The 57,671-nt window shown below is 72.9% G+C and carries 42 protein-coding genes, 1 other RNA gene and 1 pseudogene (1 of these 44 running past the window's edge); 31 read left to right on the top strand and 13 right to left on the bottom strand.

Annotation, left to right across the window (positions count from 1 at the left end; all coding sequences use genetic code 11):
• The 4 genes in view from ACZ4W5_RS26920 to ACZ4W5_RS26905 are tightly spaced (at most 26 nt apart) and all read right to left on the bottom strand, a layout consistent with a single transcriptional unit that may run on beyond the window.
• Positions 1–698 carry the 5' portion of an AAA family ATPase gene (locus ACZ4W5_RS26920; RefSeq protein ID WP_360244565.1) on the bottom strand. It extends 283 nt beyond the left edge of the window, so the window shows 698 of its 981 coding nt (coding positions 1–698); the start codon lies at positions 696–698; its stop codon lies beyond the left edge, outside the window.
• Between the two features lie 26 nt (positions 699–724).
• Positions 725–1,960 (bottom strand): DUF4350 domain-containing protein, encoded by a 1,236-nt coding sequence (locus tag ACZ4W5_RS26915; protein ID WP_465657415.1) that lies wholly within the window; start codon positions 1,958–1,960, stop codon positions 725–727.
• Entirely contained in the window at positions 1,957–2,664 is a 708-nt protein-coding gene (locus tag ACZ4W5_RS26910; protein WP_465657414.1) for a DUF4129 domain-containing protein, read from the bottom strand. Before ACZ4W5_RS26910 ends, ACZ4W5_RS26915 begins: the two co-directional genes overlap by 4 nt.
• A 5-nt stretch (positions 2,665–2,669) precedes the next feature.
• A complete protein-coding gene (locus ACZ4W5_RS26905) occupies positions 2,670–3,824 on the bottom strand; it encodes a DUF7847 domain-containing protein (protein WP_360244492.1) in 1,155 nt (384 codons plus the stop codon).
• A gap of 287 nt (positions 3,825–4,111) precedes the next feature.
• Between ACZ4W5_RS26905 and mtrA the strand changes: the two genes are divergently transcribed.
• The 3 genes from mtrA to ACZ4W5_RS26890 all read left to right on the top strand — a co-directional run bounded on the left by mtrA (position 4,112) and on the right by ACZ4W5_RS26890 (position 8,868).
• Positions 4,112–4,789, top strand: a complete 678-nt coding sequence (mtrA, locus tag ACZ4W5_RS26900) for an MtrAB system response regulator MtrA (protein WP_030283937.1) — start codon at positions 4,112–4,114, stop codon at positions 4,787–4,789.
• Between the two features lie 124 nt (positions 4,790–4,913).
• Positions 4,914–6,896 (top strand): MtrAB system histidine kinase MtrB, encoded by a 1,983-nt coding sequence (gene mtrB / locus ACZ4W5_RS26895; protein ID WP_402486218.1) that lies wholly within the window; start codon positions 4,914–4,916, stop codon positions 6,894–6,896.
• 94 nt (positions 6,897–6,990) lie between these two features.
• Positions 6,991–8,868, top strand: coding sequence for an LpqB family beta-propeller domain-containing protein (locus ACZ4W5_RS26890; protein WP_465657411.1), 1,878 nt, complete (start codon positions 6,991–6,993; stop codon positions 8,866–8,868).
• An 18-nt stretch (positions 8,869–8,886) separates the two neighbouring features.
• Here the strand turns inward: ACZ4W5_RS26890 and ACZ4W5_RS26885 are convergent, their stop codons facing one another.
• Positions 8,887–9,528, bottom strand: coding sequence for a ComF family protein (locus ACZ4W5_RS26885; RefSeq protein WP_402486258.1), 642 nt, complete (start codon positions 9,526–9,528; stop codon positions 8,887–8,889).
• 459 nt (positions 9,529–9,987) lie between these two features.
• Here ACZ4W5_RS26885 and hpf point away from each other — a divergent pair, with 459 nt between their 5' ends.
• Entirely contained in the window at positions 9,988–10,683 is a 696-nt protein-coding gene (hpf, locus tag ACZ4W5_RS26880; RefSeq protein WP_360244504.1) for a ribosome hibernation-promoting factor, HPF/YfiA family, read from the top strand.
• 240 nt (positions 10,684–10,923) lie between these two features.
• Complete coding sequence (locus ACZ4W5_RS26875) at positions 10,924–11,682, top strand: response regulator (RefSeq protein WP_375882957.1); 759 nt, start codon at positions 10,924–10,926, stop codon at positions 11,680–11,682.
• Between the two features lie 18 nt (positions 11,683–11,700).
• Here ACZ4W5_RS26875 and ACZ4W5_RS26870 read toward each other — a convergent pair whose 3' ends face one another.
• On the bottom strand, positions 11,701–12,906 hold the full coding sequence (locus tag ACZ4W5_RS26870; protein ID WP_465657408.1) for a winged helix-turn-helix domain-containing protein: 1,206 nt from the start codon (positions 12,904–12,906) through the stop codon (positions 11,701–11,703).
• A 141-nt stretch (positions 12,907–13,047) separates the two neighbouring features.
• Complete coding sequence (locus ACZ4W5_RS26865; RefSeq protein WP_465657407.1) at positions 13,048–13,605, bottom strand: GNAT family N-acetyltransferase; 558 nt, start codon at positions 13,603–13,605, stop codon at positions 13,048–13,050.
• Between the two features lie 242 nt (positions 13,606–13,847).
• Between ACZ4W5_RS26865 and secA the strand changes: the two genes are divergently transcribed.
• The gene (gene secA / locus ACZ4W5_RS26860; RefSeq protein WP_360244517.1) at positions 13,848–16,610 is read left to right on the top strand and encodes a preprotein translocase subunit SecA; all 2,763 of its coding nucleotides are present in this window, start codon (positions 13,848–13,850) and stop codon (positions 16,608–16,610) included.
• An 89-nt stretch (positions 16,611–16,699) separates the two neighbouring features.
• Here secA and ACZ4W5_RS26855 read toward each other — a convergent pair whose 3' ends face one another.
• The gene (locus ACZ4W5_RS26855; RefSeq protein WP_360244520.1) at positions 16,700–17,239 is read right to left on the bottom strand and encodes an Rv3235 family protein; all 540 of its coding nucleotides are present in this window, start codon (positions 17,237–17,239) and stop codon (positions 16,700–16,702) included.
• Positions 17,240–17,588: 349 nt separating this feature from the next.
• Between ACZ4W5_RS26855 and ACZ4W5_RS26850 the strand changes: the two genes are divergently transcribed.
• The 7 genes from ACZ4W5_RS26850 (at position 17,589) to ACZ4W5_RS26820 (ending at position 29,675) form a co-directional block, all read left to right on the top strand.
• Complete coding sequence (locus ACZ4W5_RS26850) at positions 17,589–18,755, top strand: patatin-like phospholipase family protein (protein WP_465657404.1); 1,167 nt, start codon at positions 17,589–17,591, stop codon at positions 18,753–18,755.
• Between the two features lie 98 nt (positions 18,756–18,853).
• Positions 18,854–19,363 carry a DUF6912 family protein gene (locus ACZ4W5_RS26845; RefSeq protein ID WP_360244526.1) on the top strand — a complete coding sequence of 170 codons (510 nt, stop codon included), beginning with the start codon at positions 18,854–18,856 and terminating at the stop codon, positions 19,361–19,363.
• Between the two features lie 303 nt (positions 19,364–19,666).
• Complete coding sequence (locus ACZ4W5_RS26840) at positions 19,667–20,770, top strand: acyltransferase family protein (protein ID WP_465657402.1); 1,104 nt, start codon at positions 19,667–19,669, stop codon at positions 20,768–20,770.
• Between the two features lie 229 nt (positions 20,771–20,999).
• The gene (locus ACZ4W5_RS26835; protein WP_465657401.1) at positions 21,000–21,656 is read left to right on the top strand and encodes an HAD family hydrolase; all 657 of its coding nucleotides are present in this window, start codon (positions 21,000–21,002) and stop codon (positions 21,654–21,656) included.
• A gap of 193 nt (positions 21,657–21,849) precedes the next feature.
• On the top strand, positions 21,850–23,475 hold the full coding sequence (gene pruA, locus ACZ4W5_RS26830; protein WP_465657424.1) for an L-glutamate gamma-semialdehyde dehydrogenase: 1,626 nt from the start codon (positions 21,850–21,852) through the stop codon (positions 23,473–23,475).
• 286 nt (positions 23,476–23,761) lie between these two features.
• Positions 23,762–28,708 (top strand): NAD-glutamate dehydrogenase, encoded by a 4,947-nt coding sequence (locus tag ACZ4W5_RS26825; RefSeq protein ID WP_465657399.1) that lies wholly within the window; start codon positions 23,762–23,764, stop codon positions 28,706–28,708.
• A gap of 127 nt (positions 28,709–28,835) precedes the next feature.
• Positions 28,836–29,675, top strand: a complete 840-nt coding sequence (locus ACZ4W5_RS26820; protein ID WP_465657398.1) for a hypothetical protein — start codon at positions 28,836–28,838, stop codon at positions 29,673–29,675.
• Here the strand turns inward: ACZ4W5_RS26820 and ACZ4W5_RS26815 are convergent.
• Positions 29,662–30,525: a hypothetical protein gene (locus tag ACZ4W5_RS26815; protein ID WP_465657396.1), complete on the bottom strand. Its 864-nt coding sequence runs from the start codon at positions 30,523–30,525 to the stop codon at positions 29,662–29,664. The two genes, ACZ4W5_RS26820 and ACZ4W5_RS26815, sit on opposite strands and share 14 nt — an antisense overlap.
• Before the next feature lie 148 nt (positions 30,526–30,673).
• A complete protein-coding gene (locus tag ACZ4W5_RS26810; protein WP_465657422.1) occupies positions 30,674–31,972 on the bottom strand; it encodes a tetratricopeptide repeat protein in 1,299 nt (432 codons plus the stop codon).
• Between the two features lie 195 nt (positions 31,973–32,167).
• On the opposite strand from ACZ4W5_RS26810, the gene ACZ4W5_RS26805 reads away from it, so the two are divergent.
• Positions 32,168–32,590: an ATP-binding protein gene (locus tag ACZ4W5_RS26805; RefSeq protein ID WP_465657394.1), complete on the top strand. Its 423-nt coding sequence runs from the start codon at positions 32,168–32,170 to the stop codon at positions 32,588–32,590.
• Between the two features lie 14 nt (positions 32,591–32,604).
• Positions 32,605–33,174, top strand: a complete 570-nt coding sequence (locus ACZ4W5_RS26800) for a hypothetical protein (protein ID WP_465657392.1) — start codon at positions 32,605–32,607, stop codon at positions 33,172–33,174.
• A gap of 685 nt (positions 33,175–33,859) precedes the next feature.
• Here ACZ4W5_RS26800 and ACZ4W5_RS26795 read toward each other — a convergent pair.
• Entirely contained in the window at positions 33,860–36,685 is a 2,826-nt protein-coding gene (locus ACZ4W5_RS26795) for an FHA domain-containing protein (protein WP_465657420.1), read from the bottom strand.
• A gap of 415 nt (positions 36,686–37,100) precedes the next feature.
• Between ACZ4W5_RS26795 and ACZ4W5_RS26790 the strand changes: the two genes are divergently transcribed.
• The 3 genes from ACZ4W5_RS26790 to prfB all read left to right on the top strand — a co-directional run bounded on the left by ACZ4W5_RS26790 (position 37,101) and on the right by prfB (position 41,683).
• Entirely contained in the window at positions 37,101–38,966 is a 1,866-nt protein-coding gene (locus ACZ4W5_RS26790; protein WP_465657390.1) for a serine/threonine-protein kinase, read from the top strand.
• Between the two features lie 279 nt (positions 38,967–39,245).
• A complete protein-coding gene (locus ACZ4W5_RS26785) occupies positions 39,246–40,499 on the top strand; it encodes a serine/threonine-protein kinase (RefSeq protein ID WP_360239107.1) in 1,254 nt (417 codons plus the stop codon).
• Between the two features lie 68 nt (positions 40,500–40,567).
• On the top strand, positions 40,568–41,683 hold the full coding sequence (gene prfB, locus ACZ4W5_RS26780; RefSeq protein WP_360239104.1) for a peptide chain release factor 2: 1,116 nt from the start codon (positions 40,568–40,570) through the stop codon (positions 41,681–41,683).
• Positions 41,684–41,829: 146 nt separating this feature from the next.
• Here the strand turns inward: prfB and ACZ4W5_RS26775 are convergent, their stop codons facing one another.
• Positions 41,830–42,024 carry a hypothetical protein gene (locus tag ACZ4W5_RS26775; protein WP_360239101.1) on the bottom strand — a complete coding sequence of 65 codons (195 nt, stop codon included), beginning with the start codon at positions 42,022–42,024 and terminating at the stop codon, positions 41,830–41,832.
• A gap of 368 nt (positions 42,025–42,392) precedes the next feature.
• Between ACZ4W5_RS26775 and ftsE the strand changes: the two genes are divergently transcribed.
• The 8 genes from ftsE (at position 42,393) to ACZ4W5_RS26735 (ending at position 51,417) form a co-directional block, all read left to right on the top strand.
• The gene (ftsE, locus tag ACZ4W5_RS26770; RefSeq protein WP_360239098.1) at positions 42,393–43,082 is read left to right on the top strand and encodes a cell division ATP-binding protein FtsE; all 690 of its coding nucleotides are present in this window, start codon (positions 42,393–42,395) and stop codon (positions 43,080–43,082) included.
• A 78-nt stretch (positions 43,083–43,160) separates the two neighbouring features.
• The gene (gene ftsX, locus ACZ4W5_RS26765) at positions 43,161–44,072 is read left to right on the top strand and encodes a permease-like cell division protein FtsX (RefSeq protein ID WP_350504738.1); all 912 of its coding nucleotides are present in this window, start codon (positions 43,161–43,163) and stop codon (positions 44,070–44,072) included.
• Between the two features lie 113 nt (positions 44,073–44,185).
• Positions 44,186–45,322 (top strand): S41 family peptidase, encoded by a 1,137-nt coding sequence (locus tag ACZ4W5_RS26760; protein ID WP_465657387.1) that lies wholly within the window; start codon positions 44,186–44,188, stop codon positions 45,320–45,322.
• Positions 45,323–45,385: 63 nt separating this feature from the next.
• The gene (gene smpB / locus ACZ4W5_RS26755) at positions 45,386–45,862 is read left to right on the top strand and encodes an SsrA-binding protein SmpB (RefSeq protein WP_097237694.1); all 477 of its coding nucleotides are present in this window, start codon (positions 45,386–45,388) and stop codon (positions 45,860–45,862) included.
• 86 nt (positions 45,863–45,948) lie between these two features.
• Positions 45,949–46,330: a transfer-messenger RNA gene (gene ssrA, locus ACZ4W5_RS26750) on the top strand.
• Between the two features lie 152 nt (positions 46,331–46,482).
• Entirely contained in the window at positions 46,483–48,786 is a 2,304-nt protein-coding gene (locus tag ACZ4W5_RS26745; RefSeq protein WP_360239091.1) for a HelD family protein, read from the top strand.
• 348 nt (positions 48,787–49,134) lie between these two features.
• Positions 49,135–50,604, top strand: a complete 1,470-nt coding sequence (locus tag ACZ4W5_RS26740) for an NAD-dependent malic enzyme (protein WP_360239088.1) — start codon at positions 49,135–49,137, stop codon at positions 50,602–50,604.
• A gap of 531 nt (positions 50,605–51,135) precedes the next feature.
• On the top strand, positions 51,136–51,417 hold the full coding sequence (locus ACZ4W5_RS26735; RefSeq protein WP_188304146.1) for an HU family DNA-binding protein: 282 nt from the start codon (positions 51,136–51,138) through the stop codon (positions 51,415–51,417).
• 84 nt (positions 51,418–51,501) lie between these two features.
• On the opposite strand, the gene murA is transcribed toward ACZ4W5_RS26735, so the two are convergent.
• Positions 51,502–52,842 carry a UDP-N-acetylglucosamine 1-carboxyvinyltransferase gene (murA, locus tag ACZ4W5_RS26730; RefSeq protein WP_360239085.1) on the bottom strand — a complete coding sequence of 447 codons (1,341 nt, stop codon included), beginning with the start codon at positions 52,840–52,842 and terminating at the stop codon, positions 51,502–51,504.
• A gap of 299 nt (positions 52,843–53,141) precedes the next feature.
• Between murA and ACZ4W5_RS26725 the strand changes: the two genes are divergently transcribed.
• From ACZ4W5_RS26725 to ACZ4W5_RS26705, 5 genes and pseudogenes are all read left to right on the top strand, one after another.
• Entirely contained in the window at positions 53,142–53,735 is a 594-nt protein-coding gene (locus ACZ4W5_RS26725) for a YqgE/AlgH family protein (RefSeq protein WP_402486126.1), read from the top strand.
• A gap of 96 nt (positions 53,736–53,831) precedes the next feature.
• The gene (locus tag ACZ4W5_RS26720; protein ID WP_360239079.1) at positions 53,832–54,116 is read left to right on the top strand and encodes a DUF3039 domain-containing protein; all 285 of its coding nucleotides are present in this window, start codon (positions 53,832–53,834) and stop codon (positions 54,114–54,116) included.
• Between the two features lie 91 nt (positions 54,117–54,207).
• Positions 54,208–55,818: a beta-N-acetylhexosaminidase gene (locus tag ACZ4W5_RS26715; protein ID WP_465657384.1), complete on the top strand. Its 1,611-nt coding sequence runs from the start codon at positions 54,208–54,210 to the stop codon at positions 55,816–55,818.
• A gap of 324 nt (positions 55,819–56,142) precedes the next feature.
• Entirely contained in the window at positions 56,143–57,009 is an 867-nt protein-coding gene (locus ACZ4W5_RS26710; protein ID WP_360239122.1) for an FAD binding domain-containing protein, read from the top strand.
• Between the two features lie 71 nt (positions 57,010–57,080).
• A pseudogene (locus tag ACZ4W5_RS26705) lies at positions 57,081–57,671 on the top strand ((2Fe-2S)-binding protein); the annotation flags it as partial.

Here is a 57,671-nt window from a genome sequence, read left to right as displayed (position 1 = left end):
GAGACGGTGAGCTTGGCGATCTGCTCGCGGGCGGCGGCCAGGTGCTCGGGCCCGGCGACCGGGCGGACGCCGGCGGCGGCGAGGTCCTTGGGGTCGAAGCCGGAGGCGTGCCGGGACAGGACCTGGAACTCCTGGTCGCGGTCGGGCAGCGGGAGGATCAGCTTGAGCAGGAAGCGGTCCAGCTGGGCCTCGGGCAGCGGGTAGGTGCCCTCGTACTCGACCGGGTTCTGGGTCGCGGCGACCAGGAACGGGACGGGCAGTGCGCGCGGCTCGCCGTCGACGGTGACCTGCCGCTCCTCCATGGCCTCCAGCAGGGCGGCCTGGGTCTTGGGCGGGGTGCGGTTGATCTCGTCGGCGAGCAGCAGGTTGGTGAAGACCGGGCCGGGCTGGAAGGAGAACTCGGCGGTGCGGGCGTCGTAGACGAGCGAGCCGGTGACGTCGCCGGGCATCAGGTCGGGGGTGAACTGGATGCGCTTGGTCCCCAGGCTGAGCGCCGTGGACAGGGTGCGGACCAGCAGCGTCTTGGCGACGCCGGGGACGCCCTCCAGCAGCACGTGGCCGCCGCAGAGGAGGGCCACCACCAGGCCGGTGACGGCGGCGTCCTGGCCGACCACGGCCTTGCCGATCTCGGCGCGCAGGGCGGTCAGGGCCGTGCGCGGGTCGGTGGCGGGGGTAGCGGGCGCCGTGCCGGGGGTGATGCGGAGCTGGGCGGTTGCCTGTTCGGTCACGGGTTCCGTACCTGCCTTTCGAGGGCGTCTAGGTCGTCGGCGAGCCGCAGCAGCGCGGCGTCGTCGGTCGGGGGCGGGCCGTACAGCAGGGCCCGGACGTCCCCGGCGGGTCGTTCGGGGAGGCGGTCGGCGACGGCCGCGCAGAGTGCCTCCGGCTCCGGTGCGCCGGCCTGGAGCGGGAGGCCGAGGGCGGGGGCGAGGCGGTGGGCGGTGGCGCGGCGCAGCGCCTCGGCGGCGCGGCCGTGGGCCTTGGCCCGCCGGTAGAGGCGGGCGCGGCCCTCGGTGGTCTCGGCGGCGCGGACCACCACGGGCAGGTTCTCGCTGACCACCGGGCCGAGTCGGCGGGCGCGCCAGAGGGCGGCGAGCACGGCGGCGACGGCGAGTTGGTAGAAGGCCCAGTGCCAGCCCTTCGGGATGTAGTCGCCGAAGGTCTTGCGCTGGGTGCCCGCGGCGACCGGCGCGGAGTAGTCGGGCAGGTGCCAGGTGAGGCGGGGCTGCGAGCCGAGCAGGCCGAGGGCGAGCGAGGCGTTGCCGTCGTCGGCGAGGCGGCCGTTCTGCAGGAACTCGCCGCTGCCGAGCACGATGACGTCGCCGCCGTGGGCGGCGGGGGTGCTGACCAGCGGGTAGCCGTGGTGGTACGGGTAGCAGCCGTCGCCGCGGCTGCCGCTGGTGTAGAGCGTGCCGCCCATCGCGGCGCTGCCGGCCCGTACGGCCTCGGGGAGGGCGCAGCTCGGGTGGGTGCTGCGGACGGACGCGAACGGGACGCCGCCGACCTCGTCGGAGGTGCGGATGCCGGGGGCGAGCGCGCTGAGGGCCTCCGGGCCGGGGTTGATCAGGACCAGCCGCCGGTGCCGGGCGGCGGCGACGGCGTGCAGCTCGGTGGGGCTCAGCAGGTCGGGTTCGGGCAGCACCAGGGTGTCGGCGCCGTCGGCGGGGGCCGTGGGGTCGGTGCGCAGTTCGGTCCTGACGCCCTGGCCGTCGAGCAGGGCGACCACGGCGTGGGTGCCGTCGGCGTCGTAGGAGCGGGGGTCGAGCGGCGGGTAGCGGTGGCCGGTGTTGAGGACGGCGAGGCCGACGGCGGCGACCAGCAGGACGGCGAGGGCGACCAGGTACCAGCGGGCGCGGCGGGCCAGGCCGCGCCCGGTGGGGGCGAGGCTGGTCGGTGCGGCGTCGGCGGGGTGCTGGGCGGCGGGTCGTTCGGGGGCGGGGGGAGCGGGGACGGTGCTGGTCATGCCGCTCCTCCCGGGGTCGGGGTCGGGGTCGGCGCCGGGGCGGCGGCCGCGGCGTGGGCGAGCACCGGGCGGCTGCGCTCCAGGGCCCGGTCGAGGTCCAGCAGCAGCTGGTACGCGGCCTGGTCGGCGGTGCGCTCGCCGTAGGCGATGTCGTCGAAGGTGCGGGCGGCCGCGGTCAGTGCGGCGGCCTGCTCGGGCAGGGCCCGGCCGGCTTCGGCGGCGGCCTCGTCGGCGGTGCGGCCGGGGCGGGTGTCGAGCAGGGTGCGCTCCTCCAGGGCCCGGACCAGGGCGCGCATCTGCTCGCGGACGGCCTCGGTCCAGCGGCCGGCGGCGGCGTGCCCGGCGGCGTCCGCGCGGTACTGCGCGGCGGTGCGCGGGCCGTCGGCGCCGTACACGCCGTAGTCGGTGCGGGCGGCGCGCTTGGGTGCGCCGAGGCGCCACCAGAGGGCGGCGGCGATCACCGCGGCGACGATCAGGAAGAGCACCAGTCCGGTGGTGCCGTCGGTGCCCCCGCCGGACATGTCGCCCAGGGCGCGGTCGATGTGGTCCCAGATCCAGTCGATGACGCGTTCCAGGACGCTCGGGTCGTTCTTGTGGTAGTCGGCCTTGAGCAGCTCGTCGCGGGCGGCGTCGCGGGCCGGGTCCCGTGGAACGGTGACCGGGGCGCCGCCGGCGGCGAGGAGCCTGTCCCCCCAGATGGGCATCCGGTTCAGCGCCTCGCGGGGGTCTGGTCGGCCCGGCCGCTCCAGCCGGTGCCGCCCTGTTCGGGCAGTCCGGCGGCGCGGGCGAGCTCGATGTCCAGGGCCTCGCGGCGGATCCGCTGGTCGATGTAGACCAGCACGCCGACGGCGGCCAGGAACGGGGTGGTCAGGGCGGAGGCGATGATCCCGGCGACGGCGGTCAGCGCCATCATGCCGACCGACTCGTGGGCGGTGTCGCCGAGCCGCTCCATGGAGCCGAAGCCGAGGACCAGGCCGAGGAAGCTGAACGGGATGGCGAGCGTCACTCCGACGATCCCGGCCAGCACCCGGCTCAGCAGGACGATGCCGAGGATCCGCCACCAGGAGCCGCGGGCCAGCCGGCGGGAGCGCGAGAGCGCGGTCAGCACGCCCTGCTTCTCCAGCATCAGCGCGGGGGCGGCCAGGCTGTAGCGGATCAGCAGCCAGAGGCCGACCGGGACGGTCAGCAGGCCGACGAGGAACAGCAGGGCCGTGGTGCCGGGCGTGCCCGAGCCGCCCGCGGTGTAGCCGATCAGCGGGGTGAAGCCGAGCAGCACCACGCCGACGCTCATCAGGGTGGTGAGCACGGTGAGACCGAGCAGTTGCAGCAGCCGGGGGCGGGCGTCGCGCCAGGCGTCGCCGGCGGTCACCGGTCGGCCGAGGACGGCGCGGCTGACCACGATGGTGAGCAGGGCGACGGCCAGCGCGTCGAGCAGCAGCGTCAGCGGCATGGCGGCGAGCAGGGTGAGCAGCTGGGTGGAGGTGCCGGTACGGCCCTTGACCAGCAGCTTGGCGACGAAGGTGCCGGCCTGGTCGACGACGGCGATGCCGAGCGAGAGGGTCAGCGCGGTGCGCCAGTTGCGGCGGACGGTGGTGACGGCGCCGTCGAGGAGTTCGCCGATGCTGAGCGGGCGCAGCGGGATGACGCCGGGCCGGGGGCTGCGCGTGGTCTCCCAGCCGTACGGGCCCTGGCCGGAGGGCCGGCTGCCGGGGTTGGGCTGTCCGTACTGGGCGCCCCAGGCGGGTGCGGCCTGAGGGGGTGCCGACGGCCCGGGCACGGCGGCGGGCGCGTCGACCGGGGGCCGGGCGCCGTCGCGGGGCGGCTCGGACGAGCTGGGCGAGGCCCAGCCCGGAGTGTCGGTCATCACTGCTCCTCGGAGGGGCGTCCTGGGCGCGGCTCCGGGCGGATCTTCCGCCCGCGCGCAGCGCCCATCGTGCCATGGGGCCCGGAGACGCCCCAGGGGTATCCGGTTGCTGATCGACAACGGGGGCCGCCGGGGGGTCGGACGGCGGGTTCCGGACAGTTCGGCGGCGCTCCGAGGAGGGCTATTCGCCCGGTATGGCCGGAAATCGACGGCGGAGGAGTTGGCCGTTGTGGAGCAAAGGCACTGCTGTGCGGCAGGTCACAATCCGGTAATGAGAAGATGGACCCATGAAGGGACGCGTCCTCGTCGTTGATGACGACTCCGCACTGGCCGAGATGCTCGGCATCGTGTTGCGTGGTGAGGGTTTTGAGCCGTTTTTCGTCGCGGATGGGGACAAGGCACTAGCCGCGTTCCGGGAGAGCAAGCCCGACCTGGTCCTGCTGGACCTGATGCTGCCCGGCCGGGACGGCATCGACGTGTGCCGGCAGATCCGGGCCGAGTCCGGCGTCCCGATCGTCATGCTGACCGCGAAGACCGACACGGTCGACGTCGTGGTAGGCCTGGAGTCCGGTGCCGACGACTACGTCACCAAGCCGTTCAAGCCCAAGGAACTGGTGGCCCGGGTGCGCGCGCGGCTGCGCCGTGCCGAGGAGCCGACTCCTGAGCAGCTGACCATCGGCGATCTGGTGATCGACGTGGCCGGCCACTCGGTGAAGCGGGACGGGCGCAGCATCCCGCTGACCCCGCTGGAGTTCGACCTGCTGGTCGCGCTGGCCCGCAAGCCCTGGCAGGTGTTCACCCGCGAGGTGCTGCTGGAGCAGGTGTGGGGCTACCGCCACGCGGCGGACACCCGCCTGGTCAACGTCCACGTGCAGCGCCTCCGCTCCAAGATCGAGAAGGACCCGGAGCGCCCCGAGATCGTGGTGACCGTCCGCGGCGTCGGCTACAAGGCCGGACCCAGCTGACGTGACGGACCGGGCTGACGAGACCCCGTCGGGTTCCGCGACCGACGGGGCGGGGGCCGTGCGCGGGGACGTGCTGAGTTCGACCACCCGCCGCCGTCGCGGCCCGTCCGGAGTGTTCGGTCTGATGAAGCGTCAGCTCAGGCGTCCGGCGCGCCGGGTCACCGCGCTGTACCGCCGGTCGATCCAGTTGCGCGTGGTCGCGGTGTCCCTGCTGGCCTCCATCGCGGTGGTCCTGGTGCTGGGCGTGGTCGTGGTGGCGCAGGTGCGCACCGGCCTGCTCGACACCAAGATCGACGCGGCCCGGGCGCAGGCCCGGATCGGCTTCCAGGTCGAGCAGAAGAAGATCGACGAGGCCCGGGACCAGGCCCTGCGCGGCGCCGTCGACCCGAGCACCGGGGAGACCGGCACCTGGCTGCTGCGCCAGGTCAACGACCTCGCCGCGAGCGGGCAGACGGTCTACTCGGTGATCGCGATGGCCCCCGGCACCGGGACGGTCGTGCCGGACAGCGCCGGCTTCGCACCGCGCTACTCGGGCGACATCCAGCCCAGTAGCATCCCGGACAGCCTGCGCGCGAAGCTCTTCGAAGAGCCCGGCCAGATGTTCGACCAGCCGACCCGGATCCACCGCTCGCCCGAGGGCGGCGGCAAGAGCGAGCCCGGACTGGCCCTCGGCATGCAGTTCGTCGGCCCGGCCGACACCAGCTACCAGCTGTTCTACGTGTTCTCTTTCGGCCAGGAGACCGACACCCTCAACCTGATCACCGGCACCCTGGCGACCGCCGGCGTGTTCGTGGTGATCCTGATGGGCGGCATCGCCTGGGTCGTGGTGCGCCAGGTGGTCACCCCGGTCCGGATGGCCGCGGGCATCTCCGAGCGGCTCGCCGACGGACACCTGGAAGAGCGGATGAAGGTGACCGGGACGGACGACATCGCCCGCCTCGGGGAGTCGTTCAACCGGATGGCCAACGCCCTCCAGGCGCAGATCCGCCAGCTGGAGGAGCTCTCCCGGGTGCAGCGGCGCTTCGTCTCGGACGTCTCGCACGAGCTGCGCACCCCGCTGACCACGGTCCGGATGGCCGCCGACCTGATCTACGACAGCCGCGAGGACCTGGACCCGATGGCGGCCCGCTCGGCGGAGCTGCTCCAGGGCCAGCTGGACCGCTTCGAGTCGCTGCTCGCCGACCTGCTGGAGATCAGCCGCTTCGACGCCGGCGCCGCGATCCTGGACGCCGAGCCGGTCGACCTGCGGGAGATCGTCGGCCGGGTGGTCGAGGCCGCCGAACCGCTGGCCGAGGCCAAGGGCAGCGCCGTGGTGATCCGCGGTGACGGCGAGCCCGTGCTCGCCGAGGTGGACTCCCGCCGGATCGAGCGCATCCTGCGCAACCTGGTGGTCAACGCGCTGGAGCACGGCGAGGGCCGCGACGTGGTCGTCCGCCTCGGCTCGGCCGACGGCGCCGTCGCGGTCGGCGTGCGCGACTACGGCATCGGACTCAAGCCGGGCGAGGCGTCCCGGGTGTTCCACCGCTTCTGGCGGGCGGACCCGTCCCGGGTGCGCACCACCGGCGGCACCGGGCTGGGCCTGTCCATCGCGGTCGAGGACGCCCACCTGCACGGCGGCTGGCTCCAGGCCTGGGGCGAGCCCGGCGGCGGCTCGCACTTCCGGCTGACCCTGCCGCGCACCCGCGGCGGCGAGATCAACCGGGCGCCGTTCCGGCTGGAGCCGGAGGACTCCCGCAACAACCGGGGCCTGGGCGCGTACGGCACGCCGTACCGGCGGGCGATCGCCCCGGCGGGCGCCACGGCGATGACCGCCGCCGAGGAGCAGGCCGAGGCGCCGGAGGGGCCCGGCAACGGGCTGGGCAGCGGGCTCGGCGGAGTGCTGAACATCGGCCCCGGACTGGGCCGGAACCGACTGCCCGAGGGGCCGCGCGCGGACCCCTCGGACGTGCGGACGGCGGGGGCCGGTTACGGCGTCATCGGCGCCCAGGTCATGGTGGACCCGACGCCCGGACGGCCGTCGGTGGCGCAGCGTACGGCGGAGCCGGACATGACGGGCGGGACGGACCTGGAGGGGTCGCAGCGTGCGAAGGACGAGCAACAGCACTAGGGCCGTGCCCCGGCGTCGGCCCGCGGGCGGGCTGCGGTCCATAGCCGGGCTGCGGTCCGTGGCGGGGCGTCGGTCCGTGGCGGGGCGTCGGTCCGTGGCCGGGAGCGCGAGGACCGGCCCCGCGCCGCTGCTCGTGGCGGTGGCCGGCGCGGTGCTCGTCGCCCTGGTGGCGAGCGGCTGCGCGGCCATGCCGGACTCCGGCGGCATCACCAAGGTGGAGCTGTCCCAGGGCTCGGCCGACAAGAACCTCCAGGCCAGGGTCTTCCCGGTGGCGCCCGGCAAGGGCGCCAAGCCGCGCGAGCTGCTGACCGGGTTCCTGGACGCGGTGACCGCCGACGAGGGGTACGAGACCGCGCGCAAGTACCTCACCGAGCGCGCCGCGGCGGCCTGGAACCCGGACGCGGGCATCCAGGTGCTGTCCGCCACGAAGATCCCGCTGGACCAGCCCGCCGACACCGACACCAAGTACTCGTCGACGGTGTCCGGGCAACTGGTGGCCAAGGTCGACGAGAAGCACTCCTACCTGCTGGTGGCGGGGCAGAACAACAACGTCTTCGACTTCACCTTCGTGCGGGAGCACGACGGCGACTGGCGGATCGATTCGCTGCCGCCCGGCGTGATCATGAACGAGACCAACTTCCGGAACAGCTTCCGGCAGGTCGAGCGCTTCTTCTACACCACCCCCGACCCGTCGGTGCCGGCCCCCGGCAACGGCGGCCAGGAGGTGCTGATAGCCGACCCGATCTACCTGCGCCGCCGGATCGACCCGCTCGCCTCGGCCGCCAAGGCGCTGGTCTCCGGGCCCTCGACCTGGCTCTCGCCGGTGGTCCGGACGGCCTTCCCGACCGGCACCACGGTTGACAAGGTGAGCATCGACGACAGCCGGATCGCCCACGTCCAGGTCGGCGGGGCCGACCTGGCCGACCCGGTGGCCTGCCGCCGGATGGCGACCCAGCTCTTCTACACCTTCGCCGACCAGGGCAAGGGCCAGGTCGAACGGCTGGAACTGCGCGGGCAGCGGGGCTCCTGCACGGCCAGCCGCACGGACGACCCGGCCGTCGGCCCCGGCGCGCTGGCCGGGCGACTGCCCGTGCAGCAGTACTACCAGCGCGCCGACAACGGCGCGCTGATGGCGGCCGACGACGGGCACACCGGGGACCCGGTGCCCGGGGTGCTCGGCAAGCCGCACGCGGCCGGGGCGCCCGTCCTGGGCGCCGTCGCGGTCAGCCGGGACGGCACCCAGGCCGCCGCGCTCTCGGACGACGGCCACCAGCTCTACGCGGTGCCGCTGCAGCCCGGCACGGCGACGATGCCCGAACCGGTGCTCAGCTCCCCGGCGAAGGCCGGCGCCAAGGACGACGGCTTCACCTCGCCCAGCTGGGACGGCCGCGGCGACCTCTGGGTGGTGGACCGCAACCCGCAGAACCCGCGGGTGGTCATGGTGCGCGGCGGCAAGTCGTACACCGCGTCGGTGGACGGGCTGACCGGGCAGACGGTGCAGGCGTTGAAGCTCTCCTCGGACGGCGCCCGGATCGCCCTGGTGGTCAAGTCCCCCGGGGTGAACGGGAGTTCACTGATGTTCGGGCGGGTGGAGCACGGCGGCACGCCGCAGGCGCCGACCGTGCGGATCACCGGCGTCCGTCCGGCGGCCCCCTCGCTCGTCGACGTCGCCTCGGTGTCCTGGTCGGAGACCGACCAGCTGCTGGTGCTCGGCAAGGAGCAGGACCGCCCCCAGCAGCTGTACTACATCAGCACCGACGGCTCGCAGAGCACGGACGGTCAGCTGCAGACCGGCAACGGCCTGCCGTCCTCCCCGCAGTCGATCTCGACGGCGGAGTCCCGCGGGTACATCCTGGCCCAGCCCTCGCCGGTGCTCGCGGTGGCCGCGGGCACCGTCTACCGGCTGGTCAACAACCAGTGGCGGGAAGCCCAGTTGGTGGACAAGGCCCGCTCGTACTTCTACCCGGGCTGACCTCCGGACCGTCAGGCCCTAACCGGCGGGGTGCACCGTGGTGGCCGCGACGGTGGCGGCGGCCCGGGCCGGCAGCCCGGCGTCGGCCAGTGCCCTGGCCGCCTCGGCCAGGCTCGCCCCGGTGGTCACCAGGTCGTCCACCAGCACCGGTTGACGGCCGGCCAGGCCCCGGCGGGCGCGCGGCAGGACGGTGAGCGCGCCGTGCAGGTTGCGCCGCCGCTCGGCGGCGTTCAGCCCGGTCTGGTCGGCGACCGGGCGGGCGTGCCGCAGCAGCGGCGCGGCCCGGGCGTCCAGGCCGGCCCGGCGCAGCGAGCGGGCGGCGGCCCCGGCCAGCCGCAGCGTCGGGTCGTGCCCCCGGGCGCGCACCGCGGCGCGGGCCGAGGGCATCGGGACCAGCAGCAGCGGCGCGGCCCCGGCCCGGGGCCCCAGGGCGGAGCGCACCGCCCGTCCGAGCGCCTCGCCGAGCGGCCCGGCCAGGCGCAGCGCGCCGCGTTCCTTGTGGGCGAGCAGCAGTTGCCGCACCGGGTCGGCGTACGGCGCGGCCGCGTGCGCCCAGGGCAGCAGGGTGGGGCCGGGCCGGGTGGCGGTCAGTGCGTGCCGGCAGGCCGGGCAGAGCTGGGTGCGCTCGGCGCCGCAGCCCGCGCAGTCCGCGGGGAGCAGGACGTCCAACAGCCCGGCCAGTGCGTGGTCGAACGGTGTCCGTACGGACGGCGGACGGGCGGGCAAGGGGGTCGGCGGCACGGCTGCTCCTGGCGGCTTGGGCACGGAGAGTCAGCAAAGGATGCGCCGTATGGGGGGCGTTGTCCAGGTATTTACCCATACTTCACTCCGAGGAGGGTAGACAGGGTGCAACAGTTTGACCGCCCGCTCCCAGCGTCGCCCGAAGTATCGGGTCGTACTCCCCTTCCCGCCCGGGGAGGCGAAAACCCCGCGTGAGGTGTTCGATAAGGCTCCAGGGGGTTTCAACCGTCCCTGATGGGGAGGAAGTGAGATGAGGGCCAGTCGTTCCGCCGCTGGCGGCGGAGCGGGGGGCCGGCAGTGGATGGGCTGGTCCAGCTGGAGCTCAGTCCGGTCCGGTAGCACCCGGATCGGCGTCAGCACGAGGGATCGGAGTTCTGCGTGGACATCGTCGTCAAGGGCCGCAAGACCGAGGTGCCCAAGAGGTTCCGCGAGCACGTGGCCGAGAAGCTGGAGAAGGTCCAGAAGTTCGACGGCAAGGTGATCAGCCTCGACGTCGAGGTGTCCAAGGAGCACAACCCGCGGCAGGCCGACCGGTCCGACCGCGTGGAGATCACTCTCCGTACCCGGGGCCCGGTGATCCGGGCCGAAGCCGCCGCCGGGGACCCGTACGCGGCGCTCGACCTGGCTTCGGCGAAGCTCGACGCGCAGCTGCGCAAGTCCGCGGACCGGCGCCGGGTGCACAAGGGCGGCGCGAACGGCCGCACCCCCATCAGCGTCGCCGAGGCGACCGCGGCCCTGGCCGCGCTGCCCGAGACCACGGCGCACGAGGGCGAGACCAACGGGGCCGTCCGCAAGACCATGATGGGATCCCTGGAAGTGGAGGGCGAAGGCCCGCTGGTGGTCCGGGAGAAGACCCACTCGGCCGCCCCCATGGCGCTGGACCAGGCGCTCTACGAGATGGAGCTGGTCGGCCACGACTTCTACCTGTTCGTCGAGAAGGACAGCGGCCTGCCGAGCGTCGTCTACCGCCGGCACGGCTACCACTACGGCGTCATCCACGTGCAGCCGGACATGGCGGCCGGCGTGGCCAGCGGCGCAGGCGGTGCGATCGGTCGGTCCGTCGACGAGGACTGACCGTCCCGGCAGTTGAACACGGAGGGGTGACCCCGGCGGCAGCGACCGCCGGGGTCACCGGCGTTCCGGGGCGTTCCACGCGTTCCGGGCACCGGCCGGTGGGACGGGTTCGAACGGGGCGCCGGCCCGTTGTGTCCAGGGGTCACCCGATGCGGGGGAATCGGCGTCGGAGGGTGACCGCGGCGGTGGCGGGGCGTGGAATGATTGGGCGCACGTCGACCCGCGAAGGGGGAGGAGCGGATGGGGGATCACTTCGGGCTGGGGCCCGCTGGGGGACCGGTCACCGGATTGCCGCCGGGGCCGGAGGAGGAACCCGCGTACGCGCCGCGCCGGGGTGAGCCGATCCGCGTCCTGGTGGTGGACGACCACGCGTTGTTCCGCCGCGGGCTGGAGATCGTGCTGGCGGAGGAGCCGGACATCAAGGTCGTCGGCGAGGCGGGGGACGGCGCCGAAGCCGTGCTCAAGGCCGCCGACCTGCTGCCCGACATCATCCTGATGGACGTCCGGATGCCGCGCCGCAGCGGGATCGAGGCCTGCACGGCGATCAAGGACGTGGCGCCCAGCACCAAGATCATCATGCTGACGATAAGCGACGAGGAGGCCGACCTCTACGAGGCGATCAAGGCGGGGGCCACCGGCTACCTGCTCAAGGAGATCTCCACCGACGAGGTCGCCACCGCGATCCGGGCGGTCGCCGACGGGCAGTCGCAGATCAGCCCGTCGATGGCCTCCAAGCTGCTCACCGAGTTCAAGTCGATGATCCAGCGGCGCTCCGACGACCGGGACCTCGTCCCGGCTCCGCGGCTCACCGACCGGGAGCTGGAGGTGCTCAAGCTGGTGGCGACCGGGATGAACAACCGGGAGATCGCCAAGGAGCTGTTCATCAGCGAGAACACGGTGAAGAACCACGTCCGCAACATCCTGGAGAAGCTCCAACTGCACTCCAGGATGGAGGCCGTGGTGTACGCGATGCGGGAGAAGATCCTCGAGATAGGGTGACCGGCGCCCGCCGCCGCGCTACTGCGCGAGCAGCTTCTCCAGGGTCGGGCGCAGCCGTTCGTCGTGCAGCGCCTCGACCCGCACCCCGTCGCAGCCGACCCAGGTGGCCGCCTCGCGCAGGGCGGTGGCGAGCGCCTCCACCTGCCGGGCGCCGCCGGGGCCGTCGGTCAGCGAGACCTGCCGGGCGACCAGCGTGCGGCCCTCCCGGGCCGGGTCGACCCGGCCGACCAGCCGGCCGCCGGTGAGCAGCGGCATCGCGAAGTAGCCGTGTACCCGCTTGTGCCTGGGGGTGTAGGCCTCCAAGCGGTGCGTCATGCCGAAGATCCGCTCGGTGCGGGCGCGGTCCCAGATCAGCGAGTCGAACGGCGAGAGCAGCGTGGTGCGGTGGCGCCCGCGCGGGACGGTGGCCAGCGCGGCCGGATCGGCCCAGGCGGCGGCCCGGGTGCCGTCCGGGCCCCAGCCCGCCACCTCGACCGGGACCAGCCCGCTGTCCGCGAGCACCCGGTCCAAGTCCTCGGCGCGCAGCCGGTGGTAGTCCTGGAGGTCGGCCCGGGTGGCCACGCCGAGCGCGGACCCGGCCTGGGCCACCAGGGTGCGCAGGCACTCCTCGTCGGACCGGTCCTGCCCGAACAGGGCGTCGGGGACGGCCTGTTCGGCCAGCGCGTAGACCCGCTTCCAGCTCCGGCGGTCGGTGCAGACCACGTCGCCGAAGGCCAGCGCCCGTTCCACCGCGATCTTGGTGTCGGACCAGTCCCACCACTCGGCCGTCCGCTTGGCCCCGCCCAGCTCGGTGGCGGTCAACGGCCCTTCGGCGCGCAGCTTGTCGAGCACCGCCCGGTACGTCTCGGGCGCGACCTGGTGGCTCCAGAGGTTGCCGCGCTCGCGGTAGCGGCGGCGCCGGAAGGCGAACAGCGGCCACTCCTCGACCGGCAGGATGCAGGCCGCGTGCGACCAGTACTCGAAGGTGGTGCCCGCGCCCCAGTAGGCCGCCTCGACCGCCGGACGGCCGACCGCGCCCAGCCGGGCGTAGGGCACCAGCTCGTGCGAGCGGGCCAGCACCGAGATGGTGTCCAACTGGACGGCGCCCAGGTGCCGCAGCACTCCGCGCGCGCCGGCCCGGCGGTCGGGCGCGCCCAGCAGGCCCTGGGCGCGCAGGGCGATCCGGCGGGCGTCGTCGGCGCCCAGGACGGTGACGGGCGCGGGCCCGGCAGCGGCAGCGGTCATGCCGGCGAGCGTAGCCGGGGGGACTGACAGCGGGCCGGGGCCCCGGGGGCCTGCGCGGGGACCTACGCCGGGACCTGTGCCGGGACCGGCCCGGGGCGGCCCGGGTGGTCGGGCCGGGCGGTGCGGGCGGCGCGGAGGCGGTCAGTCCAGGTCGGCGGGGAGCAGGGAGGCGACCCAGGCGTCCTGGAAGACCCCGCGCTGGTCGGCGTACGAGCGCAGGGTGCCCTCGTGGCGGTAGCCGACCCGCTCGGCGACGGCGCGCGAGCCGTCGTTGCCGACGTAGGCGAGCCACTGGAGCCGGCGCAGTCCGAGGTCGGTCAGTGCCCAGCGGGCGACCGCGCGGGCCGCCTCGACGGTGTAGCCGCGGCCGCGCTGCTCCTTCACCGTCCACCAGCCGACCGAGGCGGCGGCCGGGTCGCCCGGCTTGCGGGTGACCGCCTGGGCGCCGACCAACCGGCCCGTCCCGCGCTCGACCACGCACCAGATGAACTCGGAGTCCTTGGCCACGCCCTCGGGCGCCAGTGTGCGGACGAAGAACTCCGCGTCCTCGCGGCGGTAGGGCACCGGGACGACCGTCCAGCGCTGGATCTCGGCGTCCTGGCAGGCCGCGAAGATCGCGTCGATGTCGGACTCCTGCGGGGCCCGCAGGACCAGGCGGTCGGTGGTGAGGGTGACGAGTTCGTTCCGGGGCTCTTCCATGGGTGGATTATTTCTCCGTAGGAGGAATGCGGGCATCCGAATCCCGGGCCAACTCCCCGGCCCGTCGACCCTTTTGTCCCGGTGGACGGTGCTATCGGTCCATGTGCACGGGCGGGTGACACGGGAATACCGTGCTGACGCACCTCCCGGCGCATTGGACTCCTCGCATACGATGGCCCGTGCGGTGGGGTGGACCCCCCGTGCAGTCGTCCAGTGCCAATACAGGCAAGGAGCCCGCTCAAGTGTCCGTCTTCGACAAGATCCTGCGCGCCGGCGAGGGCAAGATCCTTCGCAAGCTGCAGCGGATTGCTGCCCAGGTCAACTCCATCGAAGAGGACTTCGTCAACCTCACCGACGCCGAGCTGCGCGCGCTGACCGACGAGTACAAGCAGCGGCTCGCCGACGGCGAGACGCTGGACGACATCCTCCCCGAGGCGTTCGCCACCGTCCGCGAGGCCGCCAAGCGCGTGCTCGGCCAGCGGCACTACGACGTCCAGATCATGGGCGGCGCGGCCCTGCACCTCGGCTACGTCGCCGAGATGCGCACCGGTGAGGGCAAGACCCTCGTCGGCACCCTGCCCGCGTACCTGAACGCGCTGACCGGCAAGGGCGTTCACCTGATCACCGTCAACGACTACCTCGCCGAGCGCGACTCGGAGTGGATGGGCCGGGTGCACCGCTTCCTCGGCCTCGAAGTCGGCGTGATCCTGGCGAACATGACGCCCGCCGAGCGCAAGCGCCAGTACGCGATGGACATCACGTACGGCACGAACAACGAGTTCGGCTTCGACTACCTGCGCGACAACATGGCCTGGTCGAAGGACGAACTCGTCCAGCGCGGCCACAACTTCGCGGTGGTCGACGAGGTTGACTCGATCCTCATCGACGAGGCCCGCACCCCGCTGATCATCTCCGGCCCGGCGGACCAGGCGACCAAGTGGTACGCCGACTTCGCCAAGCTGGTGCTGCGCCTCAAGATCGACCGCGACTACGAGGTCGACGAGAAGAAGCGCACCGTCGGCGTCCTGGAGGAGGGCGTCACCCGGGTCGAGGACTACCTGGGCATCGACAACCTCTACGAGTCGGTGAACACCCCTCTGGTCGGCTTCCTGAACAACGCCATCAAGGCCAAGGAGCTGTACAAGAAGGACAAGGACTACGTCGTCATGAACGGCGAAGTCATGATCGTCGACGAGCACACCGGCCGCATCCTGGCCGGCCGCCGCTACAACGAGGGCATGCACCAGGCGATCGAGGCCAAGGAGGGGGTGGAGGTCCAGAACGAGAACCAGACCCTGGCCACCATCACCCTGCAGAACTTCTTCCGCCTGTACGACAAGCTCTCCGGCATGACCGGTACCGGCACCACCGAGGCCGCCGAGTTCCACCAGATCTACAAGCTCGGCGTGGTGCCGATCCCGACCAACAAGACGCCGCTGCGCATCGACCAGCCCGACCTGATCTACAAGTCGGAGCCGGCCAAGTTCGCCGCCGTGGTCGAGGACATCGCCGAGAAGCACGAGAAGGGCCAGCCGGTGCTGGTCGGCACCGTGTCGGTCGAGAAGTCCGAGTACCTGTCGCAGGAGCTGCGCAAGCGCGGCATCCCGCACGAGGTGCTGAACGCCAAGCACCACGAGCGCGAGGCGCAGATCGTCGCCCAGGCCGGCCGCAAGGGCGCCGTCACCGTGGCCACCAACATGGCCGGCCGTGGCACCGACATCATGCTCGGCGGCAACCCGGACCACCTGGCGGCGGCCGAGCTGGCCCAGCGCGGGCTCTCCCCCACGGAGAACCCGGAGGAGTACGAGGCCGCGTTCCCGGAGGCGCTGGAGAAGGCCAAGGCCTCGGTCAAGGCCGAGCAGGACGAGGTCAAGGAGGCCGGCGGCCTCTACGTCCTCGGCACCGAGCGGCACGAGTCCCGCCGGATCGACAACCAGCTGCGCGGCCGCTCCGGCCGTCAGGGCGACCCGGGCGAGTCCCGCTTCTACCTGTCGCTCGGCGACGACCTGATGCGCCTGTTCAAGGCCGGCATGGTCGAGCGCGTGCTCTCGATGGCCAACGTGCCCGAGGACGTGCCGATCGAGTCCAAGATGGTCACCCGCGCGATCGCCTCCGCGCAGACCCAGGTCGAGCAGCAGAACTTCGAGATCCGTAAGAACGTCCTCAAGTACGACGAGGTGCTCAACCGCCAGCGCGAGGTCATCTACGGCGAGCGCCGCCGCGTCCTGGAGGGCGAGGACCTCCAGGAGCAGGTCGGCCACTTCATGGACGACACCGTCGAGGCCTACGTCAAGGCGGCCACCGGCGAGGGCTTCGAGGACGACTGGGACCTCGACAAGCTCTGGACCGCGTTCAAGCAGCTCTACCCGATCACCCTGGACCTGGCGGAGCTGGAGGAGGAGGTCGGCGGCCCGGCCGGCCTGACCCCGGAGTTCCTGATCAAGGTCGTCCAGGAGGACATCCAGGCGCAGTACGGCGCCCGCGAGGACCAGCTCGGCGAGGAGATCCTGCGCGAACTGGAGCGCCGCGTCGTGCTGTCGGTGCTGGACCGCCGCTGGCGCGAGCACCTCTACGAGATGGACTACCTCCAGGAGGGCATCGGCCTGCGGGCCATGGCGCAGCGCGACCCGCTGGTCGAGTACCAGCGTGAGGGCTTCGACATGTTCACCGCGATGATGGAGGGCATCAAGGAGGAGTCCGTCGCCTACCTGTTCAACCTGGAGGTCCAGGTCGAGCAGCAGGTCGAGGAGGTGCCGGTGGCGGACGCCGAGGTGCTGCTCGACAAGCTGGAGAAGGACGCCGCCCGCCCGGAGATCAAGGCCAAGGGCCTGGAGGCCCCGAAGCCGCAGCGGCTGCACTACACGGCCCCCTCGGACGAGGTCGGTGGCGGTGTCATCGAGGGCGACTTCGAGGACGTCGTGCCGGACGACGAGGGCGACGGGATGACCCGCGCCGAGCGCCGCAAGGCCGCCAAGTCCGCCAAGGGCCGCCGCCGCAAGGCCTGAGCCGGCCGCAGTACGCCGCACAGGGCGCCGCCCCGGTACCGGGGCGGCGCCCTGCGCCGTCTCCCGGGGCCTGTCCTGGGCCGTGGTCGTCACCGGGCCTCCACGGCGGTGCACTGCCACTGGCCGGCCGGGCCGCGCCGCTCCAGCCGGAAGGCCACCATGTGGTGCCGCCGGCCGAGGTCGACCCGGACGCAGGCCTCGACGGCGTCCGGGGAGGGCGAGCGGTCGTGCACCGGGCCGAGCCGGGGCCGGTCGGCCGGGCCTCCACGGCGCAGCGCGCCGGCCCGGACCAGCGAGGCGAGCTGCCCGTAGCCGTCCAGGCTGGTGTGGCGCATCAGCTGGCCGGAGGGCCGGGCACCGGTGAGCACCTCGACCAGCTGGTGGGCGAACCGGGCGGCGAGCGCCCCGGCGTCGGGCCGGGCGGGGCCGGGGGGCCCGGCGGCGGTGCAGGCGGCGCGCGGGTGGCGGGGGCGGCGCCCGGTCGGGTCGCAGCCGGCGTCGCTGCGGACCCGGTGGTGCGGGCGCTCGGTCGGTCGGGCGGTCGGGCGGGCGGTCGGGCGGACGCGCTGGTGGGCGCTCGGCGCGGCGGTCGGCCGGGCGGTCGGGCAGGTGCGGGGGCTGATGGTCACGATGGCTCCGGGCAAGGGTGGTGCGGGTACGGACGGGCCCAGGCTGGCGGTGGTGATCACCGGGCGGCAACGGGTTTGCGGCGGGCCCTCGGGCCGACGTGAAGTTCACCTATCCGGGTGAGTCGACCAGTGCGGCGACGGGCCCGGCGGTCGCCCCGGCGGCACCCGGTTGACGTGCGGGGACGGACCGTACGGCCCGAAAGGGGACGCCCGGGTACGGCGGACCGGGTGGCCCCGCGGCGGGCTCCCGTTGCGCTCCCCGGCCGTCCGCGCGCACCATCGGAGCCTGACCCGAACCCGACGACGACGGGCGGCCGGGATGACGACAGCCGGGACGACCAGACGGGCGATGGCGGGGCCGGACAGGACCGCCGACGCCGGGGGCGCCCCCCGGCGCGGCCTGGTGCTGGGCGGCGGCGGGATGCTCGGCGCGGCCTGGACGGTCGGCGCGCTCTGCGCCGTCGAGGAGGCCGCCGGACACCGCCCGGGCGAGGCGGATGTGCTGCTGGGCACCTCGGCGGGCGCGATCCTGGCCGCGATGCTGGCCGGGGGAGTGCGCCCCGAGCAGCTGCGGGACCACCAGCGCGGCCTGCCGATCACCGAGGGACCGCTGGCCGGGGTGGCCTTCGACTACGACACCGCGGTGGGCGGCGCGCTGCCGCCCCGGCCGCGGGCCGGGATCGGCTCGCCCGGCCTGCTGCGGGACGCCGTCCGGCACCCGCGCGAGTACCCGCTGCTGACCATGGTCTCGGCGGTGGCGCCGCACGGCCGCGGCTCGCTGGCCCCGGTCGGCGAGCTGGTGCGCGGGCTGCTCGGCCCGGGCGGCTGGCCGCTCCCGGCAGGCGCGGCAGGCGCTGCGGGCGCGGCAGGCGCGGCGGGCGCGGCTTCCGCTTCGGCTTCGGTGGCTTCGGCGGCGGCCGCGCCGGCCGAGGCCACGGACGCCGTCCCGCCCAGCGCCGCCGCGGCCCCGCTGCGGGTGGCCGCGGTGGACTACCGCAGCGGCCACCGGGTGGTCTTCGGCGACCCGGACGCCCCCGACGTCCCGGTGGCCGAGGCCGTGATGGCCTCCTGCGCGATCCCCGGCTGGTTCGCGTCGGTGCGCCTGGACGGCTCGGCCTACGTGGACGGCGGCTGCTGGTCGGCCACCAACGCCGACCTGCTGCTCGGCCGCGGCCTGGACGAGGTGTACGTGCTCGCCCCGATGGCCCTGCGGCTCGGCCCGCGGCCGGAGCGTTCCGCCCGCGGCACGGCGGCCGCACTGCGCGAGTGGCGGGCCCGGGACCGTCCGCGCGGGGTGCTGGCCCAGCTGGTCAGCCGCTACCGCCGCGCGGTGACCCGGCAGCTGCTGCGCGAGGCCGCGCTGCTGCGGGCCGAGGGCGTCCGGGTGCGGCTGCTCGCGCCGACCCCGGCCGACCTGGCGGTGATGGGCCCGAACCTGATGGACCCGGCCCGCCGGGGCGCGGTGCTGGAGAGCGGTCTGCGCAGCGCCCGGGAGGCGCTGGGGGCGGCGCGGTAGTTCCGGCCACAGGTGAGGCTCAGGTGATCGCGCCCGGTGCGGCTGAGCTTATTCTTGGGGCGCTGGAGTAGCTTCGCGGAAACCGGAGAGTGCCACCGATGCGCGTGTACGTGCCCACCACCCTGACCGGCCTGGCGGCGGCGCACGAGGGCGGTGTTCTGGACCAGTCCGCGGCGTACGCCGTGACGCCCGCGCTGCGCGAGTGGTACGTCAGCGACGACCTGGAGGAGCTGGAGTACGCGGCGCTCAACCGGGCCGCGCAGTCCTCGCTGCGGCTGCTGGCGGCCGACCCGGACTCCCCGCGCCGGCGGGTCGTGGTGGCGCTGGACGTGGCCGACTCGGCGGTGCGGCCCTTCCCCGGCGACGAGTACCAGGACCAGGCCTCGCTCGGCCGGGTGGTGCTGGCCGGCCCCGTGAAGCTGGCGAAGGCCGCCTCGGTGCACGCGGACGTGGCCGACGACGAGGTGGTCGAGGACGTCGCCGCCGCGGTGGCGGCGGTGGCCGCGGCCGACGCGGGCGACCAGGACGCCCAGTTCACCGTGGACGGCGCCGAGGACCACGACCTGCTCTGGTACGCGACCCAGGAGATCCCCGCCCTGCTCGCCTAGGCCCGCCGCCGGGGCCCCGTGCACCCCGCCTCCGATGACCCGCCGGCAGACGTTCTAAGATGGCGCCCGGTTGATCAGCCCGCCGGTGGCGTGCCCGTGCGACGGCTGAGAGGCATCACAGTTCCCTTACGCCCATGACCCTCGTCCGCGGTCCCGGGCGAGAGCGGGCGTGTCGACATGATCGGACCCCCGCCAGTGCTTCATCCGCCGATGTCACCGACCACCCGCCAGCGGGCCCGCGGTGGCCTTGCACGGGCAGGAGCCCAGGCAGAAGGCCGCGGCCGGGGGGAGCCCGGAGCCCGGTTGGCCGTCGTCGACGGCATGCGGCTGATCGCCGCGCTCGCCGTCGCGGGATTCCACTACCTGAGCGCGATCCCGCCCACCCTGTGGGGGCCGTCCCCGAAGGAGTTCGCCTACCCGCTGCACCACGCGTCGATGTACGGCTGGCTCGGTGTCGAGGCTTTCTTCCTCATCAGCGGTTTCGTCATCTGCATGAGCGGCTGGGGGCGCACGCCGGGACAGTTCGCCGTCTCACGAATATCCCGGCTCTACCCGGCCTACTGGTGCGCTCTCATCCTGATCGTGGCCAGGATCGCGCTGATCCCGATGCAGACCCACGACGTCTCCGCGGTGATCCACCCCCGGATCGTCCTGGCCAACCTGACCATGTTCCCCGACGCCCTCCACGCCAGTCTCCTGGACGGCGTCGCCTGGACCCTGGCCGTCGAGGCCCACTTCTACCTCCTCATGGCCGTCCTCCTGGCCTTCGGCACCACCTACCACCGGGTCATGGGGTTCTGCGTGATCTGGCTCACCGCCGGGATCATCACCTCGGAGACGAAGAGCAAGTTCCTGGACGACCTCGTCCTCAGCCAGTACGCCGGCCTGTTCGTCGCCGGCATCGCGGTCTACCTCATGTACCGCTTCGGGCAGAACCTCATGCTCTGGATACTCCTCGGCTTCGCCTGGTGCTACGAACTGACCATGCTCCCCCTCCGGCTGGCCGGCCACTACCAGGAGTGGGGGTCCAAAGCGCTCTGCTCCTGGACTGTCGCCAGCGCCGCACTGACCGCCTTCCTGGTCCTCCTGCTCCTGGCCACCATCGGCCCACTCGCCCGCATCCGCTGGCGCTGGCTCATGACCGCCGGTGCGCTCACCTACCCCTTCTACCTGGTCCACCAGAGCCTCGGCCTGCCCATGGCCGGTGAACTCACCGCCCACGCCCACGGGCTCGGCCCCTGGGGCCGACTCGCCCTCACCACCGTCGCGATGCTCCTCCTGGCCGGAGTGATCCACCGCGTGGTCGAGAAGCCCGTCGGCCGTGCCCTCCGCCGCCGCCTCGACCAGGCCCTCGACCGGCACGCGAAGCAACCCACCGACACCGTGCCGCAGGCCCGCGAGGCATAGCTCGTGCGGCCGTGCGGCCGGCCGCACGGCCGCGGTCGTCCGGTGTCGCAGCGGTCCGAGGGCAACAGCGACGTGGTGGGGATCAGCCGGAGGATGCCGCAGCGCGGTGATGCGGAACAGAGCCGTGAACAGAAGTGGATCACGCTGCGGTACTGCACGAACGGCTGCACTGACTCATGCGCCACCTCACTCTTTGGCGCCGCTCGACATCGGGTTACCGTTTGACCCCGTGCGCACTCACATCGTTTGGGACTGGAACGGCACGCTCTTCCACGACATGGACGCCGTCCTCGGCGCGAGCAACGCCGCGTTCGCGACCATCGGCGTCGAGCCGATGACCCTGCAGCAGTACCGCGAGCAGTACGAGATCCCGATCCCCCGGTTCTACGAGCGGCTGCTCGGCCGGATGCCCTCCACGGAGGAGTGGCTGAAACTGGACGACGCCTTCCACGAGCGCTACGTCGAGCTCAGCCCGGCCTGCGGCCTGACCGAGGGCGTGCCCGAGCTGCTGGCGGCCTGGCAGGCGGCCGGGCACAGCCAGTCCCTGCTGTCGATGTACGAGCACGAGAAGCTCGTCCCGCTGGTCGACGCCTTCGGCCTGACCGGCAGCTTCCTGCGGGTGGACGGCCGCAGCGGCCCCTCCGGCGGCCAGAAGGCGCAGCAGCTGACCAGGCACCTGGCCGAGCTCGGCGAGCGGGTCGACCCGGCCCGTACGGTGCTGATCGGCGACGCCGCGGACGACGCCCTGGCGGCGCTGCAGGCGGGGGCCCACGCGGTGCTGTACACCGGGGGCTCGCACACCCGGGAGAAGCTGGAGCCGGTCGGCGTCCCGGTGGTGGACAGCCTGGCCGAGGCGGTCGAGCTGGCGGGCCAACTGGCGGGCTGAGGGGAGCCGGTCGACCCGCCGGGCCGGCAGTCGGGCCGAGCCGAGGCGGTCGCCCGGCAGTCGGGCGGAGCCGCCGGGCCGGCGGACGTGGCGGGCGCCACGTCCGCCGTTGGCGTGTCTGGACGGGCGGAACCGCCCGGCCCTGGTCAGGCTGGAGTCGAACCCCAGCCGCCAGGACGGAGCCGCCATGCCCATCGACGCAGTCACCGAGGTGCCGACCCCGGTCAACGAGCCGGTGCGGACGTACGCGCCCGGCAGTCCGGAGCGGGACCGGCTGGTCCGGCGGCTGGACGAGCTGGCGGCCGAGCAGATCCCGCTGCCGATGACCATCGGCGGTGAGCAGCGGTTCGGCGGCGGCGAGCGGATCGAGGTCGTCCAGCCGCACCACCACGCCGCCAAGCTGGGCGTGCTCGGCAACGCCACCCGGGAGGACGCCCGGGCGGCGGTGGACGCGGCGCTGGCGGCCGGGCGGCAGTGGCGCTCGCTCTCCTTCGACGACCGGGCCGCGGTCTTCCTGCGGGCCGCCGATCTGCTGGCCGGGCCGTGGCGGGACACGCTCAACGCGGCGACCATGCTCGGCCAGTCCAAGACCGTGCAGCAGGCCGAGATCGACTCCGCCTGCGAGCTGATCGACTTCTGGCGGTTCAACGTCGGGTTCGCCCGGCAGGTCCTGGCGGAGCAGCCGGCCTCGTCCCCGGGGGTGTGGAACCGGGTCGACCACCGCCCGCTGGAAGGTTTCGTCTACGCGGTCACCCCGTTCAACTTCACCGCGATCGCCGGGAACCTGCCCACCGCCCCCGCGCTGATGGGCAACACCGTGGTCTGGAAGCCCGCGCCGACCCAGACCCTGGCCGCGTACCACCTGATGCGGCTGCTGGAGGCGGCCGGCCTGCCGCCCGGGGTGATCAACCTGGTCACCGGCGACGGCCTCCAGGTCTCCCCGGTGGTGCTCGCCGACCCGGCCTTCGCCGGGCTGCACTTCACCGGCTCGACCGCCACCTTCCAGTCGCTCTGGCAGAGCATCGGCGCGAACATCGGCGGCTACCGCACGTACCCGCGGATCGTCGGCGAGACCGGCGGCAAGGACTTCCTGCTGGCCCACCCCTCGGCCGACCCGGACATCCTGCGGACCGCGATGGTCCGCGGCGCCTTCGAGTACCAGGGCCAGAAGTGCTCGGCGCTCTCCCGCGCGTACCTGCCGCGCAGCCTCTGGCTCAGGATCAAGGACGACTTCCTGGCCGAGGTGGACGCCCTCACGGTGGGCGACGTCACCGACCTGTCGAACTTCATGGGCGCCCTGATCGACAAGCGCGCCTTCGAGAAGAACCGCACCGCGATCGAGCGGGCGAAGGCCGACCCGACCGTCGAGCTGGTGGCCGGCGGCCAGTACGACGACGCGATCGGCTGGTTCGTCCGGCCGACCGTGCTGGTCTCCTCGGACCACCGGGGCGAGATCTTCCGCACCGAGTACTTCGGGCCGATCCTGGCGGTCCACGTCTACGAGGACTCCCGCTGGGACGACGTGCTCGGCCGGGTCGACGCGGGTGCCCCGTACGGCCTCACCGGCGCGGTGATCGCCCAGGACCGCTACGCCATCGCCCAGGCCGTGGAGGAGCTGCGCTTCGCCGCCGGGAACTTCTACATCAACGACAAGCCCACCGGCGCCGTGGTCGGCCAGCAGCCCTTCGGCGGCTCCCGGGCCTCCGGGACCAACGACAAGGCGGGCGCCGCCCAGAACCTGCTGCGCTGGACCTCGGCCCGGGCGATCAAGGAGACCTTCGTCGCGCCCACCCGGCACGGTTACCCGCATATGGGCTGAAAGCGAACACGACGCTCCGGTTTGGACATGGTGTCCAGGACGGACCCGACATCCTGCGGGTTTGCGCCTCCCTGTCCCTGTGCACCTTCGATTGATCCGGTTAGGCTGGCTGGCGTCGTCGGGTGGCTTGCAGGACGAACGTGTCGTCCTACCCGCTGGGAGGACGTTTCATGCGTGCCATGAGCCCCTTTCAGTCGGACGGTGCGGCAGGATTGCGAGCGACCCGTCGGTGTACACCCACACACCACCGAGTCACGCAACGGCGCGCGACAGGAGCCAAGAAGTCATGCAGACCAAGCTGGACGCAGCCAAGGCCGAACTGCTCAAGAAGGCAGCCGCAGCCGCTGAGAACAGCCAGGTGGGGGGAGCGGCGCCGGGGGAGGGTCTGAGCAACGGCGCTCTGACCGCGTACCTGCACCACTACTACCTCCACACCGCGCCCGAGGACCTGGTCGACCTCGACCCGGTCGACGTGTACGGCGCGGCCGCCTCCCACTACCGCCTGGGGCTCAAGCGCCCCCAGGGCACCGCCGAGGTGCGGGTCCACACCCCCTCGGTCGAGGAGAACGGCTGGTCCTGCGGCCACACCGTGGTCGAGGTCGTCACCGACGACATGCCCTTCCTGGTCGACTCCGTCACCAACGAGCTCTCCCGCCAGGACCGCGCGATCCACCTCGTCGTCCACCCCCAGCTGGTCGTCCGCCGTGACATCACCGGCAAGCTGCTGGAGATCCTGGACGTCGACGCCTGCTCCCGCAGCCAGGCCGCCGGCACCGAGTGGCCCGCCGACGCGACCGTCGAGTCGTGGATGCACGTCGAGATCGACCGCGAGACCGACCGCGACGACCTGCGCACCATCGAGACCAACCTGCGCCGCGTGCTCGGCGACGTCCGCGAGGTCGTCGAGGACTGGGGCAAGATGCGCGACAGCGCGCTGCGCCTGGCCGACGAGCTGGCCGAGCAGCCCCCGGCCGAGCTGCCCGAGCAGGAGGTCGGCGAGGCCTGGGAGCTGATGCGCTGGCTCGCCGACGACCACTTCACCTTCCTCGGCTACCGCGAGTACGACCTGGTCGAGCACGAGGGCGAGGAGGTCCTCAAGGCCGTCGCCGGGACCGGCCTCGGCATCCTGCGCTCCGACCCGCGCAGCCACGACGACCGCCACCACTCGGTCTCCGAGGCCTTCGGCCGGCTCTCCGCCCCGGTCCGCGCCAAGGCCCACGAGAAGAAGCTGCTCGTCCTGACCAAGGCCAACAGCCGCTCCACCGTGCACCGCCCGGCCTACCTCGACTACGTCGGCGTGAAGAAGTTCAACGCCGCCGGCGAGCCCATCGGCGAGCGCCGCTTCCTCGGCCTGTTCTCCTCCGCCGCCTACACCGAGTCGGTCACCCGCATCCCGGTCGTGCGCCGCAAGGTCCAGGAGGTGCTGGACGCGTCCGGCTTCTCCAGCGAGAGCCACGACGGCCGCGACCTGCTCCAGATCATGGAGACCTTCCCGCGCGACGAGATCTTCCAGACCTCGGCCGCCGAAGTGCTCTCCATCGCCACCAGCGTGCTCTACCTGCAGGAACGCCGTAAGCTGCGGCTCTTCCTGCGCCAGGACGAGTACGGGCGCTACTTCTCCGCCTTCATCTACCTGCCGCGCGACCGCTACACCACGCGCATCCGGCTGCTGCTCACCGACATCCTCAAGGAAGAGCTGAACGGCGCCACCATCGACTACACGGTGTACGCCACCGAGTCGGTGCTGACCCGCCTGCACTTCGTCGTCCGGGTCGCCCCCGGCACCGAGCTGCCCCGGCTCACCGACTCCGACATCGAGCGGATCGAGAACCGCCTGGCCGAGGCCGCCCGGTTCTGGATGGACGGCTTCCACGACCAGCTGCACATCGAGCTGGGCGAGGAGAAGGCCGCCGAGCTCGGCCACAAGTACGCCAACGCCTTCCCCGACGGCTACCGCGCCGACTTCCCGCCGCGCACCGCCGTCTCGGACATCAAGCAGATCGAGTCGCTGCACGGCGCGGGCGACTTCCGCCTGAACCTGTACCAGCCGGTCGGCGCGGGCGACGACGAGCGCCGCTTCAAGATCTACCGGGTCGGCGGCCCGATCTCGCTCACCGAGGTCCTGCCGGTGCTCCAGCGCCTGGGCGTCGAGGTCCTGGACGAGCACCCGTACGCGCTGCGCCGCTCCGACGGCACCACCGCGTGGGTGTACGACTTCGGCCTCAAGCTGCGCGAGGCCACCGAGCTCACCGACGAGGCCCGCGAGCGCTTCCAGGAGACCTTCGCGGCGACCTGGACCGGCAAGGCCGAGAACGACGGCTTCAACGAGCTGGTCCTCACCGCCGGGCTGAACTGGCGCCAGGCGATGGTGCTGCGCGCCTACGCCAAGTACCTGCGCCAGGCGGGCTCCACGTTCTCCCAGGACTACATGGAGGACGCGCTCCGCAACAACACCCACACCACCCGCCTGCTGGTCAACCTGTTCGAGGCCCGGCTCAGCCCCAGCCACCGGTCCGGCGCCCTGGAGCTGACCGAGGGCATCCTGGAGGAGCTGTCCGGCGCGCTCGACGAGGTCGCCTCGCTGGACGAGGACCGCATCCTGCGCTCCTTCCTGCACCTCATCAAGGCCACCCTGCGGACCAACTTCTTCCAGCACGACGGCTCCGGCGAGTGGCACTCCTACGTGTCGATGAAGTTCGACCCGCAGGCCATCCCGGACCTCCCGGCCCCGCGCCCGGCGTTCGAGATCTGGGTGTACTCGCCGCAGGTCGAGGGCGTGCACCTGCGCTTCGGCAAGGTCGCCCGCGGCGGTCTGCGCTGGTCCGACCGGCGCGAGGACTTCCGCACCGAGATCCTCGGCCTGGTCAAGGCCCAGATGGTCAAGAACACCGTCATCGTCCCGGTCGGCGCCAAGGGCGGCTTCGTCGCCAAGCAGCTGCCGGACCCGTCGGTGGACCGCGACGCCTGGCTGGCCGAGGGCGTCTCCTCGTACAAGACCTTCATCTCGGCGCTGCTCGACATCACCGACAACCTGGTGGCCGGCGAGGTCGTCCACCCGGCCGACGTGGTCCGCCACGACGAGGACGACACCTACCTGGTCGTCGCCGCCGACAAGGGCACCGCGACCTTCTCCGACATCGCCAACGGCGTCGCGGAGTCGTACGGCTTCTGGCTGGGCGACGCCTTCGCCTCCGGCGGCTCGGCCGGCTACGACCACAAGGGCATGGGCATCACCGCCCGCGGCGCCTGGGAGTCGGTCAAGCGCAACTTCCGCGAGCTGGGCCACGACACCCAGACCGAGGACTTCACCGTCGTCGGCATCGGCGACATGTCCGGTGACGTCTTCGGCAACGGCATGCTGCTCAGCGAGCACATCCGGCTGGTGGCGGCCTTCGACCACCGCCACATCTTCCTGGACCCGAACCCGGACGCGGCCGTCTCGTACGCCGAGCGCCGCCGCCTGTTCGACCTGCCGCGCAGCTCCTGGGACGACTACGACAAGTCGCTGATCTCGGCCGGCGGCGGCGTGTTCCCGCGCAGCGCCAAGTCGATCCAGGTCAGCGCGCAGGTCCGGGCCGCCCTGGGCATCCAGGAGACCCGCCTCACCCCGGCCGAGCTGATGAAGGCCATCCTCCAGGCGCCGGTCGACCTGTTCTGGAACGGCGGCATCGGCACCTACGTCAAGGCCTCCACCGAGTCCAACGCCGAGGTCGGCGACAAGGCCAACGACGCCATCCGGGTCAACGGCGAGCAGGTCCGGGCCCGGGTCATCGGCGAGGGCGGCAACCTCGGCTGCACCCAGCTCGGCCGCATCGAGTACGCGGCCACCGGCGGTCCCGAGGGCACCGGCGGCTGGATCAACACCGACGCCATCGACAACTCGGCCGGTGTGGACACCTCGGACCACGAGGTCAACATCAAGATCCTGCTCAACCAGGTCGTCGCCGAGGGCGACATGACGGTCAAGCAGCGCAACGCCCTGCTCGCCGAGATGACCGACGAGGTCGGCCACCTGGTGCTGCGCAACAACTACGCGCAGAACGTCGTGCTGGCCAACGCCGTCGCCCAGGCGCACAGCATGGTCAACGTCCACGCCCGGATGATCAACCGCTTCGAGGCGGCCGGCCGGCTCGACCGCGGGCTGGAGTTCCTGCCCACCGAGCGCCAGATCCGCGAGCGCCAGCAGAGCGGCCGCGGGCTCTCCCAGCCCGAGCTGTCGGTGCTGCTCGCCTACACCAAGATCATCCTGGCCGACGAGCTGCTCGCCACCGACCTGCCGGACGACCCGTTCTTCCGCACCGCGCTGCACGAGTACTTCCCGAGCGCGCTGCGGGCGAGGTTCGCCGACGCGATCGACAACCACGCGCTGCGCCGCGAGATCATCACCACGCTGATCGTCAACGACACGATCAACCGCGGTGGCTGCACCTTCGCCTTCCGCCTGAAGGAGGAGACCGGCGCGACCTACGAGGAGATCGCCCGGACGCACACCGCCGCGCGGGCCGTCTTCGGCCTGGAGGAGATCTGGTCCGAGATCGAGGGCCTGGACAACAAGGTCCCGGCCCGGACCCAGACCAAGATGCGGCTGCACTCGCGGCGCCTGGTCGAGCGCGCCACCCGGTGGATGCTCAACAACCGCCGCCAGCCGCTCGACATCGCCGGCACCATCGAGTTCTTCCACGACCGGATCAACCAGGTCTGGGGCTCGCTGCCCAAGCCGCTCCGTGGCGAGGACCTGGCCTGGTTCGAGAAGATCCAGGGCGAGCTCGCCGCCGCCGGCGTGCCGGACGCGCTGGCCACCCGGATCGCCGGGCTGTCCTCGGTCTTCCCGACCCTGGACATCACCGAGGTCGCGGACCGGTCCGGCAAGGACGTCGCCGAGGTCGCCGAGCTGTACTACGACCTGGGCGACCGCCTGCAGATCTCGCACCTGCTCGACCGCATCATCGACCTGCCCCGCACCGACCGCTGGTCGTCGATGGCCCGGGCCGCGATCCGCGAGGACCTCTTCGCGGCGCACGCGGCGCTGACCGCCGACATCCTGGCCTGCGGCCCGGAGGGTGCCACCCCCGAGGAGCGCTACACGGCCTGGGCGGAGCTCAACTCCACCCTGCTGAACCGCGCCAGGGCCACCCTCGACGACATAAGGGGTTCGGACAACTACGAGCTGTCCAGCCTCTCGGTCGCGATGCGCGTCATCCGCACCCTGCTGCGCACCGGTTCGATGCGCTGACGGACGGCTGTTCCGGAAAGGCCCGCGTCCTCGGACGCGGGCCCTTCCGCATGCCCTGGAAAACCGATTGTGGGTCGTGGGCGCAGCTTCGGTACGGTGATCCACGAACGACTCAGGGGGGCACGACATGGGGAAGAACCGGGGACGGATCCGCGCGGTGGGCGTGGGCGTCTCGGTGGTGCTGCTGGTCGCCGGAGCGGCGGCCTGCGGCAACGACGACAAGGCCGACAAGAAGGACGCGGCGAAGGCCGGCTCCACCGCTGTGGCCTCGGCGGCGCCGACCTCCAAGGGGCCCGAGGCCTTCTCGGCGGCCGGCTACCGCGGCCTCAAGCCGGCGATGGCGAAGGACGCCGGACTGGCCACCGGCGCGCTGGAGACGGCGCCCGTCTCGCTGCTCGACGGCTGCACCGACTTCGTCTACAAGGGCGGCCCGGCACCGGACAAGGCCCGGATGGACGCCGAGGCGGCCACCGAGGCCCGCTACAAGGACCTCAACGCCAAGGCGGACGCGGCCCGGGGCAAGTCCCCCGCCCCAGCGGGCACGCTGCCGCCCGGGGCCTCCGCGAAGGATGCCGCCGCGGCCGCCGCCGGCTCGGCCGCCGCCGCCAAGGACTCGGCCGCCACCGCCCAACTGATGGCGGACGCCACCCAGTCCATCGTGGACATGTGGACGGCCCGCGAGACCAGGGACAAGGCCTTCCTGGCCACCGGCCGGGCCTCCTTCGCCGCCACCGGCCTGCGCGAACTGGTCGCCCCGGCCGAGGCGAAGACCGCCGAGGGCATCGGCGTCGGCTCCACCGTGGACGACCTCCAGCGGGCGTACGGCGCCAAGGGCCTCCAGCTGGCCAAGAGCGGCAAGTACGAGCTGCCGGTCGAGGGCCAACAGGGCTGGAAGTACGAGTTCACCGTGGACGGCGGCAAGGTCGCCGGGATGGCCGTGGCCAACCGCGACATCAAGTGCACCTGACCGCCTGACCGCCCACTACGGCGGCACCCCGGTGCCCGCGCAAGGCCGCGCGGGCCCGGGCGGCGCCGCTGGGTGTGGTGGCGGCGCTGGTGCCGACCGCGAGGGTTCTGGCGCCGAGTCCTGCGCACGGGCGGCAGATGCCGGGGCGGGGCACCGGATCGTGGCACTTGGCGCACTCCGCGAGTGCGACCTGAGGTGCTCGGACGGGTGGCATCTTGCGTTGGAGTCGGTCGCGCAGGATCGCCACCGGGGAGTGCAGCGGCGAGGGCAGGCCGGGGAGCAGGGCGTGGGCCAACTCGGCCGCCGTGCTGCCGCGTTCCAGCCACTGGGCGACGAGCGGCGCCAGCTGCTGCGCCTCGGCCTCGCCGAGTCGCAGCCGGGGTTCGGGCCGGATCGCACGGAAGAGTGCGGCTACCGCCCTGCGGGTCTGCTCGTCCGCTCGCGTCAACTGGGCGGGGAGGGTGGGTACTTCTCCCGGGTTCTTTACTACATGGCTGTCAGGCGGACCGGCCTCGGGCTCACCGGGGTCCGAGAAGCGGACACTCGGTGACGCCGGGCGCTGTGGAGTGTCGTACACGTGCACGTCGGTGCGGAGCGTGCCGTCGGGCATCCGGACCGTCTCGGCCCGGTAGTACCCGGCTTCCTTGAGCTCAGTGAGCGCCCGGCGGACGGCGCCCCGCCCCTGCGGGCTGCTGTCGGCCATGTGCCGCCCGTCCTCGCGCCAGCCGTCGGGACGGGAGAGCAGGTCGGCGAGCAGGCCTCGGGCGGTGTAGCTGAGGCGACGGTCCTGGAGGAGGCCGTTCGGAAGTACGGTGAAACAGCGCGCATGGGCGCTACGATGAATCTGCATTGGGAGTGTTGGCTCCTGTGCCGGACCCCGGGGTGTTCCACCACCGCCGGGGTCTTCTATGTTCTGTTGATGATGCGGAAAGTAGCACATCAACTACGCGGAGTGCCAAGCGCTGGGGGAATCCGCCGGCCGTGGCCCGCGCCGCTGGTCAGATCCGGCGGCTGATCGCCATGGGACGGGCGCGTTCGAGGAGATCGCGCACGTGGGGGTTGCGACGGTGCGGTCGAGTTGCGGCGAGCATCGAGCGGAAGCGGTCGTCGGCCCGGCCGGACTGGACGGCCGGGTAGTCGTCGAGAGCCCGGTGCCAGTCCGCGCAGGCTTCTTCGAGGCGTCCGGCCTGCAACTTCCACTCTGCGAGCACGCCCGTCATCCGCACGCGATTGCGCACGTACACGGAGTACCGCAGGCGGTCGGACGCCTCCATCGCGGTGATGGCGCCAGTCTTGTCCCCGAGCTCCCAACGGACCTTGGCCTCGTGGTACGCGAGGGAGGACGGATCGTAGGAGCCGAACGCCTTGGCCTTGGACTCGGCCTGTTCCATCGCAACTTCCGCTATCCGCAGGTGGTACAGGGCTCCGGCCTTGTCCCCGGTCTGGGCGGTCGCATGCGCCTGCTGGCCCGCGAGGAAGGCCCTCATGCGGGGTCCGGCCTGCGGGGAGGCGGCCGAGGCGGCGTCCGCGAACCGTAAGGCGGTACTGCCGTGGCCGAGGTCGACGGCCTGAACACTCATGCCGCGCAGGGTGGTGCAGTACGTGAGGTGGTCGCCCGCGTGCCCGGCCAGCTCCAGGGCCTTCATGTAGTAGCGCTGAGCCAGGGCGTCGTGACGCTCGTCCATCGCCATGTAGCCGGTCAGGTAGCAGTGGTCGGCCGCAGCCGAGAGCATCGCCTCGCGGACGTGCTCGGTGGCATCCGCCTGGAGGTACGGGGCGATCGTGTTGACCAGGAACGAAGCGGCCATCGGTCGGGCCATCCGGCCACCGAACTGGTCGTCCAGGTCGCTGATCCGCTCGGTCATGGCGGCGACCGACTGGACCTCGGCCATGCCGATCCGCAGGTGTGGGGTGGTCCGCAACTTCTCGAAGCGGCCCACCAGGTCAGGCCAGCCCGGGATGGTGAGAGCCACCGAGTACAGACTTGCTGTGAGAACTCCGCGCCGGGATGGGTCCATATCGAGGCTCCCCAGATCGATCAGCCCTGCCACCGTATCCGTCGACTCGTCAACGGTGGTAGGCATGTTTCGAAATCCCGCCTCGACGGCGGTGATCGGCCGCTTGAGTCTCCGTGCCAGTGCCTCCAGGGCCACCGGCAGGGCCTTCGCGGCCGGTGAAGTGCCGCCGAGCCAATGTGAAACGGCCGAGGCGTCGTACGTGAGCCGCTGTCCGATCTCTGTGCCGGTCCGATTGACCGCTCGCGCCAACTCGCCGTTGCCCCAGGCGGCTTCGCTCATCAGCGAAGCGAGCTTGCGGTTCGGTTCACGGTCGGATCGCACGACAGTTCCCCCTTGCGGGCAGGTTTCAAGGGTTTCAACTTCCCGACTCGGCTCGACCATAGCCGACGATGGGGCAGGAAGGTTGACTGTTCGTCATCGGTCAATCACCAGCAGTGGCACACCTTTGGCCCTGCCTGCCCCTGAGGTACACCCATGCTCGCCTCCTGTCGCCCCCGTGCGTTCGCCGCTCGCCTCGACTCCCGTGCCGAATCCACCTCCCTGGCGCGGTACTTGCTCCGTGCGTATCTTGCGGGTCTGCCCTTCGGCGACCGCTACCGCGACGTCGGCGAGCTGCTCCTCGGGGAGCTCTTCGCGAATGCCGTCCAGCACTCCGGCGCGCCCGACGACTGCCTGATCGAGGTCCGGTTCGCCGTCGCCAACGGCCGTCTGCGAATCGAGGTGCACGACGCCGGGGCCGGTCGGCCCTCCGTCCGTTCCGCCACCCCGTGCGACGAGGACGGGCGTGGGCTGTTCCTCGTCAACGAGCTGGCCGAGCGCTGGGGTTGCTGCCCCCGGGCGGGCGGGATCGGCAAGTTCGTCTGGGCCCTGATCGCCCCTTCTCTGCTCACCGTCTGAGAGCGCACCCTCCGATGCTGCCTCCGCTCCCCACCCTCGCCCGGCACGCCCTCGACCGCGGCCACACCCCCGCCGAGACCTACGCGATCCTCGCCCGCCGCACCCGCGAACCCCTCCCCGCCGCGCGCGCCATCTGCCTCGCCCTCGCCATCCCCCACGCCGAGACCACCACCCGCCTCAACGATTGCTACGACGCCCTCCTCGCCAACCCCCGCCCCGGCACCGAGGCCGACACCGGCGAACTCCTCGAAGCCCTCGGCGTCTTCGACGTCCCCAAGGCCCTCACCCCCACCGAACTCGCCGTTGTCGAGCACTTCCTGGCCGCCATCGACGCCATGGGCGGCATCCGCGCCGGCCACCAGCACGGCCTCGCCCGCTGGTTCACCACCGGCAACCTCACCGCCGCCTACCTCTCCCTCGCCGCCACCCGCCCCCTGCCCAGCACCGGCGACCCCACCCGCTACTGGACCACCCTCGTCACCGCCGGAGAACTCCTCACCGCCGAACCCGCCCCCGACCCCCGCATCAGAACCGCCCTCACCCACTGCCGCAGCCGTGCGGCCACCCACGCCGCCACCTCGTAGGCACCAGAAGTCGACCCCGCCGACTTCCTGTGCAGCACTCCCGGCCGGCACCGCGCACCACGGATCGAGAGGGCGGCCGAGAACGCTGTCGCAAGGATCGAGGCCGAGGGTTCCTTCAAGATCACATGCCTTGGCGGCATCCTGATCTGTCGCCCTTGACATCTGATTCGGGGGTACTTGTCCTCGGTGATCGAATCGTTCTGCAGTGGGCCGGCCTTCGAGATCATCTCGAAGGCCGGCCCCATGTTTCCGCGCTCGCATTCCCTGTAGTGGTCAGTTCCTTTTCGCTGCATCGCCGGACACGTCCGGCGATGCAGCGAGAAGGGGATTGATCAATTCTGGCGGCGCCTGCTATCGCCCCATTCCTGGCAAGAGGGTGGATATCGCTTTCTGGTTCCGGCGGCCCCGGCCAATTTTGGCCGGGGCCACCGTCGCCCCGTGGTTTGCGGGAGGGGAGCGCGGTTTTGGGCGGGCCCGCGTGCCTGACGCGGGCCGCCCAGTTTTCAGCAGGTTGCTATTTGGCCACGCGTGCTTCCGCCCCGCCGCGATCACATCGCGGCGGGGCGGAATGACTGTGTGATCCCACTGCGGATGACTCTGGCCCGTTTGGGGTCTGCGTAGGAGGTCGGTTCGGCCGACTTCCTGCGCAGCGGCGACGGGTGATTGAGGGGAGGGCGCGCGGGGCCTACCGCGAGGCGGCGCGTTGGAGGGCGCTGGCGAGGAGGGCGAGGTCGGTGGGGCCGTTGCCGAGTTCGCGGACCGGGCGGCGGGCGGGTGGGGCGCCGAGTTGGAGGGGGTCTATCGCTACCACGGTGGGGCGCAGGGTGGCGGTGCGGGGGATGCGGCCGCTGATGCGGGCGGTCTGGAAGGCGGTGACGCCGCCGTCCGGGCGGCGCAGGTAGCCGCGGCCGGGGGTGTCCTCCGGGAGGGCGGCCGCGTCGCCGAGGTGGATCAGCAGGTCGGACTCGGCCGGGTCCTCGGTGCGCAGCGCGATCCGCAGCAGGGCGGCTTCGTCCACCTCGGTGCCGGCGCTTGCCTCCGGGCGGCCGGTGGCGACCGCGAGGTGGACGCCGAGCGGGCCGCCGCGGCGGGCGACGGCGGCGAGCGCGCGGGCCAGCGGGCGGCCGACCGGGGAGGTGGGGGAGAGCAGGGCGTCGTAGTCGTCGACGACGACGACCAGCCGGGCCGGGACGGGGGAGGCGGGGGAGCCGGTCGGGCGGGGGTCGGAGGCGCTGCGCGCGGACGGGATGGTCCGGGAGGCCGGAGCCGGGCCGGCGGCACCGACGGTGGCGGGCACCGGTACGGAGTTCGCGGCGTGCCCGTCCAAGCTGTGCCCGTCCAAGATTCGGGTGGCGTGCCAGGAGGCGAAGTCCAGTCCGTCGAACAGCCGCTCCCGCAGGGCGAGTTCGTCCTCCAGCGCCTCGGCGGCGAGGAGTGCGGCGCGCGGGTCGGCGACGGCGTTCACCCGGCCGGTGACGTGCGGCAGTTCGGTGCAGCCGTCCAGTCCGTCCTGGCCGTCGTCGGTGGCCCGGCCCTCGATGATGGTGACGGCGAGGCGCTCGGGCCGCTCGGAGACGGCGAGCGAGGCGACCAGGGTGCGCAGCAGCTCGGTCTTGCCGGAGCCGCGGGCGCCGCCGATCAGCAGGTGCGGGCCGCCCGGGTCGGGCGAGGGCAGGGTGAGTTCGGGGTCGGCCAGGTCGAGGGTGCACAGCTCGTCCCGGGTGGTGCCGAGCAGTGCGGTGGCGGCGCCGATGCCGCCGGCGTGGGCGGCCCAGCGGGCGGACAGCTTGGCCGGGGTGACGGTGTCGAGCTGGAGCAGGTCGAGCAGCCGCAGCGCGTCCGGCAGCGGGCCGCGGGAGACCGGGGCGGCCTCGCGCAGCGGGGCGAGGACGCGGGCCAGCCGTTCGGCCCAGGCGTCGGAGACGGCGTCCAGTGAGACCTCGTGCAGGGTTTCCCGGCCGCGGGCGACCGGGCGGTCCAGGGAGAGCTGGGTGCCGACCTCGCCGGTGATCAGGGCGGTGGCGCCGAGGCCGCGGGGGAGCAGCTCGGGCTGTTCGGCGAGGCAGACCGGGAAGATGCCGACCGCCGGGCCCTGGCGCAGCAGCAGGTCGAGCGCGTGCCGGGCGGCCTCGGTGGCGGGGCGGCCGTCCACCACGACCACGGTGGCGGGGTGGCCGCCGGGGCCGGTCGGCCCGCTGAGCCGGGCGGTGAGTTCGGTGAGCCGGGCGGTGGCCTGGTCGTCGTCGAAGCCGACCAGCAGTCGGCAGTCCTGGCCGTCGACGGGGCGCAGGTGGGGCAGCCAGAGCGCCCAGGCCCAGGTGTCGACGCGGTCCTCGGGGCTGCGGGCCGGGTCGGCGTCGACCACGACGAGGCTGAGCCCGGTCGGCGGGTGCAGTGCGGCGAGCTGGGCGACGACGGCGCGGGTGAGCGCGTCCAGGCGTTCGCGCGGGCCGCTGAGGCCGAGGCTGCCGGCGGTCTGGAGGTCGAGGGTGACGGGGACGGCGGGCAGCATGGTGCCGGGGGTGGTGCCGGCGCCGCCGGGGCGGTCGGCGGTGCCCAGCCGCAGGGTGAGCGCGTCGGGGTGGCCGGGGCCGCGCTCCCAGAGCCGGGGGCCGGGGCCGACGGCGTTGAGCAGCACGGTGGCGAGGTCGGGCCAGCGTTCCCGCTGGGCGGCGGCCTGGCGCAGCCGTACGGCGGTGTGGTGGCGTTCGGCGCTCTCCTGGCCGGGCGGCTCGGCGGCGCGGCCGGGCAGCAGGGAGAAGAGGCCGCGGCCGCGGCCCGGGGCCGGTTCGGGGGCGGTGGGCGGTTCGAGTACGGGCGGCGCGGGCCGGACCGGGCCGGGGGCGGCGAGCTGGAGGTGGCCGTTGCCGTCGGGCAGGGCGGCGCGGGCCGGCTCGCCGAGCGGTTCGAGGACCTGGAGGGTGGACTCGCCGATCCGCAGCAGCGCGCCGTGTTCCAGCGGGACGGCGGCCTCGGGCGGCAGCGGCGGGACGATCCGGCCGTCGAGGGTGGTGCCGTTGGTGGAGCCGAGGTCGCGGACGGTGGCCCGCCCGTCGTCGCCGAGGTGCAGGGCGAGGTGCAGTCGGGAGACGTCCGGGTCGTCGAGCGGGACGTCGGCCTCGCCGGAGCGGCCGATCCGGATCTCCCGGCCGTGCAGCCGGTGCACGCCGCCGGCGTCCGGGCCGCCGACCACGCGCAGTTCGGCCGCGGCGCGGGTGTCGTCGGGGTCGTCGGCGGTGGGGTCGGGCTCGTTGAGGCTGAGCACGGCGCCGTCGAGCAGCGGGGGGTGGCCGAGGAGGGTGTGCTCGTCCACCCGGTGCGCCCCGGCGTACAGGTGTACATGGGTGGCGGCCCTTGGTCCGCGCACGCCGACGGCGCCCGCGAGTGCGCCCGCGACGGCGCCGAGCGCGGTGCCCACGGGCGCGGTGACCAGCACGTCCACGTAGGGGATGGCGGAGCCGGCGGCGGTCGGGCCGCTGCGCGGTCGGAGGACGGTCAGCCGGATCTGCATCTCGCCCGCGGGTCCCTTCTGCTGGTGTGATGCCTGGTACCGCTGCCCGGTGTCGTCACGCACGCGCGGGGCGGTCGCGGCGACCCTTGGGCCACACGAGTGGCGAGTGTCCATCCTGCCATCCGGCACGGACGGTCCGCGCACCGTACCGGATTTGACGATCTTGCGATCATCGCCATGGTGGAGGCGACGGAGGGTCAGGTCAACCGTCGCCCCGGCCGCCCGGCCGAGGGGCCCGGCGACCGCCTCCGGGTGGTTCCCTAGGGGATGTCCCCCAACCCTGCTCCGACCGCCAGCCGGTCACCTCGGGAACCGGTACGGACACCGTTAGAGTGGCCGCAAACACGGGCCCGGCAGGCTCACCGCGAACCGGCGGGGGAGCGCCCCGCGGGCGGCACGGCGAGGAGTGCGACAGGTGCGGCCAGTCGGCAGCAAGTATCTGCTTGAGGAGACCCTGGGGCGGGGTGCCACCGGGACGGTCTGGCGAGGTCTGGTGCGCCAGGACGTCCAGGCGCCGGGCAGCGAGCCCGGGCAGCAGGTGGCCATCAAGGTGCTGCGCGAGGAACTGGCGGCCGACCCGGACGTGGTGATGCGCTTCCTGCGCGAGCGTTCGCTGCTGCTGCGGCTGAGCCACCCGAACATCGTCCGGGTCCGCGACCTGGTCGTCGAGGGCGAGCTGCTGGCGCTGGTGATGGACCTGGTGGAGGGCCCCGACCTGGCCCGCTACCTGCGCGCCAACGGCCCGTTCAGCCCGATCGCCGGCTCGCTGCTGATGGCCCAGGTCGCGGACGCGCTGGCGGCCAGCCACGCGGACGGCATCGTCCACCGCGACCTCAAGCCGGCCAACGTGCTGCTCGCCTCCACCGTGGTGCAGGGCACCGAGCAGATGCACCCGCTGCTCACCGACTTCGGCATCGCCCGGCTGGCCGACTCCCCGGGCGTCACCCGCACCCACGAGTTCGTCGGCACCCCCGCGTACGTCGCGCCGGAGTCCGCCGAGGGCCGCCCGCAGACCTCCGCGGTGGACGTCTACGGCGCCGGGATCATGCTGTACGAGCTGGTCACCGGCCGCCAGCCGTTCCAGGGCGACAGCGCCCTGGCGGTGCTCCAGGCCCACCTGGCGCAGGAGCCGCAGCGGCCCAGCACCATGCCCGAGCCGCTCTGGACGGTGATCGAGCGCTGCCTGCGCAAGGACCCGGCGCAGCGCCCGAGCGCCACCGCGCTGGCCCGGGCCCTGCGGGTGGTCGCGGCCGGGGTCGGCGTGCACGCCTCGCCGGCGGCGGTGGACGAGGCGCTGGCGGTCGGCGCCCTGCTGCTGCCGGACCCGCAGCCGACCGCGGTGCCCGGCAGCGCGCCGGCCGCGCCCGTCGCGCCCGTCGGCCCGTACGGTGCCGAGGACCGGACCCAGGTGCTGCCCCCGGCCCCGGGAGCCCCGCAGTACGACCCGGCCGCGGCGACCCGGGTGATGGGCACCCAGCCGCCGCCCGCGCCCCCGTACGGCACCCAGGACCGCACCCAGGTGATGCCGCCCACCGCCGTGCCGCCGCCCCCGCCGGTCGCGCCGGCCGGTCCGCCGGAGGAGGCGCCGCACCCCTGGCAGACCCAGCTGCGGGCGGCGCGCGACCGCAACCAGCAGACCCAGGTCGGCTACTTCGGGCCGGAGGACTTCGAGGACCCGCAGGTCGCCCCGCCGCCCTACCAGGCCGATCAGCGGGGCCAGGGCGGCCAGGGCGTGCCCGGCCACCAGCCGCAGCCGCCGGCCGGCTACCGCCCGGACCAGCGCCGCCAGGCGCCGCCGCCCGGCTACGCCCAGCGCCCGCCGGTCGCCCCGCCGCCCTACCAGGTCAACCAGGGGCCCCAGGGGCCCCAGGGCAGCGAGGGCGGCGGCCGTCCGCAGCCGCCCGGCGGCTACCGGCAGGCCCCGTCCGGCCAGGGCCGGACGCCGGGCGGCTACCCGCCCCCGCCCGCCCCGGTGCCGCGCCGGGCCGAGCCGCCCGCGCCGCAGCACCGGGAGCCCCGGCCGCCGCGGGAGGAGCCGCGCGAGCCGTCCCGCCGGGAGAGCGCCCCGCCGCGCGAGCGGCGCCCGCGCAGCCGCAACCGGATGTACATCCCGGGGCTGGGCTGCCTCAAGGGCTGCCTGATGGTGCTGCTGGTGCTGGCGGTGGCCGCGCTGGCGCTGTGGAACTTCACGCCGCTGCCGCACTACTGGGACAACGTCGTGGGCTGGTTCGACACCGCCCGGGACTGGGTGAACAACGTCTTCGGCAGCTCCGGCAACTGACGCGGGCCCGAACGGCGCGCCGGGGTACGGGCCGGGACGGCCGACCGCCCCGGCGACCGACCGGACGTGACCGGAGGTGACCGGACGTCCGGACCCGGCCCGGAAGCCAGGATTGACGCTTTGTCGACAATTCCCGAGATTTCTCGCCCCCGAGTGCCGCTCCACGGCCCCCAGGCGCCCCGCACGGGGGGTCCGGGCGCGTAGGTTGGTCGCTGTTGTCCCGCCCCACCGAGCGCGCCCGGACCCCCGGAGCGCTCCCGCGCCGCCCACGGAGCAGCATTGGCACGCAAGATCGGCAGCCGGTACACCGTCCACCAGGTGATCGGCCGGGGTTCGGCCGGGACGGTCTGGCTCGGTGAGGGGCCCGACGGCCCGGTGGCGGTCAAGCTGCTGCGCGAGGACCTCGCCGCCGACCAGGTGCTGGTCGGCCGCTTCGTCCAGGAGCGCACCGCGCTGACCAGCCTCGACCACCCCCGGGTGGTCGGCGTGCGCGACATGGTGGTGGACGGCAGCGACCTCGCCCTGGTGATGGAACTCGTCCAGGGCACCGACCTGCGCTCCCGGCTGGAGCGGGACGGCGCCCTCCCGCCGCAGTCCGCCGCCTCGATCATCGCCGACGTCGCGGACGGCCTGGCGGCCGCGCACGCGGCCGGGATCGTGCACCGCGACGTCAAGCCGGAGAACGTCCTGCTCGACCTCGCGGCCGCCCCCGGCCCCGGCGGCGCCCCGCGCGCCAAGCTCACCGACTTCGGCGTGGCCCGCCTGGTCGACGCCCCGCGGCGGACCCGGGCCACCCGGATCATCGGCACCCCCGACTACCTCGCCCCCGAGATCATCGAGGGCCTGGAGCCGCGCGCCGCCGTCGACATCTACGCCCTCGCCACCGTGCTGTACGAGCTGCTGGCCGGCTTCACCCCGTTCGGCGGTGGCCACACCGGCGCGGTGCTGCGCCGGCACGTCACCGAGCAGGTGCCGCCGATCCCCGGCCTGCCGGACGGGCTGTGGCGGATCATCTCCGAGTGCCTGGCCAAGGCCCCGGCCTCCCGGCTGCGCGCCGCCGAGCTGGCCGCCCGGCTGCGCGAGCAGCTGCCCTCGCTGGCCGGTCTGCCGGTGCTGGCCGTGCCCTCCCAGGGCCGCGCCCCGGCCGAGGAGCAGCTGACCCCGGGCGAGGCGGTCTACGCCGAGGTGGACGCCGGCCCGGGCACCCACAAGCGCCGCCGCGGCCCGGCCGTCCCGCTGGTGCCGGGAGTCGCCCCGGACTCCACCCGGGACACCCACACCAGCCTGCGCCGCCCCTCGGCCGACGAGCTGGCCGCGTACGCCGCCGAGTCCCGCGCCCAGCGTGCCGCGCCGGGGCACCGCCGGGACCGCGCGGCCCTGCTGCGCCGGCGCCGGCTGCTGGCCGTCCTGCTGGCCACCGTGCTGCTGCTGGCGGGCGCCGCCGCGGCCTGGACGGCCTTCGCGGCCACCGAACCGGGCGGCGGCCACCCGGCCCGCCCGGCCGTGCACGGCACCGCCCCGCGGGCTCCGTAGCCCGCGGAGAACGGCAGCGGAACCGGGGGTGTCGTCATGACCACCCCCGGAACCATTACGCTGGGGGCGTGGCAGCCGTCGATCCTTCCGAAGAGCTCAAGAACCTCGATACGACCATGGGGTCGATCGAGGCCGTCCTCGACCTGGACAAGATCCGGGCCGACATCGCGGTCCTGGAGGAGGAGGCAGCCGCCCCCACCCTGTGGGACGACGTCGCGAACGCGCAGAAGGTGACCAGCCGGCTCTCCTTCCTCCAGGGCGAACTCCGCCGCGTCGAGGGGCTCCGCAGCCGCATCGACGACCTGGGCGTGCTGTTCGAACTCGCCGAGGCCGAGGACGACGCGGACACCCGCACCGAGGCCGAGGCCGAGCTGGTCTCGCTCCAGAAGGCCGTCGAGGAGCTGGAGGTCCGCACCCTCCTCTCCGGCGAGTACGACGCCCGCGAGGCGCTGATCAACATCCGCGCCGAGGCCGGTGGCGTGGACGCCGCCGACTTCGCCGAGCAGCTGATGCGCATGTACCTGCGCTGGGCCGAGCGGCACGGCTACCCGACCGAGGTGTACGACACCTCGTACGCCGAAGAGGCCGGTATCAAGTCCGCGACCTTCACCGTGAAGGCGCCCTACGCGTACGGCACCCTCTCGGTCGAGCAGGGCACCCACCGCCTGGTCCGCATCTCGCCCTTCGACAACCAGGGCCGCCGGCAGACCTCCTTCGCCGGTGTCGAGGTGCTCCCGGTCGTCGAGCAGTCCGACCACGTCGAGATCGACGAGGGCGAGCTGCGGGTGGACGTCTACCGCGCCTCCGGCCCCGGCGGCCAGGGCGTCAACACCACCGACTCGGCGGTGCGCATCACCCACCTCCCGACCGGCATCGTGGTCTCCTGCCAGAACGAGCGTTCGCAGATCCAGAACAAGGCCTCCGCGATGAACGTCCTCCAGGCCAAGCTGCTGGAGCGGCGCCGCCAGGAGGAGAAGGCCGCGATGGACGCGCTCAAGGACAGCGGCAGCTCCTGGGGCAACCAGATGCGCTCCTACGTGCTGCACCCGTACCAGATGGTCAAGGACGTCCGCACCGCGTACGAGGCGGGCAACCCGCAGGCCGTCCTGGACGGCGACATCGACGGCTTCATCGAGGCCGGAATCCGCTGGCGCAAGCAGCGGGAGACCTCGAACGAGGCGTGAGGATTCCGGCCTCGATGAAAATCAAGCACAGCATCGAGGCCGGAATCCGCTGGCGCAAGCAGCGCGAGACCAGCGCCGAGTAACCGCAGGCACACGCGAAGGGCCCCGACCGCAGCGGTCGGGGCCCTTCGTCGTACGCAGGATCGTCAGGCCAGTGCCTGCCGCGCGATCAGCGCCACCGCGAGCAGCCCGGCCAGCAGGGCCAGCAGTATCGCGGGGGAGAGCGCGGCGAACGGCCCCTGCTGCTCCTGCAGCCGGGCCCGGTTGGCGCGGCACACCGGGCAACGCCCGTCGCTGACGCGGCCGTTGCAGTTGGCGCACACCAGATGGTCGCAGGTCATGCGATCTCCTCCTCGCTGCTACAGCCAACGCACCGGACGGGGCTTTGGTTCCCTGTTCCTACCTGTACGGGGGAGTCTGCCCCGTACGGGGGAGCGACCGGACACGGTTGCCACCTCCACTCTGCCAGGTTCTGGCCGTTCCGGCTCCCGGGCTGTGAGATGGCTCGCAATTATCGGGGCACAACCGGACATTCTCCCCCAGATTTCGGAGTCCGTCCTGGGCCGTCCCTGCGGGCCGGCCACAGCTTCGCGTATGGTCCCAGACCGGGAGCGGCCGTCCGCGCTCCCATCGCCCGCCCCCGGACCGGGCCTCCGGGGCGGATCGACCGAGGACTGGCGCCGCCTAGGATGGCCTCCGTGATGCAGCCGTGATCAGATTCGACAACGTCTCCAAGACCTATCCCAAGCAGAACCGTCCCGCCCTGGACAACGTCTCGCTGGAGATCGAGAAGGGTGAGTTCGTCTTCCTGGTCGGCTCGTCCGGCTCGGGCAAGTCCACCTTCCTGCGGCTGTGCCTGCGGGAGGAGCGTCCCTCCACGGGCTCGGTGCACGTGCTGGGCAAGGACCTGGGCAAGCTGTCCAACTGGAAGGTGCCGCACATGCGCCGCCAGCTGGGCACCGTCTTCCAGGACTTCCGCCTGCTGCCGAACAAGACGGTCGCGCAGAACGTCGCCTTCGCGCTGGAGGTGATCGGCAAGCCCAAGAGCGCCATCAACAAGGTGGTGCCCGAGGTGCTGGAGCTGGTCGGCCTCGGCGGCAAGGAGGACCGGATGCCCGGCGAGCTGTCCGGTGGTGAGCAGCAGCGCGTCGCGATCGCCCGTGCCTTCGTGAACCGCCCGATGCTGCTCATCGCGGACGAGCCCACCGGCAACCTGGACCCGCAGAACTCGGTCGGCATCATGAAGCTGCTCGACCGGATCAACCGCACCGGCACCACGGTGCTGATGGCCACCCACGACCAGGCCATCGTCGACCAGATGCGCAAGCGCGTCATCGAGCTCGACAAGGGGCTGCTCGTCCGCGACCAGGCCCGCGGCGTCTACGGATACCAGCACTGACCGACCAGCGCTGACCCGTGGGGCCCGCCGGCCCGGCCCGCCAGACCGCGCAGTACCGACCCTGGAGTTGTTTCCCGCATGCGTGCCCAGTTCGTCCTGTCGGAGATCGGTGTGGGTCTCCGACGCAATCTGACCATGACCATCGCGGTCGTGGTCAGCGTCGCGCTCTCCCTCGCCCTCGCCGGTTCCTCGCTCCTGGTCCGCGACCAGGTGAACTCCATGAAGGGGTACTGGTACGACAAGGTCGAGGTGAGCATCTACTTCTGCACCAAGGCGGATGCCCGCAACTCGCCCCAGTGCGACAAGGGTGCGGCCACCGACCAGCAGGTCCAGGACATCAAGGACCAGCTGGACAAGATGAGTTCGGTGGTCCAGTCGTCCACGTACGAGAGCTCCGCGGAGGCGTACAAGCACTGGAAGGACATGAACCCGGACAACCCGCTCATCTCCGTCCTGGGCCCGGACGCCATGCCGCAGTCCTGGCGGGTCAAGCTCAACGACCCGACCAAGTACGACGTCATCCAGAGCGCCTTCGCGGGCAAGCCCGGCGTCAAGTCGGTCGAGGACCAGCGGAAGATCCTGGAGAACCTGTTCGGTCTGCTCAACGGCCTGCAGACGGCGGCGTTCGTGATCATGGTGTTGATGCTGTTCGTCGCGTTGCTGCTGATCGTCAACACCGTCCGGGTGTCGGCGTACAGCAGGCGGCGCGAGACCGGCATCATGCGCCTGGTCGGCGCCTCGAACTTCTACGTCCAGATGCCGTTCATCGCCGAGGCCGCGTTCTCCGCGCTGCTCGGTGCGGCGCTGGCCTCCGGCCTGCTGGTCGGCGGGCACTTCTTCGTCCAGGGCTGGCTGGCGGACCGGGTGCAGTTCATCCACTTCATCGGCCTCGGCTCGGTGCTGGCGGTGATCCCGCTGCTGGTCGTGGTCGGCATGGGGATGGCCGGCATCGCGGCGTTCTTCACCCTGCGCAAGTACCTCAAGGTCTGACCCCCTGAGGTTGCTTCGGCCCCGTACGGCACTGCGCCGTACGGGGCCGTCGCCGTTCCGCGCTCGGTCGTTCCGGCCCGCCGCGCGCGGTGCGGTGTCTACACTCCGTTGCCATGCTGCAAACTCCGCGCAGGGCACGTCAGGTGGCCGCCCTCAGCCTGGTGTTCGGTGCCGTGCTGCTGGGCGGCGCCGCCACCGGGGCCTGGGGCGGCCCGGGGCACCCGCCGCGCCGGGCCTCCGCCGACGCGGCCCCGGCCACCGCCGGACTCCCGACGGACCCGGCGGGCGCCGCGCTGTCCGAGCAGCAGGCCGAGCACCTGCTGGCGGCCGGCGGCGACCGCTGGGGCGCGTACTACAGCGCCCAGGAGTACGCCGAGTTCAGCCAGGGGCTGGACGGCCGCTACCCCGGGGTCGGGCTGTCGGTCGGCCGCGGCGAGGACGGCGTCACCGAGGTCTCCCAGGTCACCCCGGCCGGACCGGCCGCCGAGGCCGGGATCGCTCCCGGTGACCGGCTGCTGCGGATCGACCGGGACCAGGCCGACCGGCTGCCGGTCACCGAGGTGGTCGCCCGGCTGCGCGGGCAGGGCGACGAGCGCCGGGCCGGCTCCGAGGTCACCCTGGCCGTCCAGCGCGACGGCGGCGAGGTGCGCGAACTGCGGCTGCGGCGGGTGCTGCTGGACAGCCGGCAGGTCACCGCGGAGCACCTGGACAAGGGCGTGCTGCGGATCACCGTCCGGGCCTTCACCAGCGGCGTGGCCGAGCAGGTGCGCGCCGCGCTGCGCGCCCCGCACGCCGGTGTGGTGCTCGACCTGCGCGGCAACTCCGGCGGGCTGCTGGAGGAGGCGGTCGGCACCGCCGGGAGCTTCCTGGACGGCGGCGCCGTCGGCTCCTACCAGGAGCGCGGCGAGAAGCGGGAGTTGACCGCCCCGCCCGGCGGCGACCGGCGCAGCCCGCTGGTGGTGCTGGTGGACGGCGGCACGATGAGCGCCGCCGAACTGCTCGCCGGGGCCCTCCAGGACCGCAGCCGCGCCGTGGTGGTGGGCTCCCGGACGTTCGGCAAGGGCACCGTCCAGCAGCCCAGCCGGCTCGCCGACGGCGCGGTGCTGGAGCTGACCGTGGGCCGCTACTACACCCCGGCCGGGCGCTCCCTGGACGGCACCGGCCTGACCCCGGACGTCCCGGCGGCCGCGGGCGAGGACGCCGACGCGCTCGCCCTGCGGGTCCTGGCGGGCCTCGGCACCCAGTCCTGACCCGGTCGCCGGGCGGTAAAGCGGCTGCCCGAACCGGCGTCGAAGTGCGAGAATGGCCGCGCTATGGCAAAGGAAACCGGACAGAAGCTGATCGCGCAGAACAAGAAGGCGCGACACGAGTACACGATCCTCGACACCTACGAGTGCGGCCTCGTGCTCACCGGCACCGAGGTCAAGTCGCTGCGTGAGGGGAGGGCCAACCTGGTCGACGGCTACGCCTACATCCAGAACCACGAGGCCTGGATCGACAACGTCTTCATCCCCGAGTACACCCAGGGGACGTGGACCAACCACGCGGCCCGGCGCAAGCGCAAGCTGCTGCTGCACAAGCTGGAGATCCGCAAGATCGAGACCAAGGTCCGCGACGCGGGCCACACCCTGATCCCGCTGTCCCTGTACTTCAAGGACGGCCGGGTCAAGCTCGAACTCGCACTGGCGGTCGGCAAGAAGCTGTACGACAAGCGCCAGACGCTGCGGGAGAAGCAGGACACCCGCGAGACGGCCCGTGCGGTGGCGGCCGCCCGGCGGCGTCAGGGTTAATCCGCTGGACCCTTGCCCGTCGCCTCGCGTACTATGGCGCAAGCAACACGGACGGTCACCGTCCGAGCTGTTTCTCAACAAAACATGGGGATGATCGGTTTCGACAGGGGATGTTGAAACAGGGGAAGCGAGCCGAGGAACGCGGCAATGATCTCGTTAACCACGTGTCGCAAAAAAATAATCGCCAACTCTAAGCGCGATTCCCAGCAGTTCGCTCTCGCTGCCTAATAAGCACCGATAGCGCTTGGGTGTCAGACCGGGGAGTTCCCGACCCGGACCCTGGCATAATCTAGGGAACTCAACCGTCCGCCCGGGCTGCGGGGGTGGATGGGAAATCAAACAGCAGCTGGGCCTGTTGGCGGCTTGTCCGTGTGACCGCCAGGGCCGAGAAAAGCACAGCGGACTGCGCTCGGAGAAGCCCTGAATTAACTCCACTGGACCCGGGTTCGATTCCCGGCATCTCCACCACCCCATGTTGACACCGAAGGCCGTCCACCGCTGATGCGGAGGGCGGCCTTCGGTTTTTGTACGTTCCGGAGCAGCGCGTGCGGGGGGTCGCGGCGTAGGATCATCCGTCCGCTCGTTTTCCGGAGCCGGATTCCGTCGCAACCCCCGAGGCCATGCAGAGCAACACGGACACCACCCCCACCACCGATCACGAGACCGTCCGCGAGCGTGAGATCGCCGGTGAACAGCAGCACCTCGACACCGTCTACCACCGGCTGGAGGAGAAGCTCGCCGAGGCGGAGTACATCCTGGAGGACGCCGCCAAGCGGGTCCAGGTCGGCACTCCCGGCGCCCTCGCCGAGCGCGACGCCCAGGTCTACCGGGCCGGCGCGCACCTCCAGCGGCTCAACAACGAGTTCGAGGACTTCCTCTTCGGCCGGATCGACCTCCAGCAGGCCGACGCGCCGGAGGAGCACGGCATCCCCTCGAACACCCCGCTCGACCCGGCCGACCCGGCCGTCGCCGAGACCCTGCACATCGGCCGCCTGGGCGTGCTGGACGCCGAGTACGGCCCGCTGGTGATCGACTGGCGGGCCCCGGCCGCCGCGCCGTTCTACCGCGCCACCCCGGTGGAGCCCGGCCGGGTGATCCGCCGCCGGGTGATCCGCTCCAAGGGCCGCAAGGTGATCGGCGTCGAGGACGACCTGCTGCGCCCCGACCTCACCCCGACCCTGGACGGCCGGGAACTGGCCGTGGTCGGCGACGGCGCGCTGATGGCCTCGCTGGGCCGGGCCCGCAGCCACTCCATGCGCGACATCGTCTCCTCGATCCAGAAGGAGCAGGACGAGGTGATCCGGGCCGCCGCGGCCGGGGCCACCCTCGTCACCGGCGGACCCGGCACCGGCAAGACCGCCGTCGCCCTGCACCGCGCCGCCTACCTGCTCTACCAGGACCGCCGCCGCTACGCCGGGGGCATCCTGGTGGTCTCGCCCACCGCGCTGCTGGTCTCCTACACCGAGGGCGTGCTGCCCTCGCTCGGCGAGGAGGGCCAGGTCGCGATCCGCGCGGTCGGCTCGCTGGTGGACGGCATCGAGGCCGCCACCTACGACGCCCCGGAGGCGGCCCGGGTCAAGGGCTCGGCCCGGATGGTACAGCTGCTGCGCCGGGCGGCCCGGGCGGCGCTGGAGCTGGGCGCCCCCCAGGAGCTCAAGGTGGTCGCCCGCGGCGAGGTGCTGCGACTGGACGCGGGCCGGCTCAAGGCCGTCCGCGGCAACGTGGTGGGCTCCGGCGGCACCCCGCTGAACCTGCTGCGCCCGCGCGCCCGCCGGCTGCTGCTGGACGCCCTGTGGCAGGAGGCCACCCGGCACCTGCCCAGGCCGACCGACCACTACGCCCGGGAGCAGCGCCAGGAGGAGAAGGAGTCCTTCGACGACTACGTCTCGGACGAGTCGTCCTTCCTGGAGTTCCTGGACGCCTGGTGGCCCGCGCTGACCCCGCGCCGGGTGCTCGGCACGCTCAAGCAGACCCGGCACACCAACCGGATCGCCCGCCGTGCCGTCACCCCGGACGAGGCCAGGCTGCTGGCCGCCTCCTGGCGCCACCTGTCGCCGCAGGGCGAGGGCGAGCTGTCCGCGCACGACGTGGCGCTGGTGGACGAGCTGCAGGTGCTGCTCGGTGAGCCGGCCCGTCCGAAGGTCCGCGAGGTGGACGCGGTGGACCTGCTGAGCGGCCTGGAGGAGGTCACCACCTTCGCCGACCGCAACTCCCGCCAGCGGGAGCGTCAGCCGGTGGAGCGCAAGGAGTACGCGCACGTGATCGTGGACGAGGCCCAGGACCTCACCCCGATGCAGTGGCGGATGATCGGCCGGCGCGCCCGGATGGCCACCTGGACCATCGTCGGCGACCCGGCGCAGTCCTCCTGGCCGTTCCCCCAGGAGGCCCAGGCCGCGCTGGACGAGGTGCTGGCGGGCAAGCCGCGCCGCCGCTTCACGCTGACCGTCAACTACCGCAACCCGGCCGAGATCGCCGAGGTCGCGGCGAAGGTGCTGGCGCTGGCCGCGCCGGGCACGCCCTCGCCGAGCGCGGTGCGCCACGTCGGTGTGGAGCCGCGCTTCGCGGCCGTCACCGACCCCGCGCCGGAGGCCTTCGGCAAGGCCGCCCGGGCCGAGCTGGAGCGACTGCTGGGCGAGGTGGACGGCACCGTGGCGATCGTGGTGCCGATGGACCGCCGGGCCGAGGCGGCCGGCTGGGCCGAGGGCCTGGGCGAGCGCGCGGTGGTGCTGGGCAGCCTGGAGGCCAAGGGCCTGGAGTACGACGCGACGGTGGTCGCCGACCCGACCGGCATCGCCGGCGAGTCGGAGGCGGGCCTGCGGGTGCTCTACGTGGCGCTCACCCGGGCGACCCAGCGGCTGACGGTGCTGTCCGGCCCTGACGACCTGCCGGACGCGGCCGGCGTGCCCGCGCTGCTGCACGGCTGACGCCCCCACGACGAAGGCCCCTCACCACTGGTGAGGGGCCTTCGGACGTTGATGACACCGACCCGCCATGCTCGCCTCGCGGCAAGTGGTCCCTCTGAGGGACGAAGGTTGGGCCCGGGGGCTTGGATCGAGCCGGTGTCCCGTCCAATGTAACGCATCGGCCGGGAGAGGCAAGGAGTGTGCGCCCGGAGACTGTGGGCGACCCGGTCGGCTTGTCGGATCCGCACACTCAATGAACGTTATTTCTGGCAAGCCCTTGGAAGGTGCGACGATCGAGGTCTAGCATGCGCAGGCGATGCCTTCAACAAAATGTTGAGCCTGCGGGACAGACGGAAGAAGGAAGCGTCGATGGCGACGGTGCCCAGTGTCTCCAACTCGATCACCGTGCGGATGGAGGTCCCGGCCCGCGGCAACGCGGTCAGCGCGATCACCACCGCAGTGGAGTCCTCCGGCGGATCGGTGACCGGTCTCGACGTCACCGCCTCCGGTCTGGAGGCGCTGCGGATCGACGTGACGGTCGCGGCCTCCTCGGTGGCGCACGGCGAGGAGATCGTCGAGAAGCTCCGGGCGATCGACGGCGTGTCGATCGGCAAGGTCTCGGACCGCACCTTCCTGATGCACCTCGGCGGCAAGATCGAGATGTCCTCGAAGCTGCCGATCCGCAACCGTGACGACCTCAGCATGATCTACACCCCGGGCGTGGCCCGGGTCTGCATGGCGATCGCCGAGAACCCCGAGGACGCCCGCCGCCTGACCATCAAGCGCAACAGCGTCGCCGTGGTCACCGACGGCTCGGCGGTGCTGGGCCTGGGCAACATCGGCCCGGCGGCCGCGCTGCCCGTCATGGAGGGCAAGGCGGCCCTGTTCAAGCGCTTCGCCGGGATCGACGCCTGGCCGATCTGCCTGGACACCCAGGACACCGACGAGATCGTCGCCATCGTCAAGGCGATCGCCCCGGGCTTCGCCGGGATCAACCTGGAGGACATCTCCGCGCCGCGCTGCTTCGAGATCGAGGCCCGGCTGCGCGAGGCCCTGGACATCCCGGTCTTCCACGACGACCAGCACGGCACCGCGATCGTGGTGCTGGCCGCCCTCACCAACGCGCTGAAGGTGGTCGGCAAGGAGATCGGCGACATCCGCGTGGTGATGTCGGGCGCCGGCGCGGCCGGCACCGCCATCCTCAAGCTGCTGCTGGCCGCCGGTGTCGAGCACGCCACCGTCGCCGACGTGCACGGTGTGGTCCACCTGGGCCGTGAGGACCTCAACGACAGCCTGCGCTGGATCGCCGAGCACACCAACCGCTCGGGCCGCACCGGCAGCCTCAAGGAGGCCGTGGCGGGCGCCGACGTGTTCATCGGCGTCTCGGCCCCGAACGTCCTGGACGGCGACGACCTGGCCACCATGGCGGAGCGCTCGATCGTCTTCGCGCTGGCCAACCCGGACCCGGAGGTCGACCCGGCGGTGGCCCGGCAGACCGCCGCCGTGGTGGCCACCGGCCGCAGCGACTTCCCGAACCAGATCAACAACGTACTGGTCTTCCCGGGTGTCTTCCGCGGCCTGCTGGACGCCCAGAGCCGCACGGTCAACACCGAGATGATGATCGCCGCGGCCCGCGCGCTGGCCACCACCGTCGCCGACGACGAGCTGAACGCCAACTACATCATCCCGAGCGTCTTCCACAAGGACGTCGCCAAGACCGTCGCCGCGGCGGTGCGGGAGGCGGCCCTGGCGGACGCCCAGGAGGCCGCGCCGGCCCGTCCGACCCCCGGCATCGTCGGCACCCTGGACACCTCGGCCTTCCCCACCGTCAAGCTCTGACGGCCCCGGCCGGGCGCCTGACGGCCCGACTCGTGGGCCGGTCGTCGGTCGGTCAAATGTCCGATTAGCGGCCATACCCGCCCAAGCGCGCCCCGAACCCTTGCGACACAAGGGCGAGGGGCGTGTTTGGGCTTGTCGTGCCTAGGGCGTACGGTAGCCCTGCACGGGGCAGGCGTGTCCGACAAGTACGGAACGTCCCCCTGGTCTTCCGGCGTGTCGTCCCGACCGCCGTCCGCGCCCGGTCCGCCGGAGCCGACGGAGCGTCACACCTCCAACGGGCGGGCGATGTTCGGGTGGCTCGGCCGGGGCCCGATTGGCTTTCTCGGGGCCGGTCGGGGCAGGATTCGTTCCCAGGCAGGCGGCGGGCCTCTTCACGGCTCCGGCGCGCGGCATACGGGTACGGACCCGGCCTGCGACCACGCATTGCCTGCATGAGCACAGTGTGCGGACCTGCGGCCTATCCGGGTGCCCCCCGGTGGGAGCACCGATGGGCCCCCGTACACCGCAAGCGAACAGACCACAGGAGTACACATGAACCGCAGTGAGCTGGTGGCCGCGCTGTCCGAGCGCGCCGAGGTGACCCGCAAGGACGCCGACGCCGTTCTGGCCGCCTTCGCCGAGATCGTCGGCGAGGTCGTCGCCAAGGGCGACGAGAAGGTCACCATCCCCGGTTTCCTGACCTTCGAGCGCACCCACCGCGCTGCCCGCACCGCCCGCAACCCGCAGACCGGCGAGCCGATCCAGATCGCGGCCGGCTACAGCGCCAAGGTGAGCGCCGGCTCCAAGCTCAAGGAAGCCGCCAAGGGCGTCTGAGCCACCCCTTGAACGCCCGAGAGGCCGGGCTCCCCGCGGGGAGCCCGGCCTCTCGCCGTGCGTGCGGTCACTCGGTGAATGTCCCTACGCGTCGACCAGCTGCTCGCTGGGCAGCTCGACGTGGGCGCCGAGGTCCCGCAGCTTCTCCATGAAGTTCTCGTAGCCGCGGTTGATCAGGTCGATGCCGTGCACGGTCGAGGTGCCCTCGGCCGCCAGCGCCGCGATCAGGTACGAGAAGCCGCCGCGCAGGTCCGGGATGACCAGCTCGGCGCCCATCAGCTTGGACGGGCCGGACACCACCGCGGAGTGCAGGAAGTTGCGCGCGCCGAAGCGGCACGGGGTGCCGCCCAGGCACTCGCGGTAGAGCTGGATGTGTGCGCCCATCTGGTTGAGCGCGCCGGTGAAGCCCAGCCGCGACTCGTACACCGTCTCGTGGACGATGGACAGGCCGGTGGCCTGGGTCAGCGCGACCACCAGCGGCTGCTGCCAGTCGGTCTGGAAGCCCGGGTGCACGTCGGTCTCCAGGGCGATCGCCTTGAGCTCGCCGCCCGGGTGCCAGAAGCGGATGCCCTCGTCGTCCACCTCGAAGGCGCCGCCGACCTTCCGGAAGGTGTTGAGGAAGGTCATCATCTCCAGCTGGCGGGCGCCGCGGACGTAGATGTCGCCCTTGGTCGCCAGCGCCGCGCAGGCCCAGGAGGCGGCCTCCAGCCGGTCCGGCAGGGCCCGGTGGTTGTAGCCGTTCAGCTCGTCCACACCGGTGATCAGGATGGTGCGGTCGGTGCCCAGGGTGATGATCGCGCCCATCTTCTGCAGCACGCAGATCAGGTCGACGATCTCCGGCTCGATGGCCGCGTTGCGCAGCTCGGTGACGCCCTCGGCGAGGACGGCGGTGAGCAGCACCTGCTCGGTCGCACCGACCGAGGGGTACGGCAGCTCGATCTTGGTGCCGCGCAGCCGCTGCGGGGCGACCAGGTAGGTGCCCTGCGGGTGCTTCTCGATGGTGGCGCCGAACTGGCGCAGCACCTCGAAGTGGAAGTCGACCGGGCGGCCGCCGATGTCGCAGCCGCCCAGGCCCGGGATGAAGGCGTGGCCGAGGCGGTGCAGCAGCGGACCGCAGAACAGGATCGGGATCCGCGAGGAGCCCGCGTGGGCGTCGATGTCGGCGACGTTGGCGCTCTCGACGTGCGAGGGGTCGAGGATCAGCTCGCCGTCCTCGTCGCCGGCGCGCACGGTCACGCCGTGCAGCTGCAGCAGGCCGCGGACCACCTTGACGTCGCGGATGTCCGGGACGTTGCGCAGTCTGCTGGGGCCCTGGCCGAGGAGGGCGGCGACCATGGCCTTGGGGACCAGGTTCTTCGCACCGCGGACGCGGATCTCGCCTTCGAGCGGGTTTCCGCCGTGGACCAGCAGGACGTCGTCGGTCATCGTTCTCGCAATCCGGGGTGCCAGAGGAGTGGGAACGGCTCCGTTGCGGAACCGCTGGTGGACCGGTGGTACGGGCGTACGGGCGCGTTCGGGCCCCCGGAGAATCCGAGTCGGCACCGTAGAGGGGCGTCCACCATCCGTAGATGGTAGTGGGCGTCCCGGTGGTTCCCGTGAGCCTCTCCCGTGATGGTGCTCTCTCCGGCCCCGCTCCCGCCCGCCGGTTCGGCCGTACGGGTGTTCGTCCGGCGTGGCGGGGTTTCGGGTGTTGCGGTGTCCGACCGGTGCCGTTCTGCGGGATCATGTGTGGCATGACGGCGGCCCATTCGTACGGAGGCCGGTCGCACACCGGCCGTCTGCTCGTCGCGACGCCCATGCTCACCGACCCGAACTTCGCCCGGGCGGTGGTGCTGCTCCTCGACCACGACGCCGAGGGGGCGCTCGGCGTGGTGCTCAACCGGCCGACGCCGGTCGAGGTGGGCAGTGTGCTGGACGGCTGGGGCAGACTCGTCGGGCAGCCCGCGGTGGTGTTCCAGGGCGGGCCGGTGGCGCTGGACTCGGCGCTCGGCCTGGCCGTCGCGCCGGGGGAGCCGGGCACCGGGGAGCCGCTCGGCTGGCGCCGGGTGCACGGCGCGATCGGCCTGGTCGACCTGGAGGCGCCGCCGGAGGTGCTGGCCGGGGAGCTGGGCAGCCTGCGGATCTTCGCCGGGTACGCGGGCTGGTCGCCCGGCCAGCTGGAGTCGGAGCTGGGGAGCGGCGCCTGGTACCTGGTGGACTGCGAGCCCGGGGACGTGTCCAGCCCGGAGCCGGAACGGCTGTGGCGCTCGGTGCTGCGCCGCCAGCGCGGCCCGCTGGCCCTGCTGGCGACCTACCCGGACGACCCGACGATGAACTAAGGCGTGTCTTGACCGGCCCGGTGTCGACGCCCGTGGAACCCGGCCCGCCGCGTGACACTGGCCCGGTTTCCCGGGGCGCCCATAGACTTGGCACCCATGAGCACTCTTGAGCCCGAGCGCGGCCTCGGCACCGGCACCCTGGTCGAGCCCGTCCCGCAGGTGTCCCACGGGGACGGCGACCACGAGCGCTTCGCGCACTACGTCCAGAAGGACAAGATCATGGAGAGCGCGCTCTCCGGGTCCCCGGTGGTGGCGCTGTGCGGCAAGGTGTGGGTGCCCGGGCGCGACCCGAAGAAGTACCCGGTCTGCCCGATGTGCAAGGAGATCTACGACGGCATCGGCAAGCCGCAGGGCGGCGACGGGGACAACGGCGGCAAGTAGTCCGCCGCCGTCCGCAGGACGCCGTTTTGCATAGCACCGCGTTTGCGAGGTGGTCTGTGCCAATCGTTCCGGGCCTGGGCAGGATGTCGGGATGGACCTCATTCCCGCACCTTCGAGTGCCGTCCGGCGCCCGGACGGGGACTTCCCGCTCGACGCCGCCACCACGCTGACCGCACCGCCCGCACTGGCCGACGCCGAGCGCTGGCTGCGCGGCACGCTGTCCGCCGCCACCGGGCTGCCGCTCGGTCCGGGCCGGCCGGGCACGGGCATCGAGCTGGTCCTGGACGACACCCTGGCCGCCGAGGCGTACCGGATCGCGGTGCGCCCCGGCCACGCCCTGCTCACCGCCGGCGGCCCGGCCGGCGCCCTGTGGGCGGCCCAGACCCTGCGGCAGCTGCTCGGGCCGGACGCCTACCGCCGCTCCCCGCTGCGCACCGAGGGCTGGGTGCTGCCCGGCGCGGACATCGCGGACGAGCCCCGGTTCGGCTGGCGCGGCGCGCTGCTGGACGTCGCCCGGCACTTCCTGCCCAAGTCCGACCTGCTGCGCTTCGTCGACCTGCTGGCCGCGCACAAGCTCAACGTGCTGCACCTGCACCTGACCGACGACCAGGGCTGGCGGGTGGAGATCAAGCGCTACCCGCGGCTGACGGAGCGCGGCGCCTGGCGGGAGCGCTCGATGGTCGGCTACCGGACCGGGCAGCGCCGGGACGACCGCCCGCACGGCGGCTACTACACCCAGGACGACCTGCGCGAGATCGTCGCCTACGCGGCCGCGCGCGGGGTCACCGTCGTCCCGGAGATCGACCTGCCCGGCCACACCCAGGCCGCCGTCGCCGCCTACCCCGAGCTGGGCAACACCGACGTGGTGGACACCGCCGCGCTCGGCGTCTGGACCGACTGGGGGGTGAGCCACCACGTGCTCAACGCCTCCGAGGAGACCCTGCGCTTCTTCGAGGGGGTGCTGGAGGAGGTCCTGGAGCTGTTCCCGTCCGAGTTCGTCCACCTCGGCGGCGACGAGTGCCCCAAGGAGCAGTGGAAGGAGAGTCCCGCCGCCCAGGCCCGGATCCGCGAGCTGGGCCTGGCCAACGAGGACGAGCTGCAGAGCCACCTCATCCGGCACTTCGACCGCTGGCTGGCCGAGCGCGGCCGCCGGCTGATCGGCTGGGACGAGATCCTGGAGGGCGGGCTGGCCCCCGGCGCCGCCGTCTCCTCGTGGCGCGGCTTCGGCGGCGGGATCGCGGCCGCGAAGGCCGGGCACGACGTGGTGATGTGCCCCGAGCAGCACGTCTACTTCGACCACCGGCAGGCGGACGGGCCGGACGAGCCGATCCCGGTCGGCTTCGTGCGCACGCTGGAGGACGTCTACCGCTTCGAGCCCGTCCCCGAGCAGCTGGACGGGGAGGCCGCCCGGCACGTGATCGGCACCCAGGCCAACCTGTGGAGCGAGTTCACGGACAGCGCGCGGGACATCGACTACCGGGCCTTCCCCCGGCTGGTCGCCTTCGCCGAGGTCGCCTGGTCCGCGCTGCCCGCCGTACCCGCCGAGCGCGACTACGCCGGCTTCGAGCGGCGGCTGCGGGGCCACCTGGCGGTGCTGGACGCGCTGGGCGTCGAGTACCGCCCGGCCGACGGGCCGCACCCCTGGCAGCGCCGGCCCGGGGTGGCGGGGCGGCCGATCGAGGGGCCGCCGCCGGTGCGCTGAGGTCGTGCGCGCGGTGCGCTGATGTGTCCGTCGGGAACTTATGGACGGTCATCTGACGTCAAGAAGAGATGAACATCTGCCCCGGTCCCGTTCGGACCGGGGCAGATACCGCCCGGTATCCGTCCCAATCGGGCAGTCCCGGTCACCGGTCCCGAAATGATCATCGAGCATTGTGTGCCAGAGTTGCCCAACCCGGCCCGATCGCCCGTACCCTACGGCCAGGCCGGGCTGCTGACGCGGACAGTGCAGTGCGGCCACGGCCGCGGGCGGCAGACGATCGATGAGCAAGTGGAGCACGGTGGGACCCAGGTGAACCGGACGATCATGCTGCCGGCCTCGCTCGACGAGGCCGTCGACGCGTTGGCCGCCGCCCCGGCCGCGGTACCGGTGGCCGGAGCCACCGACCTCATGGAAGCCGTCAACGCCGGACGGCTGCGCCCCGCCGCCCTGGTCGGCCTCGGCCGGATCACCGAACTGCGCGGCTGGCGCTACGAGGACGGCGGCACCGCGGTGCTCGGCGCCGGACTCACCCACGCCCGGATGGACCGCCCCGACTTCGCCGCCCTCATCCCCGCCCTCGCCGACGCCGCCCGCACCGCCGGCCCGCCGCAGGTCCGCAACGTCGGCACCCTCGGCGGCAACGTCGTCACCGCCGCCCCGGCCGGCGACACCCTCCCGGTGCTCGCCGCCCTGGAGGCCACCGTCACCCTCGCCCGGGCCGGCGGCAGCCGCGAGGTGCCGGTCAGTCACCTGCTCACCGGACTCGACCCGGTGCGCCCCGGCGAACTGCTCACCTGGGTGCGGGTCCCGCTGCTGCACGCGCCGCAGGTCTTCCTCAAGGCCACCGGCCGCAGCGGCCCGGCCCGCGCCACCGCCTCCGTCGCGCTCGTCCTCGACCCGGCCCGGCGCGCCGTGCGCTGCGCTGTCGGGGCCGTCGCCCCGGTGCCGCTGCGCCCGCTGGAGGCCGAGGCCTGGGTGGCCGGCTGCATCGACTGGGACGGCAGCCGGGAGATCGACCCGGCCGCGGGCGCCGCCTTCGGCGAGTACGTGGCCGCCGCCTGCGTCCCCGACAACTACGGTGCCGAGGGGGCCTGGGAGGCCGTGACCGAGGGGCCGACCGCGGCCGCCGTTCGGCTGCGGCGTACCGTATCGGTGCTGGCCCGACGGGCACTGGGAAGGGCGCTGAAGTGACCACAGACCCCATCGAGACCCTCGACGCCGACCCGCTCGGCTCCACCCCGCAGGTCAGCCGGGAGCTGCGCCCGTGCGCCTCCTACACGCTGCGGGTCAACGGTTTCGAACGGCCCGTCACCGACGCCTGGATCGGTGAGAGCCTGCTCTACGTGCTGCGCGAGCGGCTCGGCCTGGCCGGTGCCAAGGACGGCTGCGAGCAGGGCGAGTGCGGGGCCTGCTCGGTGCAGGTGGACGGCCAGCTGGTGGCCGGCTGCCTGGTGCCGGCCGCGCTGGCCGCCGACAGCGAGATCAACACCGTCGAGGGCCTGTCGGCCGGCGGCGGCGCGAGCGACGTCCAGCAGGCGCTGGCAGCCTCCGGCGCCGTGCAGTGCGGCTACTGCACCCCCGGCATGGCGATGGCCGTGCACGACCTGCTCCAGCGCAACCACCGGCCCACCGAGGTCGAGGCCCGGCAGGCGCTGTGCGGCAACCTGTGCCGCTGCACCGGCTACCGCGGGGTGCTGGCCGCCGTCCAGACCGTCGCGGACGCCCGCGCCCTGGAGGTCGAGGAGGCCGAGGAGGCCGCCGCGGGGGGGGGGGGGGGGGGGGGGGGGGGAGGAGAGGGGGGGGGGGGGGGGGACGGGCGAACCCCCTGCGCACCCAAAAGCATCTTCGCCCGA

The sequence above is a fragment of the Kitasatospora sp. NPDC029367 genome (assembly GCF_055569135.1).
This window is presented reverse-complemented; position numbering and strand designations above follow the sequence as displayed.

Bases quoted from the DNA above. Each gene is read 5' to 3' on its own strand.
- ACZ4W5_RS26915 (WP_465657415.1), bottom strand. From the start codon at position 1,960: ATGACCAGCACCGTCCCCGCTCCCCCCGCCCCCGAACGACCCGCCGCC.
- ACZ4W5_RS26910 (WP_465657414.1), bottom strand. From the start codon at position 2,664: ATGCCCATCTGGGGGGACAGGCTCCTCGCCGCCGGCGGCGCCCCGGTC.
- ACZ4W5_RS26905 (WP_360244492.1), bottom strand. From the start codon at position 3,824: ATGACCGACACTCCGGGCTGGGCCTCGCCCAGCTCGTCCGAGCCGCCC.
- mtrA (WP_030283937.1), top strand. From the start codon at position 4,112: ATGAAGGGACGCGTCCTCGTCGTTGATGACGACTCCGCACTGGCCGAG.
- mtrB (WP_402486218.1), top strand. From the start codon at position 4,914: ATGAAGCGTCAGCTCAGGCGTCCGGCGCGCCGGGTCACCGCGCTGTAC.
- ACZ4W5_RS26875 (WP_375882957.1), top strand. From the start codon at position 10,924: ATGGGGGATCACTTCGGGCTGGGGCCCGCTGGGGGACCGGTCACCGGA.
- ACZ4W5_RS26870 (WP_465657408.1), bottom strand. From the start codon at position 12,906: ATGACCGCTGCCGCTGCCGGGCCCGCGCCCGTCACCGTCCTGGGCGCC.
- ACZ4W5_RS26865 (WP_465657407.1), bottom strand. From the start codon at position 13,605: ATGGAAGAGCCCCGGAACGAACTCGTCACCCTCACCACCGACCGCCTG.
- ACZ4W5_RS26850 (WP_465657404.1), top strand. From the start codon at position 17,589: ATGGCGGGGCCGGACAGGACCGCCGACGCCGGGGGCGCCCCCCGGCGC.
- ACZ4W5_RS26845 (WP_360244526.1), top strand. From the start codon at position 18,854: ATGCGCGTGTACGTGCCCACCACCCTGACCGGCCTGGCGGCGGCGCAC.
- ACZ4W5_RS26825 (WP_465657399.1), top strand. From the start codon at position 23,762: ATGCAGACCAAGCTGGACGCAGCCAAGGCCGAACTGCTCAAGAAGGCA.
- ACZ4W5_RS26820 (WP_465657398.1), top strand. From the start codon at position 28,836: ATGGGGAAGAACCGGGGACGGATCCGCGCGGTGGGCGTGGGCGTCTCG.
- ACZ4W5_RS26815 (WP_465657396.1), bottom strand. From the start codon at position 30,525: ATGCAGATTCATCGTAGCGCCCATGCGCGCTGTTTCACCGTACTTCCG.
- ACZ4W5_RS26810 (WP_465657422.1), bottom strand. From the start codon at position 31,972: ATGAGCGAAGCCGCCTGGGGCAACGGCGAGTTGGCGCGAGCGGTCAAT.
- ACZ4W5_RS26805 (WP_465657394.1), top strand. From the start codon at position 32,168: ATGCTCGCCTCCTGTCGCCCCCGTGCGTTCGCCGCTCGCCTCGACTCC.
- ACZ4W5_RS26800 (WP_465657392.1), top strand. From the start codon at position 32,605: ATGCTGCCTCCGCTCCCCACCCTCGCCCGGCACGCCCTCGACCGCGGC.
- ACZ4W5_RS26795 (WP_465657420.1), bottom strand. From the start codon at position 36,685: ATGCAGATCCGGCTGACCGTCCTCCGACCGCGCAGCGGCCCGACCGCC.
- ACZ4W5_RS26775 (WP_360239101.1), bottom strand. From the start codon at position 42,024: ATGACCTGCGACCATCTGGTGTGCGCCAACTGCAACGGCCGCGTCAGC.
- ftsX (WP_350504738.1), top strand. From the start codon at position 43,161: ATGCGTGCCCAGTTCGTCCTGTCGGAGATCGGTGTGGGTCTCCGACGC.
- ACZ4W5_RS26760 (WP_465657387.1), top strand. From the start codon at position 44,186: ATGCTGCAAACTCCGCGCAGGGCACGTCAGGTGGCCGCCCTCAGCCTG.
- smpB (WP_097237694.1), top strand. From the start codon at position 45,386: ATGGCAAAGGAAACCGGACAGAAGCTGATCGCGCAGAACAAGAAGGCG.
- ACZ4W5_RS26745 (WP_360239091.1), top strand. From the start codon at position 46,483: ATGCAGAGCAACACGGACACCACCCCCACCACCGATCACGAGACCGTC.
- ACZ4W5_RS26740 (WP_360239088.1), top strand. From the start codon at position 49,135: ATGGCGACGGTGCCCAGTGTCTCCAACTCGATCACCGTGCGGATGGAG.
- ACZ4W5_RS26735 (WP_188304146.1), top strand. From the start codon at position 51,136: ATGAACCGCAGTGAGCTGGTGGCCGCGCTGTCCGAGCGCGCCGAGGTG.
- murA (WP_360239085.1), bottom strand. From the start codon at position 52,842: ATGACCGACGACGTCCTGCTGGTCCACGGCGGAAACCCGCTCGAAGGC.
- ACZ4W5_RS26725 (WP_402486126.1), top strand. From the start codon at position 53,142: ATGTGTGGCATGACGGCGGCCCATTCGTACGGAGGCCGGTCGCACACC.
- ACZ4W5_RS26720 (WP_360239079.1), top strand. From the start codon at position 53,832: ATGAGCACTCTTGAGCCCGAGCGCGGCCTCGGCACCGGCACCCTGGTC.
- ACZ4W5_RS26715 (WP_465657384.1), top strand. From the start codon at position 54,208: ATGGACCTCATTCCCGCACCTTCGAGTGCCGTCCGGCGCCCGGACGGG.
- ACZ4W5_RS26710 (WP_360239122.1), top strand. From the start codon at position 56,143: ATGCTGCCGGCCTCGCTCGACGAGGCCGTCGACGCGTTGGCCGCCGCC.